This window comes from Agathobaculum desmolans ATCC 43058 (assembly GCF_000701665.1).
Lineage (GTDB): Bacteria > Bacillota > Clostridia > Oscillospirales > Butyricicoccaceae > Agathobaculum > Agathobaculum desmolans.
In genome coordinates this window covers 1-48,800 of record NZ_JNJN01000016.1, presented here as the reverse complement: position 1 = coordinate 48,800, position 48,800 = coordinate 1, and the positions used below count along the sequence as shown (strand labels likewise).

The following is a 48,800-nucleotide window of genomic DNA, read 5'->3' as shown; positions in this document are numbered from 1 at the left end:
TGCGGCTCATGCGGACATCCACGCCATACGCGGCGAGGAAATCACGGCAGGCCAGCGCCATCGTGAGGTTGACATCTTTCTCCACCAGATAGCCGACCGCACCGGAATCGCTGCCGCCGTGACCGACGCCGATAAATACCTTCTTCTTGCCCATCGGTTTGCCCTCCTTGTTCTTTTTTCTCATACATACTACGCTGCACACCGGGCGGCCGTTCGCCCCCTCACGCTCCGGGGCGAACAGATAGCCGTCACCGGCGCGGTACATGCCCGTCGAACCGCCCGCATCCTGCACCAGCAGCAGGTCGATGGTGTACCGTCCGGTAGCGTAGTGCGCCACCTCGTCCTCCGTGCAGCCGTCCGAGGACTGTACAACAATGATCCTGCCGTCCGCCAGCTCGCCGATCATATTGCGGCTGCGGCGCGTGGTCTTGTCCAGCGGACGCACCACGTTGTCTTTCACCGCGACCTTGACACCCGCAACCACGTTGCCGGGGCTGACGGTCAACTTCTCGCCCGTGCCGCCGTAGCCGCAGTCTACGTCTTTCGCGCGCAGGTACTGCAAGGTGCGCCCGCGGATCACGCCGTACCGGTCGTTGCCGCTGCCTGTCATGTTAAACAGGCACAGGTTGTACACCACATCGGCCTGCTCCTCCGCCGCCCATGTTTTGAGTGTCTTAGCGGGATAGGCCGGCGAGCCGTAAGGCGTTGCCGCAAACCAGATATCCCATTCATCACGGTCGTAGATATATCGTAGTCCTACATACAATCCATCCGTCCCGCTGTCAATCATCCTTGCTTTCTATCAGGGGCAATGGTAAAATAATTATATTCCAACAGCGCGTTTCAAAGGAGAATCATCATGCTGAGGAAACGTATTCTTTCTATTGTGCTGCTACTCACCCTACTGCTTCCGCAGGCCGGCGCGACCCAGACCGCACAGGACGGGCTGCGCGGCGTATGGGTATCCAGCGTATATAATATTGACTACCCCTCCCGTCCGGGACTGGATGCGGATGCCTTGAAAGCCGAAGCCGACACCATCCTTGACCATGTCAGGGACATGGGACTGAACGCCGTCTTCCTGCAGGTACGCCCTTCGGCGGATGCTTTGTATTCCTCCGCTTACTTCCCGTGGAGCCGCTATATCAGCGGCACTCCGGGACAGCCGCCGGATGGATCGTTTGATCCCCTTGCCTATTGGGTTGAGGAGGCGCACCGCCGCGGCCTGCAGCTGCATGCATGGATCAATCCCTACCGCATCACCAAAAACGGGGAGAGCGAATGGGATACCCTGCCTGCCGACAGCCCTGCCAAGCTCCATCCGGAATGGACCGTGCAGTATGAGGAAAACTACTACTTTAACCCCGGCCTGCCCGCGGTGCAGCATCTCGTGGTGGACGGCGCAGCGGAGATCGTTAAAAACTACGAAGTCGACGGTATCCATCTGGATGACTATTTTTACCCGGGGCAGGCATTCAGCGACGCGGAAGCGTTTGCGCGCTACGGCAGCAGTTTTGAAGATATCGGTGATTGGCGGCGTGACAATGTGAACCGGTTGATCGCCACACTTGACGAAACACTGCACGCGATCCGTCCGGAAATTTCTTTCGGTGTCAGTCCCGCCGGGATCTGGGATAACCGGGAAGATAACCCCAAGGGAAGCGACACACAGGGTCGTTCTGCTTACCGCGAAATCTACTGCGACTCACTCCATTGGATCCATCAGGGCACCGTGGACTATATCTGTCCCCAACTGTATTGGCCGATCGGCTATGAAATCGCAGATTTCGCTGTGCTGCTCGACTGGTGGCAGGACGCAGTCGCCATGAGCGATGTAGCACTGTATATCGGCATTGGCGCATATCGTGCAGCAGAGGCCGAGGCCGGTGATATCTGGTACGGCACCGCAGAGCTAAAGCGTCAGCTTGCCATGCTGGACAGCAGCATCGATGTGCAGGGCGAGGTGTTTTTCAGCTACACCTCTTTATGTGATATCCCGAACGGCGATACGATGCTTGCCGAACACTATCAGCCTGCAAAGCAGGATTCCGCCATGCCCCCGGCTGATATCGGTAAGCAGACCACCATGCTTGACCTGATCTCCCGCTTCATTATCAGCTTGTTTTATTAAACGCTTAAAGGAGGCGTATCCCCTGTGTCCGATCTTCTGTCCCGTGAATACGAAATCAACCACAGTTATATTGATAACCGCGGCATCGCAAAACCGTCCTTTTTGTGGTATATCATGCAGGATGCCGCTACCGTACATGCAGAAGCGCTCCACCTCGGTCCGCAGGAACTGCAGATCATCTGGGTGCTGTCCCGGATGCGCGCACAGTTGACGCGCCCGCTGCGCCCTTACGAGCGCATCCGCTGCGAAACCTGGTGTCCGGGCATCCGCGGGGTAAGCTGGTATCGCTGCTTCACGTTTTTCGCCGATGAACAGCCGGTTGGCGAAGCGCAGTCCATGTGGGTCACACTCGATCCCGCCACACACCATATCCTGCGTCCCAGCCTGCTTCCCCTGCCGGAAGGATATCTGCATACCGCACGCGGCGAGCTGTTCAAGCCGCTGCCGAAAATCACATGCGATACCGTGCGCCCGCACCATATCCATCCCGTGATGTATTCCGATCTGGATATCAATAACCACGTCAACAATGTGCGCGTCGTCGAATTGATTTCGGATGCACTCGATTTACAGCGGCAGCCGGGTTTTGTCTCCTCCCTACAGGTCAATTACACCGCTGAAACCGCATTCGGCGAGCAGCTTTCGCTGTTGTGCGGCACACAGGACGGTGCGCGCTACGTCCGCGGCGAAGTGGACGGTACACCGCATTTTGAGGCGCTGGCGACACTGTCGCCCATGGAACCGCAGGAGGTGACCGCACTGTGACCGATCTGATCCGTCAGGCCGTAGCTGATATTCTGCAAGTCTGCCAACCACGCAAAATCATTCTGTTTGCCGAAAAGCGCACGATGGCCACAGGCAAGCTCAAAGCGCTCAGCCTGTGCATCATCGTACCAAATGGCACGGACTGCCGCCGCCTGCGCCCTCAGCTTCATCTGGCGCTATCCGCAGAACTGCCGATCAACCTGAACGTATACACCGAGGAAGAATGGGACGGTCTGCTGACCGACAGCACGACCTATGCAGCATGGATCGCCCGGAAAGGTCAGGTAGTTTATGAGCCGCAAACGTAAAGGCGCATCCGACAGCCATTTCTACTATAAGTGGCTGGATAAAGCCCTGTGCGACCTGCAATGTGCCCGCCTGCTGCTGACCTATGGCGGCGATGTGTACAACATCGCATTCCATTGCCAGCAGGCGATTGAAAAAGCGCTCAAGGGCTATCTGCTCTACCGGACCGGCCGCCATTTCGACGGCCATAACCTGACCTACCTGTGCCGGCAGGCCATCCGCCTCGATCCTGAAGTATTTTCAGAATATTTGGACGAGAGTGCAGCACTCAATGACCTGTATATCGAAACGCGCTATCCGACCGACCTGCCGTTCGATATTGATGAAATGGAGATCCGGCGCTATCTGGATATGGCCGAGCGTATGTTTGCCGCGATCCGCCGCGAACTATACGAAGGCGGCCGCCCCCACCCAATCGAGTAAGCATGCAAAACCGTCCGTCGGAACGAATATTCCGACGGACGGTTTTTATTATATTATGCTTTTTCACGCTCATTCTGCGCCTTGGAAGCCATGCCATGGTGGATCGGCTTCCACTCCACCTTGCCGACCAATGCAGCAAGCGAAATCGGAATATAGGTCAGCATAAACAGCGGGAAGGTAAATACATACATCACCTTTTTCCATGCCGCGCCTTCGATCTGTTTCCATTCGGCAATCATCGTAAAAGCACCGAACAGGAACAGGCTGAACCAGATCCCCTTGAGCGTAGTCCACAAAATCCATCCCAGCATGCGCAGGACACGATATGTAATAAAGGCCGGCTGCGACAGGCTGCTCACACACAGAAACAGAGAAAGCAGCAGCACACCGATTGTAATCAAATTGCAGGGCGCCACGGTCATCAGCATATCATAGCAGGAAAAACCCTTACGCCCTCCCTGCAGCGTGCCCCGCAGCAGCGAACCGGTATACTTGGCATCTACCTGATAAAAGCCCTTGCTCCAACGCAGGCGCTGATCCCACGACTGGCGGAATTTGACCGGCTGCTCATCATAAATCACAGCCGTGCTGCAATAGCCGATTTTGCGGCCGCGCGCTGCGCAGACGATCGAAAATTCGATATCCTCCGTCAGCAGATGATACGGCCAGCCACCCTCCTCACGAATCACATCACCGGCTACCAGAAAGCCCGTACCCGAAACCGCGCAGTTCACGCCCAGCTTGGTACGCGGCTGGTTGAGGAAACGCGACTCCCGCAGAAACCACAAGGCGTAGCCTGCCGAGATCCAGTTGTCGCAGAAATTCTGCGAATTACGGTAGCTGGTCAGGGCGGCATATTCGCCGGTGTCGTACATCTTGTTCATTTCGCGCACAAATCCCGGATCAACCCGGTTGTCCGCGTCAAAGACAAAGAATCCATCATAGGTCTGCTCGCCGTAATCTTCAAAAATATGCCGGAACAGATAATCCAGCGCATAGCCCTTGCCGACCTGCACTTTATTAAAACGCTCGTATACGATCGCACCGGCGCGGCGCGAAACCGCCGCCGTATCATCCGTACAGTTATCCGCAATTACAAAGATATCAAGCAGTTCTGCCGGATAATCCTGTTTTTTCAAACAGCCAATCAGATTGCTGATCACCGCCGATTCGTTGCGGGCGGCAATCACCACTGCGTAACGGTGCAGTGCCGCATCCTGTCGGCCATGCCGTGCTTTTGCTACCATGCCTACAATCAAGTAAAAAATCTGATAGGAGTAGGCCGCCGTAAAAAAGATAAACAGTACAAATTGTAAGCTCTCTAAAAAACGAAGCATTGCATACCCTCTTCTCTTCCCTCACTGTACCAAACAGTTCCTTTTAATTCAGCCCTGTACTATCATAGCACTATTCCTGTTTTATGCAATAACTTTTCATTGTTCATTCACCTTTCATTTACAATTTTCTCTGTTTTCACGAAAAAACCCGGTTTTTTTCTTTTATTTTCATCACTGTTTTTTGTCACACTTCTGCGTTATCCATGCTGCATTATAGCATGAATAATCAAATAAATCCGAAGGAAATCCTTAATTTTCGACTTAGCGCATGAACCATGCGCCATAACTAGGGCATCCGGCACAATCTGAACCATATGGTCATCCGCAAGGCCACGCATATATAACCGTATCTATTTGCGTAAGATGGGAATATGCCTGACCTTTTCACATGTCCTTCCGCCTGTATCCGGCAAAATGCAACCTGCCGAAAAACAAAACGCTTAATAAGTAGTCACAAGGGACGCTGCACAGCGTCCCCTGAACTTTTCTCCGTGCTTTTGCCGGTGGCTTTCACACTGTTCTTCAGTCTCGCGTGTTTTTCCCCTTGGGCAAGATGGAAAAAGCGCCGTAAACGCGGCGCTTTTTCAGTCCAGATTTTTCTTTTTCAGCATATACCATGCAAAGAAGCAGGCACAGGCCGAAATAATCAACGGTACCCACCAGAACCACTGTCCCGGGATCCCGCCCTCGATATTCATTCCATAAAAACCAAAGATGATATTCGGAATGGTCATGATGATGGTCAATACCGTGAGCACCTTCATGATAATGTTTAGGTTGTTAGATACGACCGACGCATAGGCATCCATGGTGCCGGACAAGATGCTCGAATAAATACCCGCCATCTCGATCGCCTGCCTGATCTCGATCAGCGCATCCTCCAGAATATCGCGGTCATCCTCATACAGCTTGAGCACACGTCCGCGCAGCACCTTTTCCATCGTCACTTCATTGCCTTTGAGCGATGCGGAAAAGTAAACCAGCGATTTGCTCAGTCCCAGCAGTTGGATCAGTTCTTCGTTCTTGAGAGAATCATACAGCCGCTTTTCGATCCGTGTAAAGTCCCGCTCAATCATACGCAGGTTTTTCAAAAACCGTCCCGCTACACGCAGCAGAATCTGAAACACAAAACGGGTTCGCAGCGCCGTATGCACACCTTTAACTGCTCCCTCCGCAATCGAACGCAGGATAATGCTGTCCTCCAGACACACCGTAATAACAGCGTTCTGTCCTACGATAATGCCCATCGGCAGTGTGCTGAACATCTGCCCGCCATCTTCCACCGAGTTTTTTTCCACCATCGGGATGTCCACAATCATCAGCAGCTGATCATCCTCGGTTTCAATACGGGAGCTTTCCTCCGGGTCAAGCGCTGCCCGAACAAATTCTTCCTCTACACGTGCCGCCCGTGCGATCGTCTCCAGCTCATCCGAACTGGGATGCACCATATTGACCCAGCAGCCCTCTGCAAATTCACTGATCTCAGTCACACGGCCGTCGACCGTCTTATAAAACTCTACCATTTTCTACCGCCTTTCTACGGCGGCATCACAAAGTGGTGCCACCGTGGGTGTTTAATTTTGTGCTACTTCGAGGGTCTCCACTCACGATGACCTCACTCCCTTTACAAGAAATTTACATGGTATATTCAGACCAAAACAGCCCTTTTCAGGGCTGTTTTTGGTTATATCAATGTATTCAGCATTATCAGCGGTGATCCTTGTCAAAAATACGCATCAGCACATCAAACGCCGCATCATCCGAACCCAGTTCGGCGGACTTGGGCTGCGACGGTGCAGCCTTCTCCTCTGCCGCAGCAGTGGAAGCTTCGGTGAACAGACCGGTAGAGGTTGCCGGTTCGCTCTTCTTGTCTTCCATATTCAGCTTGGCGGAGTTCGGCACATTGTCAAAGCCGGTTGCAATAACCACCACGCGGATCTCGTCATCCATCGTATCATCAATGAATGCACCGAAGATGATATGTGCATCCGGGTGAGCCGCCTGCTGCACCATGGTAGCTGCCGTTTCGACTTCATCCAGACCGATATCGTCCGACCCGATAACCGAAACAATAACACCATGCGCCATATCGATCGAGGTTTCGAGCAGCGGGCTGGAAATGGCCATACGAGCCGCTTCCGCCGCTTTATCCTTTCCGGCTGCGCGGCCGGTACCGATATGTGCAAAGCCTGCATCCTTCATTACCGAGGTCACGTCTGCAAAGTCCAGGTTAATGAACCCCGGCACCGTGATCAGCTCAGAAATATTTGCAACAGCCTGCCGCAGTACACCATCCGCAATTTCAAATGCGTTCTTGAAGGTGATCTTCTGCTCCGATACGTACTTCAGGCGCTCATTCGGGATGATAACCAGCGAGTCAACATTTTTATTCAGTTCATCGATGCCGCCAAGCGCCTGCTCCAGACGCTTCTTACCTTCAAACGCAAACGGACGGGTTACAACACCAACTGTCAGGATGCCCATTTCACGGGCGATCTGCGCAACAACCGGCGCCGCACCGGTGCCGGTACCGCCGCCCATGCCGGCGGTGATAAATACCATGTTGGTATTCTGCAGCGCTGCTGCAATCTGTTCCTTGCTTTCCTCCGCTGCTTTACGGCCGATCTCCGGGTTAGCGCCTGCGCCCTGACCCTTGGTCAGCTTTTCGCCGATTTGGATCTTGGTGCCGGCCTGCGAGAAGTTCAGCGCCTGCATATCCGTATTGACCGAGACAAAATCAACGCCCTGTACGCCGCTTTCAACCATGCGGTTGACCGCATTGCCGCCGCCGCCGCCTACACCGATGACTTTGATATTTACTACATTATCCAAGCCCTGTTCAAACTCAAAACCCATTGTTGCCATCCTCCGTTTTATGATCAAGAATCGTTCAGATTTTCTTACACGTTCTTCGTACGCAGGGCTGTTCTCTGTCCGTTACAGGCAGACAACCCCTATTGTTTTAATTTTACCTCTATTCATCCTGTTTTGCAACAGAAATTAGTGAATTCCTTAAAAAAATCTTTTGTTTTTCTGTGGCTTTCTACCAAAGCAGCATCTCAACCACGCGCCTTCCCGCAGGAATAAAAGCATTCCAAACGGATTTTGGCGTTTTTTTCGACTTTTCAGCCACCATAAACCCACAGCTTCTACGGTTCAGCGCCTGCGCCGTCCTCTTCCGGATTAGTACCGTCCTCCTGCGTACCAGCTTCCTCTGCGCCGGCTTCACCACCGTCCGTATCCTTCTCTGCTTTGTCTGTTCCGCCGGCCTGTTCCAAATCCTGCTCACTGACCAACGGAGAAGATGCATTATTTGCTCCGGTTGCAGATTTCGCAACATTTTCCACGGTATCCGGCACATAATGCATCCGGTTCTGCTGATCCCAGTACAGACGTCCCACATCAGACGGTGACAGCCGCTCGTCGATTACCGCTTTTGCAAAGCGCAAGCGATGCGCCAATACATCTAAAGTGCCAATACGAATATCAAACCGCCCTTCCAGACCGATACGGACATCAGTCAGATCCTGCAAATTGATAAAACGCATCTCATCTAACATCCCGCCCGCATCCAAAGTTTGCAAAACCTCCAGCAGAGCATCCGTGTAAGCGTCCTCTGCCGGTCGGATCATCTGCCCCGGCTGTGTTTCTATCGGCACCCCTGTAACCGTCGGTAAGCCACCGTCTGACACGGCACGCTCCAGCACTTTCCCCTGTTTGCTCACATACGTAAAGCCGCCTTCTGATGCAGCAGCCACCGCCGGACGGCATTCCGTCACGGTAACGATCAGCGCATTCGGCAAATGCCGGCGGATCTGTACGCTCTCCAAGTACGGAAACTCCGTCAGCAGTTCCTCCGAAACCTTCACCTTATTCCACAAATACAGGTTATCACCCTGCTTGACATCCAGCCCAGCCACAATCTCTTCCGGCGTATACCGCGCCGCGCCTTCAACTGAAATCGTTTCCACTTTGAAAAATACGGTCAGTGCCAGCACAGCAGCTGCGAGCAGCACACCGAGGAACAAAATTCTCCCCACCATGTGGAACAGCCGCTGCCGCCGGTGTCCACGGCGGCGCTGCTGTGCCGGCAGCCCTTGTTTTCGCGTTGTGCGTTTCATGCCAGCGCCCCTTTACCGTTTGTTTTGATGCTGTTCAACCGCAGAAAGTATCTCCCGATAGATCTTTTCACCGGCATCCGGCGCAGCCAGTGCAGTTGCTGCTCGTCCCATACACCGCAGTGCTTCCCGGTCGGACAGCATCTCGCCGATGGCATCATACAATGCCTGCGGTGAAGCATCCTTTTCCAGCAGAACACGGCAGCCGCCGGCTGCCTCCAAAGCGCGGGCATTCTTCTCCTGATGATTCTCCGCCACAAACGGCGAGGGCACCAGCAGCGCAGGACGGCCGAGCAGACACAATTCGCCCATCGTAGCGGCACCCGCCCGGCATACAACCAGATCGGCCGCCGCCAACCGGTCTGCCATATCGTAAATATACTCCGTAATTAAAATATTAGGATGCGCAGCCAGTTCCGCGCCCTGCTCCTCCGCCATTTTAGGCAGCCATTCCCGCGCTGCCGCGCCGGTAGCATGCACGTGATGGTAGGATACGTTGTTTTTGCACTCGAGCGCCAGCGTACCTGCCATATGCTCGTTCATATACTTCGCACCCATCGAGCCCCAGAAAGAAACAACAAGCTGATCCGCTTCACCCAGCCCGAACCGAGCGCGTGCCGCCGCACGATCCGCCGCCAAAATCTCTCCACGCACCGGGGCGCCGGTCAGCACGATCTTGTCACCCCCGCCCAGGATCTCCCGCGCCTGCTCAAAACATACCAGCACACGGTCCGCTTTTTTTGCAAGCATTTTGGTCACCTTGCCGGGCAGTGCATTGACCTCCAACAGCACAGTCGGGATCCCCATCTGCTGTGCCGCACGCACCACGGCAAACGATGCATACCCGCCGCAGCCGATTACACAGTCCGGCCGGGCCTGCGCAAGCAGTTTTTTCGCCTTGCCGACTGCCGAAACCGCGAGCTTCGCCGCTTTCAGGTTGTGCGCCAGCCCCTTCGGGCTGACCGAACGCGATAAGCCGATGATCTCAATCGTATCCAGCGGATACCCCTCACGCGGAACGAGCTTATTTTCAATACCGCGCGCCGATCCGGCGAACCGAACAACCGTATCCGGATGCTTGTGCTCAAAATAGCGGGCAATCGCAATCCCCGGCGTAACATGGCCGCCCGTGCCGCCGCCTGTGATATACAGTTTCAACCTGTCCTCCCCTTCCTGCTCTGCGCAGGGCGCAGCCAAACCAGACCGGCCCTGTTGTCATCATCGCTTCTCCTCATTCCGCCTGCCGCATATCCACACGCATATAGCGGGAAATATTCAGCAAGATACCCATTTCACCAAGCTGCATCAGCAGTGCCGTGCCGCCGTAGCTGAAAAACGGCAGGCTTGCACCCGTTACCGGTATAATCCCGGTAACGACAAACAAATTCATCAGCGTCTGAACCGCCAGCTTTGCCGTAATGCCGGTCGCCAGCAGGCAGCTGAATTTATCCGGCGCGGCGCGCGCCACGCGAAACCCGCGGTAAATCAGATAGGCAAACAGTGCGATCACAATGAGCGCACCGATAAGCCCCATTTCCTCACACCATGAGGAAAAGATAAAGTCATTCTGCGGCTCAGGCAGGTACAGATGCTTCTGTCGCCCCTGTCCCAGCCCCAGCCCGAACAGTCCGCCCGAACCGATTGCGATCTGACTCATTGCGCCCTGCCAGCCTTCTTCCCTCAGGTTGGCAAAGGGATTGAGCCAAACCGCAAAACGCTCCTGCACATGTTCGAACGCAAAATAAAATCCAGTCAATGTTGCTGCACCGAGCACTATGATCGGCCCAAAATACCACAGGCGCATACCGCCGGCAATCAGAATGATTACACCGATGCCGCAAATGATCATCATAGCCGACGTGTGCGGTTCCATCGCCAGCAAGCCGATATAAGCAACCAGCAGCAGGCCGTACGGCCGGATCATCGTACGGATGCTGCGCACGCTCTTGGGATCGCGCGCAACCCAAGAGGCAAAACAGATAATGACTGCGATTTTTGCCAATTCGGACGGCTGAAACCCGAACAACCACCGCTGTGCGCCCTTGGATGCGGTACCCAACGGTGTGATAACCAGCACCAGCAGGATCAGCGACACCCACATGATCGGCTGCTGAAACCGTGCGTATACCTTATACGGTATTTTGGAGATCACGATCATCGCAATCAAACCGATACCGGCCCACATCCCCTGCCGGGTGATAAAATGAGTTGCGCTGCCGTGATAAAACATTGCATTGGTATAACTTGCCGAGAACAGTGCGATCAAACCGATGCACAGCAGCAGAACCACGGAAAAAAACACGCCTGCATCCCACGCATGGGCACGCACCCGCGGCCTCGCATGGGATCGCGGCGCAGCCGGCGGCATGGGCGCCTGCGCCGGCAGACGTTCACCGCGCGGCGCCAGCTCACCCGGATACCGCGGCACCGGATAATGCTGCGGCGCCGCACGACGCTGCGGGCGCGGCTGTCTTTTTGTCGAAGCCATAAAAAGGGATACCTCCAAAAGGATCATCAAGAGTTAAGACGGCGTCACCTGATGCCGGGCACCGCCGCTTATAAATTCGGCATCAGCGCACAGAAATACGCCACCAGACACAGCAGCGCTGTCACGCCGGAAAAAATCAATACAATTTTTTTCTCGCCCCAGCCGCACATCTCAAAGTGATGGTGGATCGGCGCCATTTTGAACAGGCGCTTACCGCCCGTTGCCTTAAAATAAGTCACCTGCAGGATGACCGAAAGCGTTTCAATGATATAGATCAGACCCACCAGCAGCAGGATCAGCGGCATATCACACGCAAAGGCCAGCCCGGCCACCGCACCGCCGAGAAACAGCGATCCGGTATCGCCCATAAACACCTTGGCCGGGTTAAAGTTATAAATCAAAAACGCTGCCAGCGCACCGGCCAGCGCTGCCGCAAAGATCATCACGCCCATATCGCTGCGTGCCATCCCGACGAATACGAAAAAGACTGCGACCGGCAGCGTAACACCGGCAGCCAGCCCATCGATCCCGTCCGTCAGATTAACAGCGTTATCAGCACCCACGATCACAAATGCGGCAAAGATAATGTACAGCGGCCACGGCCAGCTGAACGTAATATCGGTAAACGGAATCCAAAGCTGCGGCATTCCGTCCGAATTCAAAAAGAGTACCAGAATAAACGCGCCCGCTACCAAAATCTGCAGCACCAGCTTCTGCTTGGGCGTCAGGCCGGCGTTTTCCTTTTTCTTGATCTTAGCATAGTCATCCACCAGACCGACCGCGCCGTATGCCACCGACAGCCCAAGGATCGCAAGTGAGGAGACCGACAGCCCTCCCGCCAGCAGATTGCCCGCCAACACCGCTGCGGCAATACCGATGATGAACATAAATCCGCCCATCGTCGGGATATTCTGCTTATTCATATGCCATTTCGGCCCGATCTCCAAAATCTTCTGCCCGAACTTCATCTTGCGCAGATAGCGGATCACCGCCGGGCCGATTGCCGCCGTGATCACAAACGCGATCGCACAAACCATCAAAGCCTGATTCATTCTTCCACGTCCTCCCCTAAGAACAAAGCGAGCGCACGCTCCATCCGCATACCGCGGCTGCCCTTAAACAGCAGCGCATCGCCCTTTTTCGCATCCTGCTGCAGTGCAGCCGCCAATGCAGCCTGATCGTCAAATGCCCACGCATGCTCCATACCGCCTGCCCGTGCACCGGCCACCATCGCCGCCGCATCCGGACCGTACGCATACAGCGCATCCGCATACTGCGCCGCGGCGCGCCCTGCGCGCCGATGGCCCTCTTCCGCATATGCACCCAACTCAAGCATGGAGCCGAGCACGGCAAACCGCCTTCCGCCGGGTGACATCGTTCCCAATACAGCAAGCGTCGCCTCCATAGCATCCGGGCTGGCATTATAACAGTCGGCATAAATCTCATAGCCGTTCTGCTCATAAATATTCTGCCGCATACCGCTTGCCTGATAGCTGGCCAGACCGGCTGCGATCTGAGCGGGCGTTTCGCCGAGCAGCAGGCCGACTGCCGCCGCCGCAAGCGCATTTAGCACATTATGCGCCCCCGGAATACTGAGTTTTGCCGTAAATCCCGCACCGACAGACAGCGTATCCGCCTGCAGGCTGTTATTTACTATATCAAATGTACCGTCGTTATGCAAGTGTGCGGTTAGGTCGCACGCCGGATTTTCCAATCCGTAGGTTACAACGCGGCATCCAAGTGTGTCGCGTTTGTCCCACAGCAGCGGCTCATCCCCGCAGAGTACAGCAGTGCCGCCTTCGCGCAGGCCTTCCAGTATCTCCAGCTTGGCGCGGCAGATCCCCTCGCGTGAGCCAAGATATTCGATATGCGAAGTGCCGATGTTGGTGATAACCGCCAGATCCGGCCGCGCCGCCGCTGTCATGCGGCTGATCTCACCAAAATGATTCATCCCCATCTCAGCCACCATAACCTCGGTTTCCCGTGTCATGCGCAGCAGCGTCAGCGGCAGCCCGATCTCATTATTCAAATTTCCTTCGGTTTTTTGTGCGCGGAATTTCTGTGCCGCCACAGCGTACAGCAGTTCTTTTGTTGTCGTCTTGCCGACCGAACCGGTCACGCCGATCACCTTGCCGCCGCACAGCGCCCGATAACCGCCCGCCAGATCAAGCAGCGCCTGCGCCGTATTTTCCACATACAGCGCCGGCACAGGATAATCCTCATTGGCACGGTGGCTGACCACCGCCGCCGCACCGCCGCCGACCGCCTTGCCGATAAAATCATGTGCATCAAAGCGTTCTCCCCGAAGCGGCAGAAACAGGGCGTTTTCCGGTATCTGCCGCGAATCCGTCGTCACCGCAGACAACACTGCTTCGCCTTTTGCCTCTCCTTTTGTCCATGCCGCAGCCTGTGCGAGCGTAAAGCGTTCCATGTTAACTGTCCCCCATTTTGGTTCTGTTATTTCTCATCTCATCCCAGTCCGGTCACGGCTTATTTTGAAAGTAATCCGCAACGATTTCCCGTTCATCCATATGATACTTGACATGATCCACTTCCTGATAGGTTTCATGTCCCTTGCCCATCAAAACGATCACATCATCCGGCTTAGCGTGCGCCAGCGCCCAGCGGATCGCCTCCGTCCGGTCTGCGATCACCTGCACCGGCGTTTTGATATGCTGCATCCCTGTCAGAATATCATCTATGATGGCCTGCGGCTCCTCAGTGCGCGGGTTATCGCTTGTTACCACACACAAATCGGCCAGTTCTGCCGCAATGCGTCCCATTTTAGGCCGCTTGGTGCGGTCGCGGTCACCGCCGCAGCCAAACAGCGCGATCACACGCCCCTTGGCAAACCCGCGCACGGTGCGCAGCACATTCTCTACCCCGTCCGGCGAGTGTGCATAATCGATCAGCACGGTATACGGTGTGTCGGTCGGCACGACCTCAACCCGTCCCTTCACACCGGAAGCGGTGCCAAGCGCCTGCACCGCCTGTTCCAGCGGCATACCGAGCTGCAGCACGATCCCCAGCGCAGCCAATGCGTTTTCCACCGAAAACTGCCCCGGAATACCCAGACGGGCACGCGCCAGCGCCCCCTTGGTATTTGCCAAAAAGGAAACGCCGTCCGCATACAACTGGATGTTTTTTGCCGTCAGATCCGCAGCATCCTTTTCACAGGAAAAGGTCAGACAAGGACATGCGGCATCCTCCAGCATCGCCTGTGCCGCGTCATCATCCAGATTGACCACGCCCTTCTCGCTTACCGCAAACAGCAGCACCTTAGCGCGGCGGTATTCCTCCATCGTTTTGTGGAAATCCAGATGATCCTGCGTCAGGTTGGTGAACGCGCCTACCGCAAACCGGATCCCGTGCACACGATCTAATACAAGGGAGTGGGACGATACTTCCATGATCACATGCGTGCAGCCCGCGTCACGCATCCGCGCAAACAGGGCGTGCAGCTCATAGCTTTCCGGGGTCGTGCGCTCGGTCTCGATCACCTCGCTGCCGATGAGATTCTGGTTTGTGCCGATCAGTCCGACCTTATGCCCTGCCTGCTCCAGCATGTGCTTGACCAGATAGGTCGTGGTGGTTTTTCCGTTGGTGCCGGTTACTCCCAGCATTACCATATGATCTGCCGGGTGCCCGAAGCGGTTGGCAGCAATCTCAGCGAGTGCACGGCGCGCATTCGGCACCACAACCGCAGGAACACCCTCCGGCGCCTGCTCACACACCACGGCAGCCGCGCCCTGCTCCAGCGCTTTGCCGATATACTTGTGTCCGTCGGTCGCGTAACCGCGGATCGCCACAAACAGATCGCCCGGCTGTACCGCGCGTGAATCATAGCGCACTTCCTGAATATCCAGCTCCTGTGCCGCGGTGCACGCCTGCACCGCAACACCCTTCAGCAGCTCCTGTAATTTCATAACTTCCTCCTATCGGTCGCTTACGCCCGTCATATCCGAGAATTCCACGGTCACTACCGAGCCAACACTCACCTTGGTGCCTTGCGCCGGGCTCTGCCGTGTTGCCGTTGTGTTGCCCGTTACCTGTGCCGAAGCTACGCCCTTCTGTTTCAGATAAAGCCCGTATTCCTCCAGCCGGTACCGGCATTCCTCCGGTGTCAACCCGGTCAGATCAGGTACTTCCACCTGTTCCTCCGTCCGGCTTTCACCCATATACAAAATCACCTTGCCGCTGGCCGGGATGCGCATACCGCTGGACGGCACCTGATCGGTCACCGTTGCGCCGTCGCCTACCACACGGTATTCCAAGCCCGCTGCGCGCAGCTTTTCGGCCGCCTGCGCCTCGGTCGAACCAATCACGCCCGGCACGGTCAGCTCACGGCGGTCGTTCTCCTCATCCGAATAAACCGGTGTTACGCCGATATAAGGCAGCACATCCTCCATGATGCGCGCCACGACCGGCGCAGCGATCGCACCACCGCCATGCGGCGCGGATTCCGGCAAATCGTTGATTGCAACCAACACGGCAATCTGCGGATCGTCCATCGGCGCTACGCCAATGAAGGAAGCCGTATAGCGGTCCTCCGTGTCGATCGTCTTACCCTCTGCATCCTTTTCGGGCAGCAGCTCCGAGGTTGCAGTCTTGCCGCCGATGCGATAACCGGATACGTAAGCGTTTTTTCCGGTGCCGTCCGAAACGACGGCTTCCATCGCCTGCCGCATATAAGCCGAAGTGTCCTCCGAAATAACCTGACGCACCACTTCGGTCTGCTTTGTCGATTTGACCGAGCCGTCCCGGTTCAATATCTCTTTGACAACATAGGGCTTTTTCAGCTTGCCGTCATCCACGATTGCACAAACCATGTTCAGTTCCTGCAGCGGAGTAACGGTAAAGCGCTGGCCGAACGAGGCTGTTGCCAGAGAGACTTCATTCCATTTGTCCGAATCCGGATCCGGGAACTGACCCTTGGATTCGCCCGGCAAGTCGATACCGGTCTGCTCCACCATACCAAACGCTTTGGTAAACTGATAAAAGCGTTCCAAACCGGTTTTCGCACCGATCTGCATCATCGCCACGTTACACGAATTCATCAGCGCTTCGGTCAGCGTCTGCGTGCCGTGGCCGCTGGTATTGTGGCATTTAATCGTCCAGTTTTCCACCTGTAGCGAGCCGCCGCAGGTATAGGTATCCTCCGCATGCGCCACACCCAGCTCATAGGCCGAGGCAACGGTCAGCAGCTTAAAGGTAGAACCCGGCTCATAGTTGGAACTGACAACCGGATTATTCCACGTTTTGTATAAAATATTAGCGCGGGCATTCCCCAGCTTTTTGACGAGATCCTCATTCTCCTGCATGCTCTTCGGCAGGTTGGACAGACCGCCCTCCTGATACCATTTATCCGGGATCGTTTCACTGATCCCCTTTTCCTCCAGAATTTTTGCGACATTTTCACGCAGTTCGTTGATGTAGCGTTCATTCATCAGACGGTAGGAATCATTCGGGTCAAAGTCCGGCAGATTGGCCATGCCCAGCACTTCTCCGGTCTTAACGTTCATCACAATACCGGAAACGCCGTCACGCGCGTCCGGATTATCCGCCAGCGCCGTCTCCAGATGCTTTTCCAGATAGTTCTGGATGTCACTGTCAATCGTCAGCACCAGCGAATTGCCGTCCGTTGCGGGGATGTTCTGCTCGGTCTCCGGGGTCATATCGATATTCTTTGCATTCTGCAAACGCACCACCCGTCCCGCCGTGCCGGAAAGCTCATCGTTATACTGCATTTCCAACCCGGCCGCGCCGTTATTTTCGCTGTTGATATAACCCAGCACCGAGGACAGGAATGCGCCGTGCTGATAATACCGCTTGGTATCCGCTTCCGGATATACGCCGGTGCAGCCCGCTTTTTCCAGCTCGGCATATAATTCCTTGGCGATGTCTTTATCCACCTTTTCCGCAATGATCTGATATTCCGTATCGGTCTGTTCTATCTTGTGCATCACCTCATCGTAATCGATCTTGAGCTTCTGCGACAGGATCGTCGCCAGCGTCTGCTGCTGCTCCTCCGCAGATGCGGTTTTGTTTTGATCGACCACTGCCTTAGGCGAAATCGTAATGCGCTCGACCTCTGCGGATTCCGCCAGCACCTGCATATTTGCATCGTAAATCACACCACGGTTCGGCGTGATAAACGTATCACGCGTTTGCAGCGAGGTTGCCTCCTGCACATAAAAGTCCCGGTGAAATACCTGCATGTACAATAGACGGATGCCGACCAGTCCAAACCCCAACGCAATAAAAGCCAGTGTCAGCACATTGATGCGGGAACGCATTCGATTATTGGGTCCTTTTGCTTCCATATATGCTCTGTCCCTCCATGAAACGGACGTTTTCTGTCATAAAAAAGCGTAAGGAGTCAGAAGTTTCCACCTCTCACTCCCCTGTACGCATCCTATTCATTCCCTTACCGGATATATTCCACGATTGCAGAAAAGCTGCGCGCCAAGCCCGCAAACAACGCATCCAGCGATATTCCGCTGTTTGCTACTGTAACCGTATCCGGATTGGTCAGCTCGACATACTCGATCTGGGAGTTGTCCATCTTTACCATTCCCAGACGATTGACCGCGTAATTTTCTACCTCTTCCATATCCATGCTGTTCATCTTTTTGGTCGTCAGCGAAACGTTTTCCGATGTCAGCTCGCTGAGCGCATCATTCTTGCGGCTCACCTCTGTGGTAAGCTGTGTCAGCTGCATCTGGCAAAACAGGATATACACCGCCGTGACTGCCAAAATAACCAGACAAGCAGCAAAGCTCGGCCGCACCCCCGCCTTTTTGCGGCGCCGCGGCGTAGGAACCTCGCGCAAGCTGCGTTCCTGCTGTGTTTTGACCGGGAAACGCTCTTCATACTGTTTATACGCTACGCTTTCCCTGCTTGCAGTCATCATTGTATTTCCTTTCTCCCAAATTGCTGCTTATAATTTTTCGCACACACGCAGTTTTGCACTGCGCGCCCGCGGATTTTCTGTAATCTCCGCCTCATCCGGCAGAATCGGCTTGCGCGGTGTCAGCCGTACTTTCGGCTTTTTGCCGCATACGCAAACCGGAAAATCCTTCGGGCAGGTGCAGCCCTGCGCTGCCTGCTGAAAAGCCGCTTTTACGATCCGATCCTCCAGACTGTGGAAGGTGATAACTGCCAGCCGTCCGCCGGGGTTAAGGCAGTCGATTGCCTTTTCCATTGCTTCGCGCACCGCGCCCAACTCATCATTTACCGCAATGCGGATCGCCTGAAAGCTGCGTTTGGCCGGATGCTGTTTTTCCCGCAATGCCTTGGCCGGCATTGCACCTCGGATGATATCAACCAACTCTAACGTGGTCTCAATCGGCTTTTTTTCCCGTTCCCGCTCAATCGCGGCGGCAATCAGCGGCGCATAGCGTTCCTCACCGTATTCAAACAAAATACGGCGCAGTTCTTCCCTGCTCCAGCCGTTTACCACTTCGTAGGCGCTCAGACGCTGCGAACGATCCATACGCATATCAAGCGGTGCGTCCTTCATGTAGGAAAACCCGCGTTCCGCATGGTCGAGCTGCGGCGAGGAGACGCCTAAATCAAACAAAATTCCGTCCGCACCGGACAGCCCCTGTCCGGCCAGCACCTTGTCGATCGCACGGAAATCGCTTTTGACCGGCGTAACACGCTGCCACACTGCACGCAGCCGGTCTTTTGCATTTTCCAGCGCTTCGTCATCCCGGTCGATGCAGATCAGGCGGCCGGTATCATGCAAACGCTCCGCAATGCGGAGCGAGTGGCCTGCGCCGCCGGTCGTCGCATCGACATACACGCCGTCCGGCTTGATCTGCAATGCCTCCAAACAAGGCTTGAGCAGGATGGACACGTGATGAAATTCCATTGGTTCCCTCCTGCTCTGTTCTTAAAAATCAATATCGTCAACGTCGGCAGCGATGCTTTCCGCATCGATCTCCTCGTTGTAAGCACGCCATTTTTCACTGTTCCAGATCTCTGCGTGATCGAGCTGCCCGATTACAACAACATCCTTCTGCAAATCAGCAAATTCCCGCAGATTCGCGGGGATCAGGATACGCCCCTGCGCATCCAGCTGGGCATCGAACGCATTGGCAAAATAGTACCGCTTGACACGGCGGGCCTTTTCGCCGTTGCCAAGGCTGCGGATGCGATCCTCCAGCGCTTCCCATTCTTTTTCCGGGTAGACTGCCAGACATCCGTCCAGTCCTTTGGTCACAGTGAAGTGTTCTCCCAGCGCCTCGCGCAGTTTAGCCGGCATCGCCAGACGCCCCTTGGCGTCAATGGAATGCTTATACTCGCCCTTCACCGGAATCACACCACGCTTTCATTTTGGTGGACTCTGTGACACTTTGCCCCACTTCTCACCACCTTGACTCCATTATACCCATATTGCTTTCAGATTGCAAGTCCTATACTGTATTTTTTTGCGGAATACCAAGGGGTAAAATTAGCTAATTTATATGTTTTTGCAATTTTCGAACGTATGTTCGAAAATTGCTTTTGCCATGCAGGACACCATTTTCCCACTCCAAGTGGGGCGCATACCCATGTAAGAAAACGGAAAAAACACCTCCCTACTTGTTTTATCACCGTTTCCTCCTTCTCATAACAGCTATGGTGGGTCGAAGTGGGAATCAGGCATAAACCGCTGGCAGCACACAAAAAAGCAGCCGCTGTTCCGCGGCTGCTTCAGGACGGTCGAAAAAATTTTTACTTGGCGATGCTCTTGAAACGCTGACGCGCCTTGCGCACTTCTTCCAGTGAAAGAGCAACTGCCTCCTCGGTGCGCTTCAGTGTATCCTCGCAGTACTCATTGGCTACCCGGCGCAGCTCACGCGCCTGAATCTCCGCATTGCCCTGCACTTCCTTAGCCTTGCGGCGGGCGGCTACCACGATCTCAGTCTCGGCAACCATCTGGCGGGCATCCTCTTCTGCCTGACGGCGGATCGCCTCGGCCTCTCGTTTGCCGGATGCAAGCATCTCACTGCGCTTGGACACGATATCCTGTGCCACCTGCAAATCGTTCGGCAGTGTTGCACGCAGCTCATCGAGCAGATCGAGCAGTCGGTCACGCTCAATGATGCACTTCTCCCCTGCCAGCGGAATCCCCTTGGCATCCTGCACCATGTCGTACATGCTGTTGATCAGATCGTCTAAAGTTGCCATATCGTTTTAGCCTTCCTTTCTTGTGCGGCGCACAATATCCTGCATGATCCCATCGGGAACAAAGCCGGCGACACTGCCGCCGTGTACCGCAATATCCTTCACCACAGAGGACGAGAGGTACATGTATTCCGCGCTGGTCATCAGGAACACCGTATCCAGCTCAGGGTTGAGCTTACGGTTTGCCAGCGCCATCTGAAATTCATATTCAAAATCCGAAACCGCACGCAGGCCCTTGACTACCGCACAGGCGCCCTGCTGTCTTGCATAATCCGCAAGCAGACCGTCAAAAGAAGCGATCTCCACATTGGGGAGCTGGCTTGTCGTACACCGCAGGAACTCCATGCGTTCCTCCACCGAAAACATCGGTTGCTTGTTCTGGTTGTGCATCACCGCAACGATCAGCCGGTCGAACATAACCGACGCACGGCGGATAATATCCAAATGCCCCAACGTAACCGGATCAAAGCTGCCCGGGTAAATCGCAGTTCTCATGTCATTCATCCGTTCCGCTGTTCTGCCACTGCAGAACAGTAATCATAGTTGCGCCGTAGCGCCGTTCCCGCTGCACCGAAAAGTTATGCGCGAACCGATCCTCTACCGCACTTTCGCATATCATTATACCATTTGATGAGAGAATGTCAAACCTTTCTATCATCGCCAGCGTATTTTCCAGCAGCTTTCCACCGTATGGCGGATCAAGGAAAATCAGGTCATACGACCGTTTTTCCCTCTCCGCAAGAAACTGCCCCGCGTCTTTGCGATGCAGGCCGGCGCGATCGGAAACCCGCGCACTTTTTACATTTTTATACACGATGTCGTATGCAGCGCGCCCGGACTCCACAAAATCACAGTACTGCGCACCGCGCGACAGCGCTTCGATCCCCAGCTGCCCGGTACCGGCAAACAGATCCAGCACCCGTGCGCCGCGCACATGCTCCTGAATCAGGTTGAAAATATTTTCCTTCACACGGTCGGTCGTCGGCCGGGTGTCCATCCCAGGCACCGGCTGCAGCCTGCAGCCCCGCGCAGAACCGGATACCACACGCATGCTCAATCCTCCTTATGGAAATACTCATACACCGCACGTGCAGTGTTCTGGGGCAGAATGCGGGCCAGTTCGCCCTCCTCCGCCCGGCGGATACTCTCAATGCTGCCGAAATGCCGCAGCAGCTCCGCACGGCGTTTTTCCCCCACACCGGGAATGTTATCCAGCGTGGAACCGCGCACTTTTTTGCCGCCCAGCTTACGGTTGTACTCAATCGCAAAGCGGTGCACTTCTTCCTGTATCCGGCCAATCAACGCAAACAACGCCGGAGTGGCCGAAATGCCGAATTCCCGCCCGTCCGGTGCGACCAGCGCCCGCGTGCGGTGGCGGTCATCCTTGACCATGCCGAAGCAGGGCGTCGTCAGCCCATAGGCATCCAGCACCTCCCGGCAGATACGCACATGCCCCAAACCGCCGTCGATTAGAAACGCGCTGGGCAGGGGCGTAAATTTTTCATCCCCATCCACATAGCGCTGTACCCGCCGGGTAAGCATTTCACGCATTGAGGCATAGTCATCCTGCCCATTTGCCGCGCAGGCGATCTTAAACTTGCGGTAGTCGCTTTTTTTCGGCTGTCCTTCGACAAAAACAACCATCGAACCGACCGTATCCTGCCCCGCAAAATTCGAAATATCATACGCTTCCAGACGCAGCGGAAGCGCCGTCATGCCGGTCACATGCTGCAGCAGCTCCAGCGATTTGTGCCGCCGCTCGGACTGCTTTTCACGGCGTTCGATCTCCTCCCGCGCGTTGGTTTCTGCCAAACGGGTGAGCACCCGCCGCTCACCGCGCTGCGGCACCGCCAGCTCAACCCGCCGCTCCGCGATCGAAGATAAATACTCCGCAACCGCATCCGGTTCCTCCAGCGCATGCGACAGCAGCACCGTTTTGGGAACCGCACCCCGCTGCGCATAATACTGCTTGATAAATGCTTCGAGCACCTCGGACGGATCACTTTCCACCAGCGAAAACAAGGTATACTCCTTATCCTGCAATGCGCCGCCGCCGTAGTGCAGCACACAGATGCAGGCACGGGTCTGCCCCTGCACAAAGGAAACCGCATCCAGCTCCGCATACGCGCCGGCAACCACATGCTGCCGCGTGCCAAGCTTTTGCACCGCGCGCAGCCGGTCGCGCAGCAGCGCGGCGCGCTCGAACTGCAGCTCCTCCGCCGCCTCATTCATCTTGTCAGTCAGCTCTTTTTCGAGTTTTTTCGCATCCCCCTCAAACAGAGAGACCGCCTGACCGATCAGCGCCTGATACTCCTCCGGGCTGACATCGCCCGTGCACGGCGCACAGCAGCGCCCCAAGTGCCGGTTGAGACACGGACGGTCCTTGCCGATATCCCGCGGAAACACGCGCGTGCAGGTTTTGAGATGCAGCGCCTCGCTGATCGTGTCGATCGCGCGGCGGGCCGCCACCCGTCCGGGATACGGTCCAAAATAACGTGCGCCGTCCTGCGCAGGCTTGGAAACCACCTTAAAATCCGGATACGGGGCGGATGTATCCAGCCGAATATAGGGATATCCCTTATCATCTTTGAGCAGGATATTGTACTTGGGCTTGTATTTTTTGATCATCGAGTTTTCCAGCACAAGGGCTTCAAACTCGGTTTCGGTAACAATGATATCAAAATCATCAATGTGCGAAACAAGCTGCCGGGTTTTAGCATTCAGGCTTTCGGGCGGCTGAAAATAGTTGGAAACACGGTTTTTCAGCGCTTTCGCCTTACCTACATAGATCACTTTACCGGTCTTATCCTTATGCAGATAAACGCCGGGCTGCTGCGGCAGGCGGCGTACACGCTCTTTCAGTTGTTCTCTTGTCACAGCAAACCACCTTCCCTCCGAACGATCCGTCTATACCGATTAAAAAAGCGCCGATCTCACAATCGGCGCTTTCGCAGGATGCGATAACTTAGTCGGTGAAGTTGGACGTGATCAGCTCAACCAGCGCGGAAACAGCCTCTTCCTCATCCGGGCCGTCTGCGATCAGGTTGATGGTAGTGCCCTTGGTGATGCCAAGGGAAAGAATGCCGAGCAGGCTCTTCGCGTTTACGCGGCGCTCTTCCTTCTCTACCAGAATCGTCGACTTGAATTCATTTGCCTTCTGAATAAAAAAAGTTGCGGGACGGGCATATAAGCCTACCTGATTGGTAACCTGTACCTCTTTCGAAAACATATCTGCATCGCTCCTATTTTTCAAATCCGATAAATATAGTCTATCCTTTTTTATCTGTTTCGTCAAGGGCATTTTACGCCCCTGCCGTCTGCTTTTTCAATGAATTTTTATCCGAAAGTCAGAAGAATCTCAGCATTTTGCCATGAATCCCTGTTTTCATCCCCTTCGTCGGATAATTTTACCGCAATTCCACGATTGTCACGCCCTGCTCACCTTCGCCGTAAACGCCGCTTCGCACACTTTTGACACGCTTGTTCGCACGCAGATGCTGCTGTACCGCACCCCGCAGCACCCCGGTGCCCTTTCCGTGGATCACCGTTACCGACGGCAGCCCCGCCATGATTGCACGGGAAAGGAAATTATCCACCTCGAACAGCGCTTCCTCCGCGCTCATGCCGCGCACATCTACCTCGCTCTCCGCCGAGCGCAGATTCAGCTCCCGCCGGGGCGCATCGCGCCGCGGCTGCGGTGCAGGCTTTTTCGCCGGCTGTTTTTCCTCCACCAAACGGATTTCATTCTGTCCCACCGTCATCTTCATCGGACCGGCCTGCACCTGCACGTTGCCGTTTTTGTCCGCAGGCGCCAGTACATCCGCCAGCACCCCGCCAACGTTCAGCAGCCGTACCCGGTCGCCCTTGCGCACCGGCCGCTGCTCGTCCGCTTCGATCACGCGCTTGCGCACACCGCGCCGCTGTTCATTCTCCGTCTGTGTGATGACACCGCGCAGCGCTGCCTTGGCCGCAGCAAGATTGTGATCCGCCGTTTTTTTCTGCACCTTTTTTTTCATCTCTTCCAGTTCGTCGAACACGGTTTCCGCCGTCATACGCGCATCCTTCAAAATGCGGTCCGCTTGACTGCGCGCGCCCTCCAACAGCTTATCCGCGCGTTCCTCGGCCGCGTCCCGCTCGGCGCGCATTTTATCCCGCTCGGACTGCGCAGCCGAACGCATCTTCTGCGCCTCATCCTTCATCTGTTCCACGCGGCGGCGTTCGCGTTCCAGCTCAGCCAGCACGTCCTCAAACCGGGCATCTTCGGTAGAAACCTGCTCCTTCGCCCGCTCGATGATCGTCGGCGACAGCCCCAGCCGCGCCGCGATCGCAAACGCATTGGATTTGCCCGGAATACCGGTCAGCAGACGATAGGTCGGCTGCAGCGACTGCACATCAAACTCACAGGACGCATTCTCCACGCCGTCGGTCGTCAGTGCAAAGGTTTTCAGCTCCGCATAATGGGTCGTGGCAGCCACGCACGCGCCCATCTGCCGCGCATAGCCGATCACCGCAACTGCCAGCGCCGCGCCTTCTACCGGATCGGTGCCCGCACCCAGCTCATCAAACAAAACCAGATCGTTCGGCCCGCAGCAGTCCATAATGGATACGATCGTCTTCATGTGGGCAGAGAAGGTGGACAGCGACTGTTCAATGCTCTGTTCATCCCCAATATCGGCATATACGTGCTCAAACAGGCTGATTTCCGACTGCTCATTTGCCGGAATATGCAGACCGGAAGCCGCCATCAGGCTGAGCAGCCCCAGCGTTTTCAGCGAAACGGTTTTGCCGCCCGTGTTCGGGCCGGTGATGACCAATGTATCGTATTCCTGCCCAATGGCAATGTCGATCGGCACGGCCTTGTCTTTATCCAGCAGCGGATGACGTGCACGCAGCAGACGGCAATGCCCCTTGCCCTCTGCCAGCACCGGCGGCGCGGCATTCATCTCGAACGACAGCTTGGCGCGCGCAAAAATAAAATCCAGCGTGGTCAGCGCGTCGTAATCCTGCTCGATCGCGCCTTTGTACAGGGCGACCTCGTTTGAAAGTTCCGCCAAAATCCGCTCGATCTCAGCTTCCTCGCGGCCTTCGAGCACCTTGATCTGATTGTTGATCTCGACAACCTGCTGCGGCTCGACAAACACCGTCGCACCGGTGGAGGAGGTGTCATGCACCAGCCCCGGGATATCCCCCCGGTGTTCAGCCTTTACCGGCACCACGAAGCGCCCGTTTCGCTGTGTGATAATCGTCTCCTGCAAATACTTGGCCCGCTCGCCCGAGATCATACGGCTGAGCGTCTCGCGCACCTTGCCCGAGATCTGGCGCAGCTCCCGCCGGATAGACAACAGCTCCGGGCTGGCGCCGTCCGCAATCTCCTCCTCGGAAACGATGGCTGTGGTAATAGATTCTTCCAACACGCGGTTGCCGCTCAGCAAACCAAAAACCGGCGTGAGCGTTGTTTTTTCTTCATGTTCTGCATCATACAGTAATGCACGCCGGGCAGTTTGCAGCAGGCTTGCCACTGCAAGCAGCTCACGTGGGTTAAGCGTACCGCCCCGTTCCGCGCGTGACAGGATCGCTCCCACCGCACGAATCCCGCCAAAGGCCGGACTGCCCTGCCGGATCATCAGGTTCTTCGCATCGGTCGTCTGCTCCATCCGGATCTGCGCCTGCTCCCGGTCATCCAGCGGGCGCAGCGCACGGCACTTCTCCTTTGCTGCATCCGATGCGGCCTGCGCCGCAAGCCGGTCAAGTATTTCGTAATATTCCAGTGTTTTTAAGGATTTTTCACCTAATTTATTCATATTTCACTCCTGCATCGCACAAAAGTTTTTGTTCATCCGCGGCAAACCGGCCGAAACGCCGGTGCCTGCAGCGGTCGATACAACGTGCGCACCCGCGCCGTCCGCCCTTACAGCGCAGGCGGCTTGTTCCTGCGCGCGGTTTCCGGCGGCAGCAGCACCGTCTGGTAAAACCGCAGGCTTTCAAACCCGCGCCCCAGATGATACTGCACATAATCCTCCGCCATGCGGCCGAACTGCCCCTCTGCCGGACCGGTCAGCGCAAAGGCATAGGTTTTCGATATCTCACAGGTCAGCACATGCACCAACGCACGCAACGCGGCATCCGCCAGCCGTGCATACCCGCCGACGCGGTGCGCACACTTCTCGTCCGCCGCCGTACCGGCACGAACCGAAAAACAGACCGGCGGCTGTTCGATCACCTGTCCGCACACCGCGCAGCACGACAGATCGGGTGCATAACCGCTTTCCGCCATCACGCGCCATTCAAACGCCGCCTTAACAAGCGCCGGTGCCCGTTTCTTCCCTTCAAGCGCATACAACGCATGCAGCAGCAACCGGCAGACGGCGGGATTATCCTCATCCGGCGTGGTGAGCGCTGCTGCAACCTCTGCCAGATAGCACGCCAGCGCATAGCGTTCGATATCCTGCGCGAGCGCGAAAAACGAGTGCACCGCATCCGCCTCACGCAGCGTGTAGCGCCCGCCCCGCTCGGACAGGACAAAGGCGGAATAACAAAACTGCCGCGCGGCAGGGTTCTGCTTTTTCCCCCGCCGCGCGTTTTTACATAAAATTTCAACTTTGCGGCCATCCTCGGTCAGCACGGTCAGATAGCGGTCATCATCACCAAAAGCCACTTCCCGCAAACCAAGGGCGCGCAGCTTGACCTCCGCCATTCAGGACTCCTCGTAGCCGAAGTTGCGCATCTGATACTGGTTGTTGCGCCAGCCCTCCTTGACCTTGACCCACAGCTCCAAAAAGACACGGGCATCCAGCATGCGCTCGATGTCCCCGCGCGCCTGCTGCCCGATCTCCCGCAGCATTTTACCCTGCTTGCCGATGATGATGCCCTTATGGCTGGCCTTTTCGCAATAGATGACCGCGTTGATCTCAATCAGGCCATCCTCCCGCTCGTGCCAGCGCTCAATGCCGACCGCCACACCATGCGGCACCTCACGATCAAGCAGGCGCAGCATCTTTTCGCGCACGATCTCCGCAACAAGCTGGCGTTCCGGCTGGTCGGACACCATATCCTCCGGGAAAAGCTGCGGCCCCTCGATCGAAAACCGGTCGATCTCGTGCAGCAGATCGTCCAGCCCCTCCCCCGTGCGGGCAGAGACCGGGATGATCGCCGCAAAGTCATGCGCCTGCGCATAGAGGGCGATCACCGCAAGCAATTCCTCCTTGGGCAGGGTGTCAATCTTGTTGATGACCAGAATTGCAGGCATATGGTGCTGCTTGATCTGCGCAATCAGGCTTTCCTCCGCCGGACCGATATTGGCGATCGGCTCAACCACAAGCGCCGCCACGTCCACCTCGGACACCGTATCCGTTACGACCTTGCACATGTAATCCCCCAGCCGGGAGCGGGGCTTGTGCAGGCCGGGCGTATCCAGAAAAACATACTGGGTCTCACCGCGGCTCAGCACCCCCGTAATACGGGTACGCGTGGTCTGCGGCTTATTCGATACGATTGCGACCTTCTGCCCCACCAACCGGTTGGTCAGCGTGGATTTGCCGACATTCGGGCGGCCGACCACAGAAACGACCGCAGTTTTTGTGATGTTACTCATTGTATTCTCCATTATTCTTACTCTGTTGCTATCGCTCTTCATTGAATCCTTCCGTACCGGAACACGAACCACAGCGCCGCCGGTACAGTTGCCAGCAGCACCGCCGCTACCCATGCATGAGCTGTCAGGAACGCCAGCGCGGCCCACAGCACTCCGCGCCCCAGAAAAATACACACGCCCACCGCCGCACAGGCCGCCGCACAGATGAACACGCCTGCCGCCGCAATGTCCTTGGCATTGCGGACAAAACCATCGTATCCGCTGGCCTGCCGGTCGCACAGCCGCTCGATCGCAGTATTCATCAGCTCCGCGCCCATGGTAAGCCCAAAGCAAATACACAGGCAGGCCGCTTCCACCGCACCGGCGCGTCCCATCAGCGCAAATACCGTAACGTAAAACGCCGCGGTGAGATGCACGCGGAAGTTGCGTTCTCCGTGGATGCACAGCCCCAGCCCGCGAAAGGCGTGCAGCAAGCTCTCATGCAGTTTTCGGATATTTTTCTTCATGGCTCATCTCTTGTCAGGCCGAGGAAGGAAAGGTTGTCCTCCTCCTTGGCGCGCATCAGGCGCGTGTCCGCCTCTCCCCGCTCGTGGTCATATCCCAGCAGATGCAGCACCGAATGTGTCGTCAGATAGCCGCACTCCCGCGCAGGGGAATGACCGAACTGCGCCGCCTGCTCGACCGCACGCGTGTAGCACAGAATCATATCACCCAGCATCACACAGCCGGAATCCGGCTCGGGCTCCGGTTCCTCCTGCGGCACACCGTTCAAAAACGCATACATCGGGAAAGAAAGCACATCGGTCACTGCGTCCTTGTCCCGGTATTCCGCATTCATCTGCCGGATGGTCTGTGCATCCACAACCGTAACGTCGATTTCCGCGTCAAACGGCACCTGTTCGCTTGCCAGTACACGCTCCGCGCAGGTGCGGATCAGATCGCTGACCGCCGGTGCATCCTCCACTTCGGTATCAAACCCAATGTTGATCTGGTGCTTCACCGCTGCTTATCCCCCTTTTCGCCGCAAGGCGGGATGCCGGTTCTCCGGCGGTTTCCCTTTCCCCTTCCGGCTTTCATATTCCGCATAGGCCTTTACAATGCGCTGCACCAGCTCATGGCGCACCACATCCTTTTCTGTCAGGTAACACTGGGCGATCCCTTCCACGCCGCTCAGCACACGCAGCGCCTCTTTCAAACCGGACTGTTTGCCGTCCGGCAGATCGACCTGCGTAATATCGCCCGTAATGACTGCCTGTGAGCCGAACCCCAACCGGGTAAGGAACATTTTCATCTGCTCCGGCGTGGTGTTCTGCGCCTCATCCAAAATGATAAAACTGTCATCCAGCGTGCGGCCGCGCATATAGGCCAGCGGCGCTACCTCGATCGAACCGCGCTCCTGATATTTGGCGAAATTTTCCGCCCCCAGCATATCAAACAAGCCGTCATACAGCGGACGCAGGTAAGGATCCACCTTGCTCTGCAGATCCCCCGGCAAAAAGCCGAGCTTTTCGCCTGCTTCGACCGCTGGACGCGTCAGGATAATGCGGGAGACCCGTTTATCCCGAAACGCCGCAACTGCCGCCGCAACCGCCAGATAGGTTTTGCCGGTACCCGCTGGGCCGACGCCCATCACGATCGTGTTTTTCCGGATCGCTTCCATATACTTTTTCTGTCCCAGTGTTTTAGCTTTGACCGGCTTTCCTTTAGCCGTGATGCAGAGCACATCCCGGCTCATGGTATGCACTTCACTCTCGCGCCCATCGCGCGCCAGACCGATCACGTACTGCACGGTCTGGGTTCCGATCGCCTCGCCGCGGCCGGCCATCGACAGCAGCGCACCAATGGTGCGCGCCGCCAGATCGACCTCCGCCGCCTCTCCCGTCAGCTTCAGCTCGGTTCCCCGGCTGATCACGGAGACACCCAGCTCACGTTCGATCAGCTTGATGTTTTCATCAAATGCCCCAAAGACTGCCATCAGCAGTTCGGTCTGCTCTATCTGTATCGTCTGTTCTATGATTCTTTCCCTGCTTTCCTTTATCTTTTTCTGCCGCCCTGCTCCGTTCCCCGCACGCTAAAAACCTGCCGCCGGCAACTTTTTACGGCTCGCTCTGAACTCGCTCGCCGCCGCGTGAACTCGGACGCGCAGGCGCTTCCGCGCCTGTTTTACGGCGCGTCCTCGCCATCAAATGCCCCAAAGACTGCCATCAGCAGTTCGGTCTGCTCTATCTGTATCGTCTGTTCTATGATTCTTTCCCTGCTTTCCTTCTACCTGTTTCTCTATACTTACGGCAAATCCTCTGCCGTCTCCTCCGGGATCGTGCTGTCATCCAATGCTTCCGCGCCGATCTGCTCCACCGCATGCACGGTCATCCGCAATACCGCCGCGCCATTTTCCTCGCACAGCGTTTCGGTGTGATCCGTCACCGTACCGTCTATCTCTTCCGTTACAGCGCCCAGCGCACGGGAGAGCATCTGTCCACGCACCGCATCCACGGTCTGCGCTGCCGTTTCGCGTTCATAAAATGCAAAGGACTGTATGACAAGCGAAACCGGAAACACCACGCTGTCGGATAAGCGCAGGGTTCGCGTTTCTATTATTTTATCACAAGTCCCCCCTGCAATTCCACTCCCAATATATAAATTTAACCGTTTATTTCCCATAACCAGCGCATATTGCCGCCGCACCTTACCGGTATACTGTTTTTTCGCCATCTGCAAAGGGCGCGCCGCCTGCACCGTATGCGCAGTATACGCCTCCACCGTCCCGCGCGCATGCGCCAAATGATACCCGCCTCCTTCGCGTGTTGGCGGCACCAGCCCGCTGATCAGCGTATCCCCTACGGATACTGCATCCCCCGGCTGCACCACCGGCTGCCCTTCAAGCGCGCGGACCGTGCGCACCACACCGCTGCGGGATGCGACCACTTTGACGACCGCGTCCTGATCCAGCAGTTCTTCCGGTGTTTTCCGCCCCACAGCCTCAACCGTCAGGCTGTTCCCCCGTATATTCAGCGCGAAAAACGTGATATCCGGCTGCCATTGCAGCATGCGCCAGCGGATCGCCGGTACATCGATCGCCCGCAGCGGCGCACCGATCCGCACGCCCAGTGTATCGAGCTGACACATGATCTCCGCCGCCGGCAGACGAGGATCGATCCGGGTTTCGATCGCCCAGAGACGGGTATACATCACCCCGTACAGCGCAATCAATAGCAGCAGACCCCCCCACAATACGACCCGGGGACGCAGGCGCTCTATCCAGAAAGGGGCGCCCTGCCGCCGCACGATATGCACCCGGCAGCCGGTACGCCCCATATGCTGCCGCAGCCGGCGGAAATCCCCGACCGACAGGGTCGCATACAATTCATTCCACGCCGTGCGTTTCATGCGGCGCAAGATCAGGCTGTGCCGGGCACACAGGTTGAGAAAGCGCGGCAGGCTCGCCCCTGTCACCCGCACACGCACTTGCCCGTGTGCCAGCAGCCAAAGCCTGCCGATCATGCGCGTTCCTCCGCCGTGGTATACGCCACGGATACGATTGTACCCGTCACCGCCAGTTCATCCAGCGAGAGCGCAGCCAGCGCCAGCCCGCTCCCCATAATGCATACCTCACAGCCGCTGCACTTGACACGCAGCACATTTTCATCGTACTCCTGAATCCCATGGTGGTTTTCCACCACCACCCGGCTGTTGCCGATGATCTCCACGCGCGGCCGTCCGCCGCCGTGCAGCTCCTCCAGCAGTTCTGCGCCAAGACCCTCCATACCCATGTGATCCCTCCTCTGTCCCCGCCATTGTATGCGGCACGGTCATCAAACTTGCCTGCCCGGCATAGGCTCTTTTATCGAGGTGATCGGCATGAATCTGTTTTTGACCGTTGTATTGTGCGCTGTTTTTCTGCTGCGTCCCGCCGACTGCGCCGCAGGGGTGCACGATGGTCTGTCCCTTGCCGCGCATACCGCCCTGCCGGCGCTGTTCCCCTTTTTCCTAAGCGGGGCTCTGCTCGTGCGCAGCGGTACAGCAGATGTGCTCAGCCGTCTGGCCGCACGCCCGCTCACACGGCTGTACCGTCTGCCGGGGGAAGCGGCAGCCGCCGTGCTGCTCGGCTGGACCGGCGGTTATCCGGTCGGTGCGGCTACAACCGCAGAACTGGTTCGGCAGGGACGGCTCTCCCCGGAGGACGGGGCGCGCGTCAACACCTTCTGCAACTGTGCCAGTCCGGGATTTTGCATCGGGCTGGTCGGCCTGCATGTATGCGGCAGCGCACGTACCGGCGCACTGCTGTACGGCATCCATCTGCTGGCTGCCGCCCTTACCGGACTGATTATCGCCCGTCAGGACAGCGCAGCAGCACGCCCTCCCGCTTCTGCCGTCCACGCCCCGCATGAGCGCTTCGCAGCCGCCTTCTGCGCCGCTGTACAGCAGGCGGCTGCCACTGCTCTGACTGTAACCGCTTTTCTCACCGCCTTTTCCATCCTGCTGCAGCTGCTGAACCCACTGTTCGGCCTGCTGCCCGGCGGCTCTATCGCTCCCGGACTGATCGAACTGACGCGCGGCCTGATGCTTATGCCGTCCCTGCCGCTGTCTGCCGGGGCACGGCTGACGCTATGTTCCTTTCTGCTGGGCTTCGGCGGTCTGGCTGTGCATTTCCAGATCCGGGCGATTGCCGCGCCCTGCGGCCTTCCGGTCACCGGGCTGACTGCTGCCAAGCTGCTGCACGGTGCAATCGCCGCAGCACTTACCGCGGGAATCTGCCGCCTGTCGCCCACTGCACTGACCGTTTTTGCCCCCAACTGTCCTCCGGCTGCCGTACCCCCCGTTCTTCCGGCTGTTTTTGCCGGAGCGACCATACTGTTTGTAATTTACACTGGAAAAAGGGCGGAAAATACGGTATAATGGGTCACAGTATACGGGCTATACACTTTTCTTCGTACAGCCCTGATCAAACAGATGGGAGTGACCCCCGCATGAGGCTGAAAAAGCTGCTGCGAAAAGATATCGAACCACGCTGCACATATTGTGCGCACGGTGTGCCATTAGCGGATGGACAACGCATCGTCTGCCGGCGGCGCGGCGTCGTGGACGGCGCCGATCACTGCCGCGCCTTCCGCTATGATCCGCTGCGCCGTATACCGCCCAAACCGGCAGCGCTGCGCGGTCATTTTACCGATGCTGACTTCTCACTGGGGGATAATGATGAAACCAAATGACCTGCTGCGCCGCATACCTGCGCTGGCGCTGTGCGCCGTACTGCTGCTTACCACGATACCCTTGCCGTGCGCCCTTGCCGCGCCGGAGGACGAAAACGACACCTCCGTCTCTGCCGAAACCGATACCGGCGAGCAAGACGGTACCGGCGAAAATGGCAAAGATACTGCCCGGCCGGGCGCGACCAACAGCACCAACGTTATTGCCGCCGGCTCCGACGCGCCGGCAACCAACGCCGAAGCCGCCCTGCTGATCAGCCCGGATTCCGGCATGGTGCTATATGAGAAAAATGCGGATGAGCGCCGCTTCCCGGCATCCACAACCAAAATCATGACCGCGCTGATCACGCTCGAGCGTGTGAGCGACCTGAACGAAACGGTTACCGCCGAAGCCTCGGACTTCGAGCTCCTTTCGGCGGACAGCTCCACCGCTAACATCAAGGAAGGCGAGCGCGTCACTGTGGAAGATCTGCTGTATGCGCTCATGCTGCCCTCCGCCAACGAGGCCGCGTATATGCTGGCCCGGCATGTCGGCGGCACGTATGAGGAATTCATCAACCTGATGAACCAGCGTGCACAGGAGCTTGGCTGTACCGGCACGCATTTTTCCAACCCCTGCGGCCTGCACGGGGATGACCACTATACCACCGCACGCGACCTGTATAAAATCGCCTACGCCGCCATGCAGGACGAAACCTTCCGCGATATCGTATCCACCGTGCAGCACCGCATGGCAAAAACCAATATGCACGAAGAACGTACCATCTTAACCACCAACAAGCTGATCCTCAGCTCCTATGCGGAATATGCCTACAACCGCTGCCTTGGCGTAAAAACCGGCAACACCTCGCAGGCGGGCAACTGCTTTGTCGGCTATGCGGAATACGGAGATGCCAAGTTGTATTCGGTTGTGATGGGATGCGATGACCATTCGCTTGCCTACCACGAGATCCCCGCCAGCTTTACCGATACCAAGGCGCTGTTCCAGTGGGGTTTTGAAAACTTTACCTCCAAAACGCTGGCGCATCAAGGCGATGCACTGGCGCATACCGCGGTGCGCCTTTCCACGGATACGGACGAGCTGGTGCTGACGGTTAAAAACGATCTGGTTGCACTGCTGCCCAAGGATCTGGAGCTGGATACGCTCACGATTGAGCCAAATATCCCCGAAAGTGTAGATGCACCCATCAGCGCAGGCGATGTTGTCGGCAGCATCACCTACTCCTACAACGGTACCAGCTACGGCACGGTCGAGCTGGTTGCCCTGAATGATGTAACGCTCAGCCGTGTGCTTTATTATTCGGACAAGCTCAGCCATTTTTTCCAAGGGTCGGTTTTCAAAATCATCCTGATCGTGCTGGCAGTATTCCTTGTGCTGTACATCCTGTTCAACCTGACGTTCGGCGGGATGCGCCGCCGCCGGCAGCGGCAGCAGATGCGCTCCCGTTACAAAAACACCAACTACCAGCGTCGAAGAAGGCGATAATGCCGGATGATCGGCAACCGGCAGACAGACCGGTACATCACATAAAAAATCCGCCCAAAAGGCGGATTTTAGCTTGTCAAAAAAGTATTTTGTCAATGGGGATGCACACAATACACGTGGCAGCGCGCATAAAACAGCATTTGCAGCGCAAATGCATAAAAAGTCAGGACATGTGCCTGACTTTTTATACTTTGAGAGAGAAAAAGTTTCTGCATAGGAACTTTTTACTCGTCCATGTTTGGCGTAGTCCAAACATAGATTGTCGGAAAAACGAAGTTTTTCGACAGTCTCAAATCCGCCCAAAAGGCGGATTTTTTCATATGCAACTTCATTTGGCATTACCCCATGCCGGCAGGCAGAAAGCACCGTCCTGCTTTTCCGTGAGTTATTGCAGCCAACTCGGCTTCTCTCGCATCCGGACGCCCGCCGCGATCCCGAGCGCAGCGTACATCGTCACCACCGAAGTACCGCCGTAGGAGAAAAACGGAAGCGTCAATCCCATAACCGGCAGCAGGCCGACATTCATAAAAATATTCATAAAGGTCTGGAACAGGAACATACCGGCTACTCCCACCGCCAGCAAAGCGGAAAAGCTCGTCGAAGCGCGGTAGGAAATATAAAGCAGCCGCAGGATGAGCAGCGTCAGGAGCAGAATGATCAGCATACAGCCGATCAGCCCCAGTTCTTCCCCCGCTACCGAAAAAATGTAGTCGGTCTGGTTCTCCGGCACACGCTGCATCTGCGTCATTGTGCCTTGTGTCAGCCCCTGCCCTGAGATCTGCCCTGAGCCGATAGCGATCTTGCCGTAGGTGGTCTGCCGGGAAACTTCCGGATCGATCGACGGGTCAAACAGCACGAGGATACGCGTGATCTGATAACCCTGCAGCACAAAATTCCACAGCACCGGCACACTGATGATGCCCAGCACCCCGCCGATCGCCAGCCACTTGAGCGATAGTCCGGCCGCAAACAGCATGATGACCGCAATCATCAAATACTGGATCGCCATACCGGTGTCCCCCGAGCTGATAACCACCGCGCCCATCATGAGCAGGGTGTGCAGGCCGATGACAAACAGACCGCGCCACTCGCTGATGTGCTCGCGGATCTCGGAAATATGGGCGGCCAGCGTAAAGATAAAGATCAGCTTACCCAGCTCGCCCGGCTGCAGGCTGGTCACGCCCAGATCAAGCCAAGCGCGCTGACCATTTAACTCGATGCCGAGCGGGGTAAACAGCAGCATCTGCAGGCCGATATTACCCAGCACAAAAATTTTCCACCAACCGCTCATGGTCTCCAGATCAATCAGGCTCATAATAACAAATGCGCCCAAGCCGATCACCACCGCTGCCCCCTGCACAAACAGGTTGCGGGTGCTGCCATCCTGCCATGTAACCGGGTTGAGTGTAGCCGAATAAATCAGCACCATGCCGTACCCCGTGCACAGCAGGGAAAGAACGATCAAATACAGATCGGTGTTTTTAATATAATGCCCGACGGACTTCAAAACATCCATGCCGGCCCTCCTTGCTTCAAGATTTCGATTACCTTATATTTTACCACAGGAAGCGCGCTATTTCGAGTAACAATTTCGGCAAAATTTTCGCCGGTAATGCTGGAAAACTTGGCAGAACATTGCTATAATAGCAGTGCAATCAAATGCACGGGAGGAACTGTTATGCTGTCTGATATCGAAATCGCACAGGGCTGCCAAATGCGCCCGATCACCGAGGTCGCCGCTGCCGCCGGGCTGGACGCAGACGACCTTGAGCTTTACGGCAAGTACAAAGCCAAATTATCCGCCGATGTATGGGGCAAGGTGCAGGACCGGCCGAACGGCAAACTGGTACTGGTCACCGCCATCAACCCCACCCCCGCCGGCGAGGGCAAAACCACCACGACCGTCGGCCTCGGGCAGGCCATGGTACGGCTCGGCAAAAAAGCGATGATCGCACTGCGCGAGCCTTCGCTCGGTCCGGTATTCGGCATCAAGGGCGGCGCTGCCGGCGGCGGCTATGCACAGGTTGTGCCGATGGAGGATATCAACCTGCACTTTACCGGCGACATGCACGCCATCACTGCGGCCAACAACCTGCTGTGCGCTATGCTGGATAACCACATGCAGCAGGGCAATGCGTTGGGGATCGACCCCCGCCGCGTTATCTTCACCCGCGTAATGGATATGAACGACCGCGCCCTGCGCAACATCACCATCGGTTTGGGCGGCAAGGTCAACGGTGTTCCGCGCGAAGACCACTTCATGATCACGGTTGCCAGCGAAATCATGGCGATCCTGTGTCTGGCAGCAGATCTGGAAGATCTGAAAAAGCGTTTCGGCGATATTCTGGTCGCCTACTCCTATGCGGGCGAGCCGATCTACGCGCACGACCTGCACGCCGAAGGCGCTATGACCGCACTGATGCGCGACGCCATTAAGCCCAATCTGGTGCAGACGCTTGAAGGCACCCCCTGCCTGATGCACGGCGGCCCGTTTGCCAATATCGCGCACGGCTGCAACTCAGTGCAGGCAACCAAGCTTGCCCTTAAGCTGTCCGATATCGCCATTACCGAAGCCGGCTTCGGCGCTGACCTCGGCGCAGAGAAATTTATGGACATCAAGTGCCGCAAGGCCGGCCTTGCCCCCGACTGCGTGGTCATCGTGGCAACGGTGCGCGCGCTCAAATACAACGGCGGCGTTCCCAAGGCCGAGCTGAATACCCCCAACCTTACCGCACTGGAGCGCGGTATCTGCAATCTGGACGCGCATCTGGATAACATGAAAAAGTTCGGTGTGCCGGTCGTTGTAGCGATCAATGCGTTCCCATCCGACACGGCGGAGGAAATGGATTTCATCCGTGCGCACTGCGCCGCACGCGGCGTGCGCGTGGCCCTGTCCGAAGTATTCGCCAAGGGCGGCGAAGGCGGCGAGGCGCTGGCAAACGAAGTTCTGTCTGTTCTGGATGAAGGCAAGGCAGATTTCCATATGCTGTACGAGGACGAGCTTCCGCTCGAGGATAAGATCCGTAAAATCGCCAAGGATATCTACGGTGCGCTCGGCGTGACCATCGCCCCGGCGGCACACAAGGAACTCGCCAACATCACCGAAATGGGTTACGGCCATCTGCCGGTGTGCATCGCCAAGACCCAGTATTCCCTGTCCGACGACGCGGCGCTGCTCGGCCGTCCGACCGAGTTTGTGGTCAACGTGCGCTCGGTGCGTCTGGCCGCAGGCGCAGGTTTTGTAGTGGTGGAAACCGGCGCGATCATGACCATGCCCGGCCTGCCCAAGGTACCGGCTGCGGAAAAGATCGATGTAGACAACAACGGAAAGATCACCGGCCTGTTCTGATTTTTCAACAATCACAGCGAAAAAGCCGCCCGAATGGGCGGCTTTTTCGTCAGCACTATCCGGCAAGCGGGATGATGATATCACAATCCGCCGCGCATCTGTTAGTGCGCGATGAGTTTTCTGTGTGCTCCGATCACTTTCGTTTGGCAACAAAAGACGCTACCCAGAAAAAAATCGTGATTGCAAGATAATGGATGTACAGACCCCATGTGGCAGTCCAACGAACGTCCGGGTCATGAATAATTCCGTCAAATATCCCGGCCCATTGCGGGCTATTCACCGCGACCAGAAAATAACCCACACCAACAATGGTCAGCACGGTTGCGATAACCCGCAACACCAGTTTTTCATGCATCGTAACTGCTCCCTCAGTAAGAACGAAGCGTGGAAACATTTCCATTATGGATCGCTGCAGGTGTCACATACCCAACGGCGGGTCTGGTGCAAAGAGAAATCCCTTGTGCCTTATAACAAGCATACGCCAACAGCGAACAGTACCAATTTTCACGGGATTGTGAAATATCGGTGCTAGGACTTGCGAGGTGATAATCTTTACCGTCCTGCGTTTCAGCCCACTCAACCGCGGCTATCATAGTGGACGCATCTGGTAGGGTAGGCCGATCCAAAGAAGATTTTTGAGACACAAATCGCTCATCGCACAGAATCCCATGAGAAACGCCACTCAGGATTGCTTCAAAAGATTTTATATAATATTGATCATATTTATCAGAATAAAATGTGCCAGCAACTAAAACCGTATGTCCGGTAAATCCGCCCCCGCCCGCTCTTTCATAAACCAAATCACCTTTGATTGCTGTGCCCACTAAATTATATCGGGAGCCATATGTAACTGCTCTGGGCAGTGTAGAAACATTATGCCACCATCTATCCTCCAATGACTCACGAAGCTCCGGCCTTTGAAGCGCCATCATCGACGCTCTTGCCTGCCGCGCCGCATCCTCAGCTTGTACATCACTTAGTTTTTTACAAGTCGATAGTTGCGCAACACAATGATCCAGATATTTGTTTACCGAACGGTAAAGTGTTTTATTATATTGCGAAATAAAATCTTCAAGAGATACGGTTGTATACCGATTCCGATTTTCCGCAATACTTGAATAAGTGCGGTACGCCTGCTCTAATTCGGGGTCGATTGTAGCAAAAAAACCGTTTTGAGGAACCACAAAATCATCGGTATGTGCAGCAAATGCAGGGGTGGTCGAACCTATGCAAATACAAATCGACATAAGAACAGCCAGCAACCGACGCGCTCTTGTATATTTCATTTTACTTCCGCTCCCCTCAAACTCTTCCAACTCAGTTTCCAAACCATCAAAATAAGCTGTGCACCGCCTATCTCTTATAAGCAATATATTATAAATGCGTCCCATTTTTCAATATGAATAGTATCCAAAATTTTACTTGATCCTTGTGCAGTTCCAATAACTGTATCTTATAGGCGGAAGAATAAAGCCGTTCCGGCCGGAACGGCTTTTTCCTGCGTTCAGTTCGATGTTTGGTACGGCTGGGACGGTTCCAACCCAACCGCGCATGTTGCACTGTCATAGGATACGCCGCAGTCCAGCGCCTGCGCCAGATCCCGCAGCTTAATATAGTTTTCCCCATCGATTAGATACGCAGTCAGCGACAGCGGCGTCCCATCCCGTGTGATCTGCGATGCACCGGGCGCCGCCTGCACCACAGCCGCGTCGCGCACGCCGGTCAGCTCGGTGCCCAGCGCCTCATACGCCTGTCCGGGGTGCAGCCCGACCGCACCGGTCGCCGCATCATACGATACTGCAAACTGCTTTTCCGTACCGGTCAGCATCTGCGCCGCGTCGCGCAGCTTGATATAATTATTTCCTTCGATCAAAAATGCCGTCGGCACGACGGGCTGTCCCGCCACAGTAAACGGCGCCGGGTTCGGCAGTGCGGAAACCGTCGGCTGCGGCAGCCCGGGCAGCGCACTCAGTGCCGCAAAGGTGTAGCCCTGCATTTTCCATTCCGTGAGCAGACTATCCAAAATTGCAGCATTAGTAGAGGAAACTGCATGCAGCAGTATGATTGCACCGTTATGGACACGGCTGTGCAGGGTTTTCCGCGCGCTCGCGTACGTCGGCTGTGCCGCCGGATCCCAATCCGCGTATGCTACGCTCCACAACGTTGTATGATAGCCGAGCTGCTGTGCCCAGCGCAGGCTTTCATGCGTATACGCCCCCTCCGGCGGCCGGAAAAACGGCGACAGCCTGCGCCCGGTCAGCGCGGTATACTGGGTTTGCAGGCTTTCCAGCTCACTGACAAAACGCGCACGGCTGACACGGGTCATATTCGGATGCTGAGCCGAATGGTTGCAGACCAGATGTCCCTCCGCTGCCATGCGGCGAACGAGCGCGGGCGCGGCATCCAGATAATGGCCGACCACAAAAAACGCCGCAGGCACATGGTGCTTCTTCAATGTATCCAAAATTTTTGCCGTATTGCCATTTTCATATCCGCAGTCAAAGGTCAGATACAGCACTTTATCCGCTGCGCTGCCCATATAATAGGCACCGTACTGTGACAGGGTCTGCACGCTGTCCTCTCCGCTCGGCGGCTGGTTGACGCCGTTGCCGTACCACAATCCCCAGTTGACTGCACCTGCGCACGGCAAGGTCATCGCACACAGAAGCAGCGCCCCAAGCGCCCGCCGAATCTGTTTTTTCATTTGTTCCATCCCCTCTCCTGCTCTTTGAAACCAGTATAACAGCCGCTGCCCCGCTTGGCAATCCCATCCTGCAGCAGTCACCGTTTTGTCACCTTTTGTGCCAAAACAGCTTGCCGCCGGAATATTTATCCCCAAACCGACGCTCGCCGGCTTTTTCCCCGTCTTGCCATTTTTGCCCCGCCGTGATATGATAGACGGGTAATCGAACAGATAAGAAAAGGGGTTCCCATGAATTATATCACCCATTCCCCGGAGGAGACCGAAGCGCTTGGCGCCCAATTTGCCCGCTCGCTCCATCCCGGCGATGTGATCGCCTTTTCAGGCGATCTCGGCGCAGGAAAAACCGCGTTTACCCGCGGTGTTTTGCACGGGCTTGGCTATACCGGCCGCGTGACCAGCCCGACATTTGCCATCGCCAATGAATACGATACACCTGCCGGCCGCGTGGTACACTTTGATTTATACCGCATTCTGGACAGCAACGCCCTGTTTGAGATCGGCTTTGACGAATACCTGAACGGAAGCTGCATCGTACTGATCGAATGGAGCGAAAACGCCGCCGGTCTTTTGCCGGAACAGTACACCACTGTGCACATAGCATACGGTGCTGCGGAAAACGACCGCACCCTCACCATCCAGGAGGTGCACCCATGAAGATCCTTGCCTTTGAATCCTCCTCCGTCTCCGCTTCTGTTGCGCTGACTGAGGATGATATCTTAATCGCACAATCCTTTCAAAACTGCGGGCTGACCCACTCACGCACCCTGCTGCCGCTCGCAGAAAACCTTCTTGCCGGCTGCGGCGTACCGCTCAGCAGCATAGATGCATTTGCGGTGGCGCACGGCCCCGGCTCATTCACCGGCGTGCGGATCGGCGTTGCAACCGTAAAAGGGCTTGCTCTCGGCACAGATAAGCCCTGCATCGGTGTTTCTACACTGGAAGCCATGGCGTGGAACGCCCGCGCACTGGGTGCTGCCCTTTGCTGCGTAATGGATGCCCGTGCCGGTCAGGTTTACAACGCTTTATTCGCAGTAGAAGATCTGACGCCCCGCCGCCTGTGCGCGGACCGCGCACTTAAGCTGACCGAGCTGGGGGAAGAAATCGGCGGCACTCCGTATTTTCTGGTTGGAGACGGTGCAGATCTATGTTATAATACTCTTAAAGAGAGTTGCCCCAGCCTGCGGCCCGCACCGCCCGAGCTTCGTTTTGCCGGCGGCTACGGTGTTGCAGCCGCTGCGCTCCCGCTGCTGCAAGGAGGACAAGCCTGTTCCCCGCAGATGCTTGATGCATTTTACCTGCGACGTCCGCAGGCCGAGCGCGAGCGTCTCAAACGGCTTTCCGGGCAGCAGCAATCCAACCAGATATAAAGGAGATTATGACTATGGCTACCGTTCATGAAATGGATCATCCGCTGATCAAGCATAAGCTCAGCCTGATGCGTGATAAAACCACCGGTGTAAAGGAATTCCGCGAGGCGACCCGTGAGATCGCCATGCTGATGTGCTACGAAGCCACACGCGACCTGCCGCTGAAAGAGATCACGATCGAAACGCCGGTTTCCGAAGCACGTGTGCAGGTGATTTCGGGCAAAAAGATCGCACTTGTCCCCATTCTCCGTGCCGGTCTCGGCATGGTGGACGGCATGCTGGAAATGATTCCCGCAGCCAAGATCGGCCACATCGGTCTGTATCGCAACCCGGAAACCCTGCAGCCGATCGAATACTACTGCAAGCTGCCTAACGACATTCAGGACCGCGATGTACTGCTGCTTGACCCCATGCTGGCAACCGGCGGTTCGGCTGTTGCCGCAATCGACGGCCTCAAGCGCCGCGGCGTCAAGCACATCAAGCTGATGAACCTGATTGCCGCCCCGGAAGGTGTTGCCGCCGTGCAGAAGGCGCATCCGGATGTTGATATCTTTGTTGCTGCAATCGACGCAAAGCTCAACGATCACGGCTACATCGTACCCGGTCTGGGCGATGCCGGCGACCGGATCTTCGGCACCAAGTAATCCCTATACCACGCATTCTCAGAAGCGGATATTGCAGTATTTGCATCACAACTGCATGAAAAGTCAGGACATGTGCCTGACTTTTCATACTTTGAGAGAGAAAAAGTTTGCGTATGAAAACTTTTCCCATCCTTGTTTGGTAAAGTCCAAACGTAGGCTGTTGAAAAAATAATCTTTTTCGGCAGCCCCCGGTGCGGCTGTCAGCCGCACTGCCGCTTTGCTTATCTCCCTGTTTCCGCACGGCACAGCATATTTCCGCGCATCCGATGCGGCATACAGGAAATCATTCGGAACGCCCCGGCGTTCCTGCCCGGTTCTCACGACCGGACAGATTTGTTTGCGGTCTTAGCCGCAGCAGGAAAGGAGAATATAAAAATGGAAGAAAATCTTCAGCTGTTTGAAATGGAATCCGAGCGTCTTCGTTTCCGCCGCCTGCGGGCAGATGATTTTTCACTCATCGCCCCTATCCTGCAGGATGCCGAAACCATGTATGCATGGGAGCACGGTTTTTCCCACGAAGAAGTAATCGACTGGATCGCGGATATGCTGCGCCGCTATCACGAGGATCACTGCGGCTATTTCGCTGCACTGAGCCGCGAAACCGGCGAGCTGGTCGCACTGGCCGGTCCGTTGGTGGAATGTCTCTATGCTGATGAAACCGCCATCGGACTGGGCTACATCGTACGCCGCGATTTGTGGAATCAGGGCTATGGCACAGAATGTGCACAGGCCAGCATCCGATATGCCTTTGATAAACTGGATACCCGGCGTGTGATCGCATCCATCCGGCCGAACAATCTGGCCTCCCTGCGCGTTGCCGCCAAGTGCGAGATGAAACCGGTCGGACAGCTCAATAAAGCCTATCAGGACAAGCAGATCCCCCATATCATCTGTGCGATCGATAAACCCGAACCCAAAAAAGCTGCGGTCTCCCCTGCGGCAGACACCGCCCCCGCTGCTGCGGAACAGCCGTCAAAATAAAATGTCCCGCCCCTTCCGGGCAGGACTCGAATACAATACAGCCGGTCTATGATCTCTCGATCATAGACCGGCTTCTTTTCTCTTCACGGAAGCGGCAGCTCGCAGTCGTGCGGCCTGACATTCGCCATCCATACCCACGGAGTCCTCCAGACTATGGTTATATCAAGCTTTCCGTATGGGATGTCTGATAATGGTTTTATACTTTTCCGGCGCGACCTTCTTTACATCAGACAGGTAAATCTCATGGTGCCATCTGTCCGCGCCCATATCATTTACATAGCCATTTTGCGCTACATATGCATCCATGCGTGCGACCGTTGCCGGTTCATCATCAAATGGGCCTAAATGCATCATTTGAACGCATAAACCCTCATCAATGGTCAGATATTCAGCGGCAGAGCAGTCCAGCTTTTTCTTTTTTGCCGCCGTTTCCACCGCCCAGTCAAAATCCTTTTTCATCACAAAATCCGGAAGCCGAAGGACGGAGACCCAGCAAAAGGATGCCTTATTGGCATAATCTATGCCCTCCTCCATATGCGCTTGATTCCAAAACCCTTCCAGCGGCGGAACGACATATTCAAAAAAACCCTGCATGGCATAGCTATTCCTGTAGCTCATTTTCAAAGTGTAGGCAACCGCATACAGCACACTGATTGCCTGCTGGTATGCGCCGCCCGCTTCATTCGGATCGCCTTTGCCGCGTACTGCGATATAATTGGCCTTCGGCACTGTGACGATCCCCGGTTCCGGTTTCGGCTGATATAACTCCCGGTACGCTTTCTTAAAATCAAACGCCATCCTGACCTCCGTATTCTTGCAAGTGGTTTTATCACTGTTTTGATATAAGCCCTGCAAAACAAATCAGCTCATATCCGCGGGAGGAATATTCGCTTTACCGGTATCGTTCGTCCCACACCGGAGCATTCGCCAACAGCGATTGAGGCACATCCAGCACGCGCTGGTTGCTGCTGCCGCGAAAGCGCAGCTCCAGATTGCGCTCCGCCTCCAGATACGGCCCATCCACCAGCAGATCCAACTGCTCCAACAACCGGCGCACCGCCGGGTTCTCCAACACCATCAGCTGCTCAAAGGTGTAACCGGAGTAAGCCATCAGATGCTTGCCTTTCTTCTTCAGCTCCACTGCCAGCGCATACAGCGGCTCCGGCTGACAAAATGGCTCACCACCGGAAAAGGTCACGCCGCTGACCAGTGGATTGCGGCAGATATCGCGCAGCAAGACATCCAGTTCCACTTCCCTGCCGCCTGCGAAATCATGCGTCTGGGGGTTATGGCATCCGGGACAGTGGTGGGGACATCCTTGTGTAAACACCGTATAGCGGAAGCCGGGGCCGTCCACGATGGACTCCCCGACTGTACCCGCAATGCGTATCACGCCCTCCATTACGCAGTATGCTCCTCTTCGAACGAACAGCAGGACACATTGTGCTTCACGCGGTCATGCTCCTCCGCGCGCTTGGCATTATTGAAACGATCCAGCGTGCCAACCAGATAGCCCGTAATACGGCGGATCCGCTCAAAGCCGACGCCTTCTCCAATCAACTGCTCCTGCATTACCTTTTCTTCCATCGTAGTACGCTTCCTTTCTTTAATCCTTAACGATCTGCAATGTATTGGGCTGACGGTCTGCCTCCTCGGCGGGATCGCCGTGGTAGCCGATCGTCGTACTGTTCAAATGCTTGTACAGGCCGAGCTTGTGCAATTTGGAAAGCGGTACGCCCTCCCCTTCATGCCGGCCGCAGCGCGGACAGGTATCACCGATGATGCCGGTATAGCCACAGACCGGATCACGGTCGATCGGATGGTTGATCGCGCCATAGCCGATGCCGGCTTCCTTCATCGCACGCACAACCGCCTCAAATGCCTCCAGATTCTGCGTCGGGTCACCATCCAGCTCGATATAGCTGATATGGCCGCCATTGGTCAGCTCATGGTAAGGTGCCTCGCGCATGATCTTATCGAATGCGCCGATTGAATAATATACCGGCACATGGAATGAGTTGGTATAATAATCACGGTCGGTCACGCCTTCAATCAATCCGTAACGCGCCCGGTCAAGCTTAACGAAGCGGCCGGACAGACCCTCTGCCGGCGTTGCGATCAGCGAGAAGTTCAGGCCGTATTTTTCGCCCGCCTGATCCATCCGCTGCCGCATGTGGCTGACGATCTCAAGTCCGAGATTCTGCGCCTCGTCGCTTTCCCCGTGATGCTTGCCGATCAATGCTTTCAGCGTTTCCGCCAAGCCGATGAAGCCCATGGTCAGCGTGCCGTGCTTGAGCACCTCACCGACGGTATCATCCGGTCCCAGTTTTTCGGAATCCAGCCACACGCCCTCTCCCATCAGGAAGGGATAATTGCGCACCTTTTTCCCCGACTGGATCCGGAAACGCTCGAGCAGCTGCTCAATAATCAAATCGATCTTACGATCCAGATCTTCAAAGAACCAGTCAATATCACCATGACTGCGGATTGCGATCCGCGGCAGGTTGACCGAGGTAAACGACAAGTTGCCGCGGCCGTTTACGATCTCCCGTGCCGGATCATAGCGGTTGCCGATCACGCGGGTACGGCATCCCATATAAGCCGCTTCGGTTTCCGGATGACCCGGCTTGTAATACTGCTTATTGAACGGCGCATCCAAGAAAGAGAAATTCGGGAACATGCGCTTGGCCGAAACGCGGCACGCCAGCTTAAACAAATCATAGTTGGGATCACCAGCGTTATAATTGACCCCTTCCTTCACCTTGAAGATGTGGATCGGGAAAATCGGTGTCTCTCCATTGCCCAAACCGGCTTCTGTGGCAAGCAGGAGCTGTTCGGTCACCAAACGTCCCTCTGCTGATACATCCGTGCCGTAATTAAGCGAAGAAAACGGGATCTGCGCACCTGCGCGCGAATGCATGGTGTTCAGATTATGTACCAGTGCTTCCATCGCCTGATAAGTCGCCTTGCGTGTCTCTTTATCCGCATACTTGCGGGCAAAACGCAGGCAGCGCTGCACTGTATCCGCATCCATTGTCTCGGCCAGCGCCTCACCCATTGCTTCATCATAACCGTTTCCGCCGGCGAGGCAAGCCCATTTACCGGTCCGGCGCTCCACCTGTTCGGTCAGCGCCCGTGCATCGACCTCATTATTCTCGTCCGCACCGAATACCTCCAGTGCCTTAGCCAGATTATCACGGAACAGCTTGCGGAAAGTCTTCTGAATGCCGGGCGCCATTGAAAAATCAAAGTTCGGCACCGACTGACCGCCGTGCTGATCGTTCTGATTGGACTGTATCGCAATACAGGCCAGTGCTGCATACGAGCGGATATCATTCGGCTCACGTAAAAAACCGTGCCCAGTCGAAAAACCGCCATCAAACAGTTTGAGCAGATCGATCTGACAGCAAGTCGTTGTCAGCGTCAGAAAATCCAAATCATGAATATGGATATCACCGTCTCTGTGAGCCTTCGCATGCGCCGGGTCGAGGATAAACATTTCATAAAACTGCTTGGCGCCTTCCGATCCATATTTGAGCATGGTACCCATTGCCGTATCGCCGTCGATGTTGGCATTTTCACGCTTTACGTCGTTTTCGAGCGAAGACTGGAAAGTCAGATCTTCATACACCTTCATCAGCCGCGTGTTCATCTCGCGCACACGCGTACGTTCATTGCGATACAGAATATACTTTTTTGCCGTACGTGCATGACCGCTTTCGATCAGCACCTTCTCCACTGTATCTTGTATCTGCTCCACCGTTGGAATCTGATCTCCGGCAGACTGCTCAAGCACCTTTTCAACCTGCTCCGCCAGACTGCGCGCCATCTCATAATCCTGACCGCCGGAAGCCTGCGCCGCACCAAAGATCGCCGCTGCGATCTTTTCGATCTCAAAGGGGGCATGACGCCCATCCCGCTTGATAATCTGCTGAATCATAACCCGCTGTACGCTCCTTATCGATTGATTACTGTATCACACAGTCACTAAATTTCGTAGTTGCTCTGCAAAACCGCACCATATATTGTGCCTATGTTCTTTATTTTACTGCCATAAGCGAGCAATGTCAAGGGGCGCGGAGCGATTTGGTCAATGCGCAGAAAAGCAGTGTTTTTTCTTGGTGCTTTCACTGAATTTTCACTGAATGAGCATGTGGACACTGGGGACAATGCCCTGTGGACAACCCGCCAATGTGCAAAACCCTGTGTGCAACTTGTGCAGGATTGGCCGACTATCCCATCTCGGACGACCATTTCCGATACCACAAGATATAGTGCTGCACCACTCTGTAAAAAAAGCCGGCTTGGGCGGGCCGGATACGGTTCAAACCCTTTTACCTCCCCCGAACATGCAGCAGGCGCAGTCCTCCATACAAGAACTGCGCCTGCTAAAAATGAAAAACGGCAGCAACCGAAGTTGCTGCCGTCCGTGTGCGCGCTGCGTTATCTTCCCGGGCCGTCGCCAGCCAAGTATTGTCACCGTAAACGAGCTTAACTACTGTGTTCGGGATGGGAACAGGTGTACCCTCGTCACCATTAACACGCACTATCTGAACTGCACATCTCTGTGCCGCTCTTCTGTTATATCATACCTTCCACCGTCTGTCAACCTTTTTTGGTGACCCGTGGGGGAATCGAACCCCCGTTTGCGGCGTGAGAGGCCGCCGTCTTAACCGCTTGACCAACGGGCCATAACAGCCGACTTCCCGGTATGCTTCGGATCCACCAT

46 protein-coding genes, 1 tRNA gene, 1 rRNA gene and 1 pseudogene are annotated in these 48,800 nt (G+C 55.9%); 12 read left to right on the top strand and 37 right to left on the bottom strand.

Annotated elements, in window-relative coordinates:
* A partial coding sequence (locus T363_RS16550; protein WP_031474123.1) for an N-acetylmuramoyl-L-alanine amidase family protein occupies window positions 1–790 on the bottom strand: 790 nt, incomplete at its 3' end.
* Window positions 791–859: 69 nt separating this feature from the next.
* Between T363_RS16550 and T363_RS0105760 the strand changes: the two genes are divergently transcribed.
* Genes T363_RS0105760 through T363_RS0105745 form a run of 4 tightly spaced genes read left to right on the top strand, consistent with a single transcriptional unit; the run spans window position 860 to window position 3,625 of the window.
* Window positions 860–2,131 carry a glycoside hydrolase family 10-like protein gene (locus T363_RS0105760; protein ID WP_051643121.1) on the top strand — a complete coding sequence of 424 codons (1,272 nt, stop codon included), beginning with the start codon at window positions 860–862 and terminating at the stop codon, window positions 2,129–2,131.
* Between the two features lie 24 nt (window positions 2,132–2,155).
* Window positions 2,156–2,896 (top strand): acyl-ACP thioesterase domain-containing protein, encoded by a 741-nt coding sequence (locus tag T363_RS0105755; protein WP_031474119.1) that lies wholly within the window; start codon window positions 2,156–2,158, stop codon window positions 2,894–2,896.
* On the top strand, window positions 2,893–3,204 hold the full coding sequence (locus T363_RS0105750; protein WP_031474117.1) for a hypothetical protein: 312 nt from the start codon (window positions 2,893–2,895) through the stop codon (window positions 3,202–3,204). The genes T363_RS0105755 and T363_RS0105750 overlap by 4 nt, the downstream gene beginning before the upstream one ends.
* Window positions 3,188–3,625, top strand: coding sequence for a HEPN domain-containing protein (locus T363_RS0105745; RefSeq protein ID WP_031474115.1), 438 nt, complete (start codon window positions 3,188–3,190; stop codon window positions 3,623–3,625). Before T363_RS0105750 ends, T363_RS0105745 begins: the two co-directional genes overlap by 17 nt.
* Window positions 3,626–3,678: 53 nt before the next feature.
* Here the strand turns inward: T363_RS0105745 and T363_RS0105740 are convergent, their stop codons facing one another.
* From T363_RS0105740 to T363_RS0105615, 26 genes are all read right to left on the bottom strand, one after another.
* A complete protein-coding gene (locus T363_RS0105740; protein ID WP_031474113.1) occupies window positions 3,679–4,962 on the bottom strand; it encodes a glycosyltransferase family 2 protein in 1,284 nt (427 codons plus the stop codon).
* 584 nt (window positions 4,963–5,546) lie between these two features.
* Window positions 5,547–6,485: a magnesium transporter CorA family protein gene (locus tag T363_RS0105735; protein WP_031474111.1), complete on the bottom strand. Its 939-nt coding sequence runs from the start codon at window positions 6,483–6,485 to the stop codon at window positions 5,547–5,549.
* Between the two features lie 184 nt (window positions 6,486–6,669).
* Complete coding sequence (ftsZ, locus tag T363_RS0105730) at window positions 6,670–7,818, bottom strand: cell division protein FtsZ (RefSeq protein ID WP_031474109.1); 1,149 nt, start codon at window positions 7,816–7,818, stop codon at window positions 6,670–6,672.
* Between the two features lie 293 nt (window positions 7,819–8,111).
* Window positions 8,112–9,083, bottom strand: coding sequence for a cell division protein FtsQ/DivIB (locus T363_RS0105725; RefSeq protein WP_031474107.1), 972 nt, complete (start codon window positions 9,081–9,083; stop codon window positions 8,112–8,114).
* 12 nt (window positions 9,084–9,095) lie between these two features.
* On the bottom strand, window positions 9,096–10,238 hold the full coding sequence (murG, locus tag T363_RS0105720; RefSeq protein WP_031474105.1) for an undecaprenyldiphospho-muramoylpentapeptide beta-N-acetylglucosaminyltransferase: 1,143 nt from the start codon (window positions 10,236–10,238) through the stop codon (window positions 9,096–9,098).
* A 73-nt stretch (window positions 10,239–10,311) separates the two neighbouring features.
* Window positions 10,312–11,568 (bottom strand): FtsW/RodA/SpoVE family cell cycle protein, encoded by a 1,257-nt coding sequence (locus T363_RS0105715; RefSeq protein WP_051643119.1) that lies wholly within the window; start codon window positions 11,566–11,568, stop codon window positions 10,312–10,314.
* 68 nt (window positions 11,569–11,636) lie between these two features.
* Window positions 11,637–12,620, bottom strand: coding sequence for a phospho-N-acetylmuramoyl-pentapeptide-transferase (mraY, locus tag T363_RS0105710; RefSeq protein ID WP_031474101.1), 984 nt, complete (start codon window positions 12,618–12,620; stop codon window positions 11,637–11,639).
* On the bottom strand, window positions 12,617–13,999 hold the full coding sequence (locus T363_RS0105705) for a UDP-N-acetylmuramoyl-tripeptide--D-alanyl-D-alanine ligase (RefSeq protein ID WP_031474099.1): 1,383 nt from the start codon (window positions 13,997–13,999) through the stop codon (window positions 12,617–12,619). Before T363_RS0105705 ends, mraY begins: the two co-directional genes overlap by 4 nt.
* A gap of 52 nt (window positions 14,000–14,051) precedes the next feature.
* Entirely contained in the window at window positions 14,052–15,494 is a 1,443-nt protein-coding gene (locus T363_RS0105700) for a UDP-N-acetylmuramoyl-L-alanyl-D-glutamate--2,6-diaminopimelate ligase (protein WP_031474097.1), read from the bottom strand.
* 9 nt (window positions 15,495–15,503) lie between these two features.
* Complete coding sequence (locus tag T363_RS0105695; protein WP_031474095.1) at window positions 15,504–17,891, bottom strand: penicillin-binding transpeptidase domain-containing protein; 2,388 nt, start codon at window positions 17,889–17,891, stop codon at window positions 15,504–15,506.
* Window positions 17,892–17,995: 104 nt separating this feature from the next.
* Complete coding sequence (locus tag T363_RS0105690; RefSeq protein ID WP_154658749.1) at window positions 17,996–18,481, bottom strand: cell division protein FtsL; 486 nt, start codon at window positions 18,479–18,481, stop codon at window positions 17,996–17,998.
* Window positions 18,482–18,508: 27 nt separating this feature from the next.
* Window positions 18,509–19,444, bottom strand: a complete 936-nt coding sequence (gene rsmH / locus T363_RS0105685; RefSeq protein ID WP_031474091.1) for a 16S rRNA (cytosine(1402)-N(4))-methyltransferase RsmH — start codon at window positions 19,442–19,444, stop codon at window positions 18,509–18,511.
* 21 nt (window positions 19,445–19,465) lie between these two features.
* Complete coding sequence (mraZ, locus tag T363_RS0105680; protein WP_242840238.1) at window positions 19,466–19,894, bottom strand: division/cell wall cluster transcriptional repressor MraZ; 429 nt, start codon at window positions 19,892–19,894, stop codon at window positions 19,466–19,468.
* Between the two features lie 395 nt (window positions 19,895–20,289).
* Window positions 20,290–20,745 (bottom strand): hypothetical protein, encoded by a 456-nt coding sequence (locus T363_RS0105675; protein WP_034971792.1) that lies wholly within the window; start codon window positions 20,743–20,745, stop codon window positions 20,290–20,292.
* A 6-nt stretch (window positions 20,746–20,751) separates the two neighbouring features.
* Window positions 20,752–21,237, bottom strand: a complete 486-nt coding sequence (gene coaD, locus T363_RS0105670; protein WP_031474085.1) for a pantetheine-phosphate adenylyltransferase — start codon at window positions 21,235–21,237, stop codon at window positions 20,752–20,754.
* Between the two features lies 1 nt (window position 21,238).
* Window positions 21,239–21,793: a 16S rRNA (guanine(966)-N(2))-methyltransferase RsmD gene (gene rsmD, locus T363_RS0105665; RefSeq protein WP_031474083.1), complete on the bottom strand. Its 555-nt coding sequence runs from the start codon at window positions 21,791–21,793 to the stop codon at window positions 21,239–21,241.
* 2 nt (window positions 21,794–21,795) lie between these two features.
* Window positions 21,796–23,619 (bottom strand): excinuclease ABC subunit UvrC, encoded by a 1,824-nt coding sequence (uvrC, locus tag T363_RS0105660; RefSeq protein ID WP_031474081.1) that lies wholly within the window; start codon window positions 23,617–23,619, stop codon window positions 21,796–21,798.
* A gap of 88 nt (window positions 23,620–23,707) precedes the next feature.
* Window positions 23,708–23,971, bottom strand: coding sequence for an HPr family phosphocarrier protein (locus tag T363_RS0105655; protein WP_031474079.1), 264 nt, complete (start codon window positions 23,969–23,971; stop codon window positions 23,708–23,710).
* Between the two features lie 178 nt (window positions 23,972–24,149).
* Window positions 24,150–26,543, bottom strand: a complete 2,394-nt coding sequence (locus T363_RS0105650; protein ID WP_031474077.1) for an endonuclease MutS2 — start codon at window positions 26,541–26,543, stop codon at window positions 24,150–24,152.
* Between the two features lie 107 nt (window positions 26,544–26,650).
* On the bottom strand, window positions 26,651–27,436 hold the full coding sequence (gene recO, locus T363_RS0105645) for a DNA repair protein RecO (protein WP_031474075.1): 786 nt from the start codon (window positions 27,434–27,436) through the stop codon (window positions 26,651–26,653).
* Window positions 27,437–28,333: a GTPase Era gene (gene era, locus T363_RS0105640; protein ID WP_034971789.1), complete on the bottom strand. Its 897-nt coding sequence runs from the start codon at window positions 28,331–28,333 to the stop codon at window positions 27,437–27,439.
* A 38-nt stretch (window positions 28,334–28,371) separates the two neighbouring features.
* A complete protein-coding gene (locus T363_RS0105635) occupies window positions 28,372–28,839 on the bottom strand; it encodes a diacylglycerol kinase (protein ID WP_051643118.1) in 468 nt (155 codons plus the stop codon).
* A complete protein-coding gene (gene ybeY, locus T363_RS0105630; RefSeq protein ID WP_031474069.1) occupies window positions 28,836–29,333 on the bottom strand; it encodes an rRNA maturation RNase YbeY in 498 nt (165 codons plus the stop codon). Before ybeY ends, T363_RS0105635 begins: the two co-directional genes overlap by 4 nt.
* 6 nt (window positions 29,334–29,339) lie before the next feature.
* Entirely contained in the window at window positions 29,340–30,350 is a 1,011-nt protein-coding gene (locus T363_RS0105625) for a PhoH family protein (protein ID WP_051643117.1), read from the bottom strand.
* Window positions 30,351–30,616: 266 nt separating this feature from the next.
* Window positions 30,617–31,834 carry a sporulation protein YqfD gene (locus tag T363_RS0105620; protein WP_031474065.1) on the bottom strand — a complete coding sequence of 406 codons (1,218 nt, stop codon included), beginning with the start codon at window positions 31,832–31,834 and terminating at the stop codon, window positions 30,617–30,619.
* The gene (locus tag T363_RS0105615; protein ID WP_031474063.1) at window positions 31,831–32,103 is read right to left on the bottom strand and encodes a YabP/YqfC family sporulation protein; all 273 of its coding nucleotides are present in this window, start codon (window positions 32,101–32,103) and stop codon (window positions 31,831–31,833) included. The genes T363_RS0105620 and T363_RS0105615 overlap by 4 nt, the downstream gene beginning before the upstream one ends.
* 88 nt (window positions 32,104–32,191) lie before the next feature.
* Here T363_RS0105615 and T363_RS0105610 point away from each other — a divergent pair, with 88 nt between their 5' ends.
* The 3 genes from T363_RS0105610 to T363_RS0105600 all read left to right on the top strand — a co-directional run bounded on the left by T363_RS0105610 (window position 32,192) and on the right by T363_RS0105600 (window position 35,026).
* On the top strand, window positions 32,192–33,229 hold the full coding sequence (locus T363_RS0105610; RefSeq protein WP_031474061.1) for a hypothetical protein: 1,038 nt from the start codon (window positions 32,192–32,194) through the stop codon (window positions 33,227–33,229).
* Between the two features lie 71 nt (window positions 33,230–33,300).
* Window positions 33,301–33,543 (top strand): hypothetical protein, encoded by a 243-nt coding sequence (locus T363_RS0105605; protein WP_031474059.1) that lies wholly within the window; start codon window positions 33,301–33,303, stop codon window positions 33,541–33,543.
* Window positions 33,530–35,026 carry a D-alanyl-D-alanine carboxypeptidase family protein gene (locus tag T363_RS0105600; protein ID WP_051643116.1) on the top strand — a complete coding sequence of 499 codons (1,497 nt, stop codon included), beginning with the start codon at window positions 33,530–33,532 and terminating at the stop codon, window positions 35,024–35,026. Before T363_RS0105605 ends, T363_RS0105600 begins: the two co-directional genes overlap by 14 nt.
* 385 nt (window positions 35,027–35,411) lie before the next feature.
* Here T363_RS0105600 and T363_RS0105590 read toward each other — a convergent pair whose 3' ends face one another.
* Window positions 35,412–36,542: an FtsW/RodA/SpoVE family cell cycle protein gene (locus tag T363_RS0105590; RefSeq protein ID WP_031474055.1), complete on the bottom strand. Its 1,131-nt coding sequence runs from the start codon at window positions 36,540–36,542 to the stop codon at window positions 35,412–35,414.
* Between the two features lie 162 nt (window positions 36,543–36,704).
* On the opposite strand from T363_RS0105590, the gene T363_RS0105585 reads away from it, so the two are divergent.
* A complete protein-coding gene (locus tag T363_RS0105585; RefSeq protein ID WP_031474053.1) occupies window positions 36,705–38,375 on the top strand; it encodes a formate--tetrahydrofolate ligase in 1,671 nt (556 codons plus the stop codon).
* 133 nt (window positions 38,376–38,508) lie between these two features.
* Here T363_RS0105585 and T363_RS0105580 read toward each other — a convergent pair whose 3' ends face one another.
* The 3 genes from T363_RS0105580 to T363_RS15060 all read right to left on the bottom strand — a co-directional run bounded on the left by T363_RS0105580 (window position 38,509) and on the right by T363_RS15060 (window position 41,079).
* The gene (locus T363_RS0105580) at window positions 38,509–38,730 is read right to left on the bottom strand and encodes a hypothetical protein (RefSeq protein WP_031474051.1); all 222 of its coding nucleotides are present in this window, start codon (window positions 38,728–38,730) and stop codon (window positions 38,509–38,511) included.
* A 13-nt stretch (window positions 38,731–38,743) separates the two neighbouring features.
* Complete coding sequence (locus T363_RS15995) at window positions 38,744–39,661, bottom strand: C40 family peptidase (protein ID WP_154658748.1); 918 nt, start codon at window positions 39,659–39,661, stop codon at window positions 38,744–38,746.
* A gap of 218 nt (window positions 39,662–39,879) precedes the next feature.
* Window positions 39,880–41,079 carry a polysaccharide deacetylase family protein gene (locus T363_RS15060; RefSeq protein ID WP_078096929.1) on the bottom strand — a complete coding sequence of 400 codons (1,200 nt, stop codon included), beginning with the start codon at window positions 41,077–41,079 and terminating at the stop codon, window positions 39,880–39,882.
* 228 nt (window positions 41,080–41,307) lie between these two features.
* On the opposite strand from T363_RS15060, the gene tsaE reads away from it, so the two are divergent.
* The 4 genes from tsaE (at window position 41,308) to T363_RS0105555 (ending at window position 44,071) form a co-directional block, all read left to right on the top strand.
* Window positions 41,308–41,733 (top strand): tRNA (adenosine(37)-N6)-threonylcarbamoyltransferase complex ATPase subunit type 1 TsaE, encoded by a 426-nt coding sequence (gene tsaE, locus T363_RS0105570; RefSeq protein WP_031474047.1) that lies wholly within the window; start codon window positions 41,308–41,310, stop codon window positions 41,731–41,733.
* Window positions 41,730–42,446, top strand: a complete 717-nt coding sequence (gene tsaB / locus T363_RS0105565; protein ID WP_031474045.1) for a tRNA (adenosine(37)-N6)-threonylcarbamoyltransferase complex dimerization subunit type 1 TsaB — start codon at window positions 41,730–41,732, stop codon at window positions 42,444–42,446. The genes tsaE and tsaB overlap by 4 nt, the downstream gene beginning before the upstream one ends.
* A 14-nt stretch (window positions 42,447–42,460) precedes the next feature.
* Complete coding sequence (upp, locus tag T363_RS0105560) at window positions 42,461–43,090, top strand: uracil phosphoribosyltransferase (RefSeq protein ID WP_031474043.1); 630 nt, start codon at window positions 42,461–42,463, stop codon at window positions 43,088–43,090.
* Window positions 43,091–43,465: 375 nt separating this feature from the next.
* A complete protein-coding gene (locus tag T363_RS0105555) occupies window positions 43,466–44,071 on the top strand; it encodes a GNAT family N-acetyltransferase (protein ID WP_051643114.1) in 606 nt (201 codons plus the stop codon).
* 162 nt (window positions 44,072–44,233) lie between these two features.
* Here T363_RS0105555 and T363_RS0105550 read toward each other — a convergent pair whose 3' ends face one another.
* From T363_RS0105550 to T363_RS0105525, 6 genes and pseudogenes are all read right to left on the bottom strand, one after another.
* Complete coding sequence (locus T363_RS0105550; protein ID WP_031474039.1) at window positions 44,234–44,869, bottom strand: GyrI-like domain-containing protein; 636 nt, start codon at window positions 44,867–44,869, stop codon at window positions 44,234–44,236.
* 94 nt (window positions 44,870–44,963) lie between these two features.
* Complete coding sequence (nrdG, locus tag T363_RS0105545) at window positions 44,964–45,473, bottom strand: anaerobic ribonucleoside-triphosphate reductase activating protein (RefSeq protein ID WP_034971785.1); 510 nt, start codon at window positions 45,471–45,473, stop codon at window positions 44,964–44,966.
* Window positions 45,473–45,610, bottom strand: a pseudogene (gene nrdD, locus T363_RS0105540) (anaerobic ribonucleoside-triphosphate reductase); the annotation flags it as partial. The pseudogene nrdD and the gene nrdG, both read right to left, overlap by 1 nt.
* A 67-nt stretch (window positions 45,611–45,677) precedes the next feature.
* Window positions 45,678–48,011 carry an anaerobic ribonucleoside triphosphate reductase gene (locus T363_RS0105535; RefSeq protein WP_031474033.1) on the bottom strand — a complete coding sequence of 778 codons (2,334 nt, stop codon included), beginning with the start codon at window positions 48,009–48,011 and terminating at the stop codon, window positions 45,678–45,680.
* Between the two features lie 490 nt (window positions 48,012–48,501).
* Window positions 48,502–48,618: ribosomal RNA gene (gene rrf, locus T363_RS0105530) — 5S ribosomal RNA — on the bottom strand.
* 69 nt (window positions 48,619–48,687) lie between these two features.
* Window positions 48,688–48,762 (bottom strand) — tRNA-Glu (locus T363_RS0105525).
* Window positions 48,763–48,800 lie beyond the last annotated feature (38 nt).

Coding starts and splice junctions, on each gene's coding strand:
- T363_RS0105760 (WP_051643121.1), top strand. CDS start 860: ATGCTGAGGAAACGTATTCTTTCTATTGTGCTGCTACTCACCCTACTG.
- T363_RS0105745 (WP_031474115.1), top strand. CDS start 3,188: ATGAGCCGCAAACGTAAAGGCGCATCCGACAGCCATTTCTACTATAAG.
- T363_RS0105740 (WP_031474113.1), bottom strand. CDS start 4,962: ATGCTTCGTTTTTTAGAGAGCTTACAATTTGTACTGTTTATCTTTTTT.
- T363_RS0105735 (WP_031474111.1), bottom strand. CDS start 6,485: ATGGTAGAGTTTTATAAGACGGTCGACGGCCGTGTGACTGAGATCAGT.
- ftsZ (WP_031474109.1), bottom strand. CDS start 7,818: ATGGGTTTTGAGTTTGAACAGGGCTTGGATAATGTAGTAAATATCAAA.
- T363_RS0105725 (WP_031474107.1), bottom strand. CDS start 9,083: ATGAAACGCACAACGCGAAAACAAGGGCTGCCGGCACAGCAGCGCCGC.
- T363_RS0105715 (WP_051643119.1), bottom strand. CDS start 11,568: ATGGCTTCGACAAAAAGACAGCCGCGCCCGCAGCGTCGTGCGGCGCCG.
- mraY (WP_031474101.1), bottom strand. CDS start 12,620: ATGAATCAGGCTTTGATGGTTTGTGCGATCGCGTTTGTGATCACGGCG.
- T363_RS0105705 (WP_031474099.1), bottom strand. CDS start 13,999: ATGGAACGCTTTACGCTCGCACAGGCTGCGGCATGGACAAAAGGAGAG.
- T363_RS0105700 (WP_031474097.1), bottom strand. CDS start 15,494: ATGAAATTACAGGAGCTGCTGAAGGGTGTTGCGGTGCAGGCGTGCACC.
- T363_RS0105695 (WP_031474095.1), bottom strand. CDS start 17,891: ATGGAAGCAAAAGGACCCAATAATCGAATGCGTTCCCGCATCAATGTG.
- T363_RS0105690 (WP_154658749.1), bottom strand. CDS start 18,481: ATGATGACTGCAAGCAGGGAAAGCGTAGCGTATAAACAGTATGAAGAG.
- rsmH (WP_031474091.1), bottom strand. CDS start 19,444: ATGGAATTTCATCACGTGTCCATCCTGCTCAAGCCTTGTTTGGAGGCA.
- T363_RS0105675 (WP_034971792.1), bottom strand. CDS start 20,745: ATGGCAACTTTAGACGATCTGATCAACAGCATGTACGACATGGTGCAG.
- coaD (WP_031474085.1), bottom strand. CDS start 21,237: ATGAGAACTGCGATTTACCCGGGCAGCTTTGATCCGGTTACGTTGGGG.
- rsmD (WP_031474083.1), bottom strand. CDS start 21,793: ATGCGTGTGGTATCCGGTTCTGCGCGGGGCTGCAGGCTGCAGCCGGTG.
- T363_RS0105655 (WP_031474079.1), bottom strand. CDS start 23,971: ATGTTTTCGAAAGAGGTACAGGTTACCAATCAGGTAGGCTTATATGCC.
- T363_RS0105650 (WP_031474077.1), bottom strand. CDS start 26,543: ATGAATAAATTAGGTGAAAAATCCTTAAAAACACTGGAATATTACGAA.
- recO (WP_031474075.1), bottom strand. CDS start 27,436: ATGGCGGAGGTCAAGCTGCGCGCCCTTGGTTTGCGGGAAGTGGCTTTT.
- era (WP_034971789.1), bottom strand. CDS start 28,333: ATGAGTAACATCACAAAAACTGCGGTCGTTTCTGTGGTCGGCCGCCCG.
- T363_RS0105635 (WP_051643118.1), bottom strand. CDS start 28,839: ATGAAGAAAAATATCCGAAAACTGCATGAGAGCTTGCTGCACGCCTTT.
- T363_RS0105620 (WP_031474065.1), bottom strand. CDS start 31,834: ATGATCGGCAGGCTTTGGCTGCTGGCACACGGGCAAGTGCGTGTGCGG.
- T363_RS0105615 (WP_031474063.1), bottom strand. CDS start 32,103: ATGGGTATGGAGGGTCTTGGCGCAGAACTGCTGGAGGAGCTGCACGGC.
- T363_RS0105610 (WP_031474061.1), top strand. CDS start 32,192: ATGAATCTGTTTTTGACCGTTGTATTGTGCGCTGTTTTTCTGCTGCGT.
- T363_RS0105605 (WP_031474059.1), top strand. CDS start 33,301: ATGAGGCTGAAAAAGCTGCTGCGAAAAGATATCGAACCACGCTGCACA.
- T363_RS0105600 (WP_051643116.1), top strand. CDS start 33,530: ATGAAACCAAATGACCTGCTGCGCCGCATACCTGCGCTGGCGCTGTGC.
- T363_RS0105590 (WP_031474055.1), bottom strand. CDS start 36,542: ATGGATGTTTTGAAGTCCGTCGGGCATTATATTAAAAACACCGATCTG.
- T363_RS0105585 (WP_031474053.1), top strand. CDS start 36,705: ATGCTGTCTGATATCGAAATCGCACAGGGCTGCCAAATGCGCCCGATC.
- T363_RS0105580 (WP_031474051.1), bottom strand. CDS start 38,730: ATGCATGAAAAACTGGTGTTGCGGGTTATCGCAACCGTGCTGACCATT.
- T363_RS15995 (WP_154658748.1), bottom strand. CDS start 39,661: ATGAAATATACAAGAGCGCGTCGGTTGCTGGCTGTTCTTATGTCGATT.
- T363_RS15060 (WP_078096929.1), bottom strand. CDS start 41,079: ATGAAAAAACAGATTCGGCGGGCGCTTGGGGCGCTGCTTCTGTGTGCG.
- tsaE (WP_031474047.1), top strand. CDS start 41,308: ATGAATTATATCACCCATTCCCCGGAGGAGACCGAAGCGCTTGGCGCC.
- tsaB (WP_031474045.1), top strand. CDS start 41,730: ATGAAGATCCTTGCCTTTGAATCCTCCTCCGTCTCCGCTTCTGTTGCG.
- upp (WP_031474043.1), top strand. CDS start 42,461: ATGGCTACCGTTCATGAAATGGATCATCCGCTGATCAAGCATAAGCTC.
- T363_RS0105555 (WP_051643114.1), top strand. CDS start 43,466: ATGGAAGAAAATCTTCAGCTGTTTGAAATGGAATCCGAGCGTCTTCGT.
- T363_RS0105550 (WP_031474039.1), bottom strand. CDS start 44,869: ATGGCGTTTGATTTTAAGAAAGCGTACCGGGAGTTATATCAGCCGAAA.
- nrdG (WP_034971785.1), bottom strand. CDS start 45,473: ATGGAGGGCGTGATACGCATTGCGGGTACAGTCGGGGAGTCCATCGTG.
- T363_RS0105535 (WP_031474033.1), bottom strand. CDS start 48,011: ATGATTCAGCAGATTATCAAGCGGGATGGGCGTCATGCCCCCTTTGAG.